Origin of the sequence: Roseibium hamelinense, assembly GCF_007830545.1 — a bacterium.
Lineage (GTDB): Bacteria > Pseudomonadota > Alphaproteobacteria > Rhizobiales > Stappiaceae > Roseibium > Roseibium hamelinense.
In genome coordinates, this window is the sequence record NZ_VLLF01000010.1 from 1 (window position 1) to 56651 (window position 56651).

Sequence of the window (56651 nt, forward strand, 5' to 3'; positions counted from 1 at the left end):
AAGGACGGTCCCCCACGGAGCCCTTTGAGCAGGCGGGGCAAGTATAGGGGCAGGGCGAAGGGGCGTGGACAAGTTTTCTGTTTGTCAGGAGGGGGCGGAACTGCGGTCTCAGCCCACCCCCTTGAGGTCATCCCCGCCTCCGAGCGGGGATCCACCCCGTGATGGTGCCCCAGGGAGGGCCGTGACGATTGGAGCCGAAAAGGATTGGATCCATGGCTCAACCCCAAAGACGAGGGGGAGAGTGTGTGGCGGCGAACGGTGTTGGCGAAACCAAAAAACCCGGATCTTTCGACCCGGGCTTTTCAGTCTCACATACAAAAAACACCAGATAACTCAGGCACTTTCTTTTTTCATGGCGCGTTCCGCGCGTTTGCGCTCGTGCGGATCGAGTTCGGCCTTGCGCAGGCGGATGCTCTCCGGCGTGACCTCCACCAGCTCATCATCGGCAATGTAGGAGAGCGCGGCTTCCAGCGTCAGGCGGATTGGCGTTGTGAGCTTCACCGCATCGTCCTTGCCGGCAGAGCGGATGTTGGTCAGCTGCTTGCCCTTCAGGACGTTGACTTCCAGATCGTTGCCGCGGGTGTGTTCGCCGATGATCATGCCCGGATACACCTTTGTGCCCGGATCGATCATCATCGGGCCTCGGTCTTCCAGGTTGAACAACGCGTAGGCCACCGCCTCACCCGTGCCGTTGGACAGAAGCACGCCCGTATGGCGTCCCTGGATCGGGCCTTTGTAAGGCTCGTAGCCATGGAACAGACGGTTGAAGATTGCAGAGCCGCGGGTGTCGGACATCAGTTCGGCCTGATAGCCGATCAGGCCGCGGGTCGGCGCGTTGAACACCAACCGCGTGCGTCCGCCGCCGGACGGCTTCATTTCCAGAAGGTCGGCCTTGCGCTCCTGCAGCTTTTGAACCACCGCGCCGGAGTATTCCTCATCAACGTCGATGATGACTTCCTCGATCGGCTCGAGCCGGTTCCCGGCCTCGTCTTTCTGGAACACCACTTGCGGACGGCCGACGCCAAGCTCAAAGCCTTCGCGGCGCATGTTTTCGATCAGGATCGCCAGCAGCAATTCACCGCGGCCGGACACGGTGAAGGCATCCGGCTCGTCCGTGTCTTCCACTTTCAGGGCCACGTTGCCTTCCGCTTCCTTCATCAGGCGTTCGCGAATGACACGCGACTGGACTTTTGAGCCCTCCGTGCCCGCGAGCGGACTGTCATTGACCCGGAAGGTCATGGACAGCGTTGGCGGATCGATCGGCTGGGCTTGAAGCGGCTCGCTCACGTCCGGGGCGCAAATGGTGTCCGCAACGGTGGCTTTGGTCAGACCTGCAATCGAGACAATGTCACCGGCCTCACCCTTTTCAATGGGCTGGCGCTCCAGCCCGCGGAAGGCGAGGACCTTTGAAATCCGGCCGGTTTCGATCTGCTTTCCATCGCGCGACAGAGCCTTGACGGCCATATTTGGCACCGCTGTGCCAGAGACGATGCGGCCCGTCAGGATGCGGCCCAGGAACGGATCGGACTGAATGGTGGTTGCCAGCAGCTTGAACGAGCCGTCTTCGGACTGCGGAGGCGCGACCTTGTCCAGCACCAGATCAAACAACGGATCCATGCCGTCCTGCGGCCCGTCCGGCTCCAGAGCCATCCACTCCTGTTTGGCGGAACCGTAGAGCACAGGAAAATCGAGCTGATCTTCATTGGCGTCGAGGGACGCGAACAGATCGAACACCTCGTCCAGAACTTCGTTGGCGCGCTGCTCCGGCTTGTCGATCTTGTTGATCGCGACAATCGGCTTGAGGCCGAGTTTCAGGGCCTTGCCAAGCACGAACTTGGTTTGCGGCATCGGCCCCTCTGCGGCATCCACCAAGAGGATCACACCATCAACCATGTGCAGGATGCGCTCCACCTCACCGCCGAAGTCCGCGTGCCCCGGGGTATCAACAATGTTGATGCGGGTGTCCTTCCATTCCAGAGAAGTCACTTTCGCCAGGATGGTAATGCCGCGCTCACGTTCGATGTCATTGCTGTCCATCATGCGCTCTTCGGTGCGCTGGTTGTCGCGGAAAGCGCCGGACTGTTTCAACAGAACGTCGATGAGAGTGGTTTTGCCATGGTCGACGTGTGCGATGATGGCGATATTGCGCAAGTTCATAATTGGGCTCCAAAAGACACAACGGGCCCCCATGGACCCGCAGAACTGTCTCGGCACGTACGTGTTCGGAAACCGGCGCGGCCGCCGGTAATTTCGCGAACTGTATACTGACAAGACGACATTTGTGCAATGCAGTGACATTTGTGCGGAGCTTGACTCTTTCCGCTCCGCCTCTAAAAGTAAGGCAACCTTACTATATGAGCACCCAAATGAGCATTACCGCCCCGAACAGCGGCGCGACCTTGATGATCGTCGACATCGCGCGCTTGCTGCGAAAACGCTTTGAAACGGCACTTGCCCATGTTGACACCGGCCTGACGGTTGCCGAGGCGCGCGCGCTGGCATTTGTGTGGCGCAACCCGGGTCTGCGCCAGGCGGCGATTGCCGAACGCATGAGCGTGGAACCAATGACCCTGGTTGGCTATCTCGATGCCCTGGAGCGCGAAGGACTCGTCGAACGCAAAGTCGACCCGAGCGATCGGCGCGCCAAGCTGGTAACCCTGACCGAGGCGGCCGATCCGGTACTCGAGCGGATCGAAACGGCAATAATGGACGTGCGCAAGGATGCGCTTGAGGGCTTGACCGAAAACCAGCGTGACGCGCTGGAAGCGGCCTTGAAGCTGATGCGCTCCAATCTCTGCACAAAGGATCAGGCAACCCCGGAGGCGGCGCAGTGATTGCCGAAACGCCGTCCAAGATGTCCGAGCGCCGTACCGCCCTGCTCGGCGCCGGGCTGGTCGCCATTGGCCCGATATCCATGGCGCTTTATACCCCGGCCATGCCGGCGCTGGCGACCGCTTTCGAGACGTCCGATGCCCTCATCAAGCTCACACTGACTGCATATTTTCTGGGATTTGCCGTAACGCAGCTGATCTGCGGCCCGTTGAGTGATGCGTTTGGCCGCAAGCCTGTAACGCTCGCCTTTTTGAGCCTTTATCTTCTGTCCTCCGTCATGGCGACATTCGCGCCGGACGTGATGTGGATGATTGTTGCCCGAACTCTGCAGGGCGTGGGGGCCGCCGTCGGCATCGCAGTGTCGCGTGCGATCGTTAGAGACCAGTTCACCGGTCAAACCTCTGCCCACATCATGAATTCAATCGCCATGATGCTTGCCCTTGGTCCGGCCATCTCACCCACCATAGGCGGCTTTGTGCTCGAACTGTTCGGCTGGGAAGAAATTTTCTGGTGCATGGTGATCTACGGCCTTGGCCTCATGCTTGCGGTCCTTTTGTTTCAGCGCGAAACGAACGCCTTTCAAGGCAGGCATCACCTGGCGCCGCGCAGGCTTGCCGGAAACTACCTGACGCTCTTAAAGGATCCTGTGTTCCTGCAGCCAAGCCTTTTGATCGGTTTCAGCCTCGGCAACCTCTACGCCATGACAACCGTATTGCCGTTTGTGCTCATCTACGAAGTCGGCATGTCGCCTTCGACCTTCGGGTTGACGATGATGCTGCAATCGGGATCGTTTATCGCCGGAACTGTCGCGACCGGTCGCTTGCTGAAACACTTCGATGCAAAAAGCCTTTTGCCAGCCGGGATGGCCGGGCTTGCCATCAGCTCAATAACCATGTCCATCCTGATGCTGACGCAAACGCCAAGCGTTTTCACGACCATGATGCCGGTGATGATCTTTGCGTTTTCGCTTGCGCTCGTCCTGCCGGCCAGCTTCACCATGGCGATGGCAGGCTTTCCGCAGATTGCCGGTGCCGCATCATCGCTTATGGGGTTTCTGCAATTTGGCGGCGGTATTGTTGGCAGTCTTTTGGTGGCCGCTCTTGGCGATCCGGTGTTTGGCATGGCAACGATCATTCCCGCAATGCCGCTTGCCGGAATTGCATGTTTCTTTATTTTCGCTCACCGGGCCGCGCCCCGCAGGACGCCAGCGGAGTAGTGCCACCCCGGCGCCAGTTTCGTCCAGCCGACCGTTTTTCGTCGCCGGGGCGACATCTTGAGAAAAGGGTCACGCCAGCGCTTGACCTTTTTAAAGAACTCGGCAGATTCCGGCCTTCAAAATCGGACGGATAAAGATGACGGCCTACACCCTCCCGCACCTGAGGACCAACAAGACCGCGCATGTGATGGGCATCTTGAACGTGACACCGGACTCGTTTTCCGATGGCGGACGTCACGACGCTCATGATAAAGCGCTCGGCCATGCGCGGCAGATGATCCACGAGGGGGCCCAAATCCTCGATCTTGGCGCCGAAAGCACCCGCCCTGGCGCGCAACCGGTATCATTGGACGCGGAGTGGAACCGGATAGATCCGGTGATCGATGATCTGGTCGGGCTGGGAATGCCGGTGTCGATTGACACCTACAAGGCGGAAATTGCACGCAGGGCCTGCGAGCGCGGCGCCATCATCATCAATGATGTCTGGGGTCTGCAAAAAGACCCAGCGATGCCGGAGGTCGCAGCCGCAACCGGCGCCTACGTGGTGATGATGCACAACCGCCTTGAGGCCGACCCGGAAATCGACATCCTTTCCGATATTGATCGCTGGTTCGAAGCGTCGATGACCCTGGCCGACAAGGCCGGTATACCCAGCGAGCTTCAAATCCTCGACCCCGGATTCGGCTTTGGAAAAACCATCGACCAGAATTTCCAGATTTTGAACCGTTTGGAAACGCTGCATAAACACGGACGTCCGTTGCTGGTTGGGGCGTCCCGCAAACGAATGATCGGTGCGGTTCTAAACGTGGAAACCGATGACCGTCTGTTTGGCTCGCTCGCCGTGCACACTCTTGCCCTGCAAAAAGGCGCCTCAATCATCCGTGTCCACGACGTGCTGCCGCATGTCCATGCCGCTAAAATGGTTTCGGCCACCGGCCAAGAACACGTCTGAGCTTCTTAGTTCAGATACACCAAACCCGCATTGAGATATCCGGCAAACGCGACCCAAACCGCATAAGGCACGAACAGCCCTGACGAAATCCGGTCCCGTGCTGCCGCCATCCTGATGAAAATGATAATCGAAGCGAACATGGCAGTCAGAATGACCATGCCGAGCGTAAGATCATTGACTACAAACACAACCGGGCTCCAAGCGAAATTAAGCGCCAGTTGCAGCACCCAAACGCTGAACAAGGCCGAGAGGCCGGACGCAAGCCAAACGCGCCATCCGGCTATCGCGATGAAGACATAAAGCACTGTCCAAACCGGACCGAACAGCCAGTTTGGTGGATTGAGCGGCGGTTTTTGAAGCTCCGCATACCATGGACCTGGCAAAGTGCTCGCACCGATCAACAGGCCCATGCCGACCACCGCGAATAAAAACACGAACAACGAAAACAGTTTCTGCATTGGCAAGCCAACTCTCTCAAAGGTCTCAAAAGCCCATAAAGCTTTTCATGTGAAAGGCGCCGGGCCCTGTCCCGTGACCATATTCAGCGCCATAAGGGCATGCTTTGCGGGCCAGGCATCCCTGCCAGCAGTCGGCCGCGGGCTTGGAAGACAGATACGCCATGCAAGCTGGCACATCGTAGCCGGTTAGATCTGAAATTGCGCCAACGGGACAGGCGGACACGCAAGGTTTCGCCACACAATCAGGGCAGGGGCCCTGAGCACTTCTGGTATCCAGTGCAAGAGCATCGCCGGAGGCAAAGAAAGCGGCGCGCAAGCCAGCCCAAGGGCCAAATTCGTGGTGCGCCAAAACACCGATCGGGCTTGGGGAAAACCCGCCGCAGCGGAGAGCCCATTTCTGAAACGGGTGATAGGGCGGTCCATCGAATGGAAAGGCTGCGGTCATACTGAAGGCGCTTGCCAGCCCGCCCAGAACGCGCCGGGTGTAGCGGTCGAGCGGATCGGCAAGGCCATCCTTATACTCGGCGCTAGCCAAAAAAGGCTCCCAGAGCAGGGGTGCCAGACTGCCGATCATAATCACTTGTGTCACGGGAGGATCATGCGGTGACAGACTGGCCAAATCGTCTGAGTCGGGCGCGAAACCGCCAAGCAAAGTGAAACCGGTCGCGGCGAGATCGTCTGTCAAGGAGCCCGCCGCATCGGTCATCGCCTCAATCCAACCTGTTGCGCTTTGCCAATGTGCGCAGCCGCAAGGCGTTCAGCTTGATGAAGCCCGCTGCATCCTTTTGGTCATAGGCCCCCTGATCATCTTCAAACGTCACCAATTCTTCGGAATAGAGCGAATATGGCGATGCACGGCCGACCACGATAACGTTGCCCTTGTACAGCTTGAGCGTCACGGTACCGGTCACATGTTCCTGGCTTTTGTCGATCAACGCCTGCAGCATCTCACGCTCTGGCGAGAACCAGAAACCATTGTAGATCAGCTCGGCGTAGCGCGGCATCAACTCGTCCTTGAGGTGCCCGGCACCGCGGTCAAGGGTAATTGATTCCATGGCGCGGTGCGCGGTCAAGAGGATCGTCCCGCCGGGTGTCTCGTAGATGCCGCGGCTTTTCATGCCGACAAAGCGATTTTCAACCATGTCCAGTCGGCCAATGCCGTTGTCCCGGCCAAGGTCGTTGAGCTTCTGGAAAAGGGTTGCCGGCGACAAACGCTCACCGTTTAAGGACACCATATCGCCCTTTTCGAAACCAATTTCGATTTCGGTCGCAACATCAGGCGCTTCGGTTGGATCGACCGTGCGTTGGAAGACATAGCCAGGTGCTTCTTCGTTCGGGTCCTCAAGAACTTTACCTTCCGAGGAGGAGTGCAGCATGTTCGCATCGACAGAGAATGGCGCCTCGCCCATCTTGTCTTTCGGCACCGGGATCTGATGCTTTTCCGCAAAATCAAGCAGATCGGTCCGTGACTTGAATGTCCAGTCGCGCCAAGGTGCAATCACCTTAATATCCGGATTGAGCGCATAGGCAGACAACTCAAACCGGACCTGGTCATTGCCCTTCCCGGTTGCCCCGTGAGCAACGGCATCCGCACCGGTCTCTTCGGCAATCTCGATCAGGCGCTTGGAAATCAGGGGCCGTGCGATAGACGTACCGAGGAGGTAGACGCCTTCATAAACGGCATTTGCACGGAACATCGGGAAAACAAAGTCTTTGATGAACTCTTCGCGCAGGTCATCAATGTAGATTTCCTTGATGCCAAGCATCTCGGCTTTCTTGCGGGCCGGCTCCAATTCCTCGCCTTGGCCAAGATCCGCCGTGAATGTGACAACCTCACAGCCGAGTTCCGTTTGCAGCCATTTGAGGATGATGGATGTGTCGAGACCGCCCGAATAGGCGAGCACAACTTTTTTGATATCACCGTGCGCCATAAAAAATTCCGTGATCGATTGGGCCGCTGCCAAAGGCTTCGGCAAGGAAAGTCGCGGCAATTTAGCTGTTAAAACCGTCAAGGCAAGCGCATTTCTGGGTGTTTTTGCGCCCAAAGCCGATGACCGAAACAACATCCTGTTTGCCGGGAGAATGAAGACAGGTAGTCTGCTTTGGCCTGCAGCTAATTGACCTGCATCAGTCTGGCGTCCTATGGATTATCAATAGGGGGCAGGACACCTGCAACGTTGCGAGGGTCTTGGATTTGGGACTGATCGATTTTGAACTCGATGGTTACGACTATCTGACCTTTGCGGTCCTTGTCGTCGTGATCATCGCACTCTTCTATGCGCTCATCCAAATCGCCAGCTTGCCGGGTAAGCTGGCAGAACGGCGCAAGCATCCTCATGCCGAATCCGTGAAGATGATGGGCTGGATTGGCCTTTTCACGGTGTTTCCCTGGGTTCACGCCCTTATTTGGGCTTACCACGATTCCGTGACCATCGATGTCCGGAAATTCCTTGGCAAACGCGAAGAAGACGGAAGCGGCGGGCCAGCCAACCCGATCGCCGAACGCGCGGCCCAGGCGGCAGCGGGGACCCGCAAAGAGCCAGTCTTCAGCGAACCACGTGCGGCTGAAGATGAGGCTGGTGAAGGTAAGGCACCTGCCTCATGACCATCGCGCTGATCATCACCTTCGTCTACGGACTGTCGATTTACCTTATTTTTTTCCGGTTTCAGCTTCTGAAATTCACCATCGTCTGGGGTGTGGTGTCCTTCTGGATCGGATTTCATCTGCTGCTGATCTTCTTGATTGGCCTGCGCTTCTTCACGCCCTATTCGATAGACGGGCACATGATCCGCCAGACCGTTCAACTATCGACAGGCCTGCCTGAACCGACCGAACTCAGGGAAGTTCTGGTGACACAGAACACCCCGGTCAAGAAGGGCGACATTCTTTACCGTTTCGACGACACGCTGTTCCGCGCAAAGCTTAAAGAGCAACAGGCCCAATTGGCGGAAGCGCGGCAGAACGCACTGATTCTTGATCAGGACGTTGACATTGCCAGGGACGCGGTCAGCGAAGCAGAGGCCAACGAAGCCTTTGCACAGCAGGAAGTCACCCGCTACAGCAACCTTGTTCTGCAAGGCGGCGCTCGCCAGGAGACGCTGGATAAGTGGCAGGCGCAGCTCATCGCAGCAAAGGCACAGGTTTCGGAAGCTCAAGCCAACCTGGCAAAGGCTGAACTCGCGCGCGAAGCGCAACTGGATGGCGTCAACGCCCAGGTTGCCGCGGCCGAGGCAGCGGTGGATGAAGCGCAGTATTATCTGGACCGGACGGTTCTGCGCGCCCCTGAAGACGGCACAATTGTGAGCCAGCAAGCACGTCCGGGACTTTACGTCGGAGGACGGCGGATTGCCGCCATAGCGGCGCTGATTGCAGACGCGGATGCGTATTTTCTGGCAACCTACTACCAAGAACACCTTAAATTCGTGAAACCCGGCTTGCCGGTCGAAGTCGCGCTGGATACCCACCCTGGGCGCATTTTTACCGGCACAGTGGTGTCAATTTGGGAGGGCACCGGTCAGGGTCAGATCAAGCCCAGCGGCGATGTTCCCAATTTCCGTTTGCCAAGCCTGCAGGGCCGGTTCGCCGTCGAGATTAAACTTGATGACCCTGAGCTCGCCAGTGCTTTGCCGGGCGGCACTCATGGAGCTGCCGCGATTTACACCGGCGCAGGGTCCAAAGGTTTTGATGTGCTGCGCAAGGTCAATATCCGCCTCTACAGTTGGGCGAACTTCTTGTTCCCACTGGATTTATAGGGACGCATGATGACACTCCGTGTGCCACCGCATTTGTTAGCGCCCCTGTTTGCAACATTCTTGTGCGGTTGCATGGTGGGTCCGGATTTTGAGCGCCCCGACGCCCCGCAACTGGACAGCTGGTCGAAAGGCGCAAATCTTCAGATCGACAGCAGAACCGGTTTCACCACACGCACGGCCGAAACCGCAGCATGGTGGCGTGTTTTCAAGGATCCGGCGCTCAATGCGCTCGTGGCCGATGCTTACAGTCAAAATGTAGAGCTGCAAGCCGCCGGCGTGCGGGTCTACCAGGCCCGGGCTCAGCTTGGGCTCGCGCGCGGCGAGTTGTTCCCCCAGGATCAGCAGGTCAAGGGCGGCGTTCGCTCGATCCGCTGGAGCACTGAAGACCCCTTCATCCGGGATTTGGAGCGCGTCGGGCTGATCGACAATCACATGACCCGCGTGTCAGCAGGCTTTGACGCCGGTTGGGAGATCGACATCTGGGGCAAGATCAGGCGCGACGTCCAGTCTGCGAAGGCCAATTACGAAGCTAATCTTGCAAGCTACGACGACGCGCTGGTGACACTGACCGGCGACATCGCCGCAACCTACGTTACCATTCGCGAATTGCAGCAGCTTGTCGCGATCGCTAAGCGGAACGCCGCCCTGCAGCGCAAGTCGGCGAACCTGACCAAGCTGCGGCTCGAAAACGGCGCAGCGTCCCGGCTGGACGTTAACGAGGCGACGGTGCTCTTGAACAACACGTTGGCACTGATTCCCAGTTATCAGGCGGAGCTGGCACAGGCCTATAATGCAATGAGCGTGCTTTTGAGCGAACCGCCAGGTGCCATCGAAAAGCGGCTCGGCCCATCGGCCAAGTTACCGCGCGTGCCAGCCGCAGTGGCGATCGGCGTGCCGGCCGGGCTTTTGCGGCGCCGGCCGGACATCCGTTACGCTGAATATTTGGCGGCGGCGCAGTCGGCACAGATTGGCGTCGCCAAGGCGGATTTGTTCCCGGCATTCACCATCACCGGTGCAATTGGCGTGCGGGCGGCCGATTTCAGCGATCTGTTCACAAACAACGCCACAACCGGCTTCATAAATCCGGGTTTTTCATGGAACTTTCTCAACTATGGGCGGATTCAGAACAACGTCCGCATCCAGGATGCCAAGTTTCAGGAAGCCTTGTTGAACTATGAAAATGTGGTTTTGACCGCTTATTCGGAGGTTGAAACCGCGATTGCCGCGTTTCTTCGGTCAAAGCAGGAAGCGGTTTATCTCCGCAGGAGCGTCACCGCAGCGCGCAGCGCGGTCACGGAAGTACAAGCCCAGTATCAGGACGGGACCGCCGCATACAACCGGGTCGTTGATGCGCAGCGAAGTCTGTTAACCTCGGAAGAGCGGTATCTTGCAGCCCATGCGAATGTGCTGACCAATCTGGTCGCGATCTACAAGGGGCTTGGCGGGGGCTGGCTGCCTGAGAACGTGGACGGTCTGATCTCGGAAAAAACGCGGCAGCAAATGGCTGAGCGCACAAACTGGGGCAATCTGCTTGATCCGGTCTGAACACCGGAAATCAGGCGTCGGCAGTCGCCTTCAATAGGGCATACCGCGCCAGCATCATGTCGACACTCTCGGTGATGATCCTGTCCATCTCGTTCCTGTCAGGCACCCGGTTGGCGTAAATATTCGGGTAAAAGGCTCGCGACTTGATCAGCCCTAAAAACTGCTCGGCGGCCAGCGCCGGGTCCGGAATATCAAGCTTGCCCTCGTCATTGGCCCGTTTCATGAACTCGGCAAACACCTCAAGCTTGGTCATGCGTGCATTCATGTCCGCAGCCAGATCGGGGTCTCGAATTGTCTCGCTCATGATCATTCGGGCCAGGTTCATGAAACACGGGCTGATCATAAGATCACCCTCGGCCCAACCAAGCCGGATCAACGCGTCGCGGATTGGCAGTGCAGGGTCCCAGTCAATCTCAAGCGCAGCATTGAGCTGGTCAGCGAGGCACTGATTGATCGCCCGGAAAAGAACTTCTTTGTTGTCAAAATGATTGTAGACAGTCCTCTTAGAGACGTTCGCCCGCTCTGAAATGCGGTCCATGCTCGCGCCCGCAAAGCCCTTCTCCTGGAATTCCGCGATCGCAGCTTCTACAATTTGCTTTCTTTTTTGATCCGTTACGGACATTCCGAGCCCCTGGCCATGTTCCCCCTTACATCCCAAAAGATTCGCCCTAAGTAAACTGCGGCGTTTACACGCTAGAGAATTGCAGATAAACTACACAGTGTAGTTTACACTCCTCAGCCAGTTCAGACAAGCCAAGGGAGGCTCCATCTCCATGTCTGTTACCCTCACAATCAATGGTGAAAAACGCACGCTTGACGCGGCATCAGATACCCCGCTGCTTTGGGCTCTGCGAGACGAACTCGGTATGACCGGCACCAAATTCGGGTGCGGTATCGCCTCATGCGGCGCTTGCACCGTTCATTGGGACGGCATCCCGTCCCGCTCCTGCCAGCTTCAGATCGGGGATCTCGAAGGCGCAAACATCACCACTATCGAAGGCGCGAACGGCAAAGCTGCCGAAGCCGTCCAGGCCGCATGGCAAGAACTGGATGTACCGCAATGCGGATATTGCCAGTCCGGACAAATTCTCGCAGCAACCGCGCTTTTGAGCGAAACGCCAAAGCCGACCGACGACGACATTGATGCCGCCATGGATGGGAATGTGTGCCGCTGCGCCACTTACGCCCGCATTCGCAAAGCGATCCATGTGGCCGCAGACAAGATGGAGGGGTAACCCATGTTGCATCAGCTCCAAAAACCTCTGGAACAGGCAAAACCAAGCCGCCGGACATTCCTCAAGATGTCGGCCGGCGCTGTCGGTGGCCTGATCCTCGCCGCCAAATTGCCGAACACCGCCAAAGCGGCTGCGGGCTCTGGGGAGTTCGCTCAGCCATTTGTACACATCCGGCCGGACAACACGGTCGCAGTTTTGTCCAAGCACCTCGACAAAGGCCAGGGCACCGCAAACGGTCTGGCTACGTTGGTCGCCGATGAATTGGACGCTTCCCACGAACAGATTGTTCTCGAACTTGCGCCGTCCAACCCTCAGCTTTATGCAAACAGCCTGTTTGGCGTTCAGGGCACCGGCGGATCGACCGCAATGCCGAACGCCTTCATGCAATACCGTCAGGCCGGTGCCGCAGCGAAAGCGATGATTGTCTCCGCGGCCGCCAAGGAATGGGGCGTCCCGGCTGGTGAAATCACCGTGTCCAGCGGCGTGGTGTCCCACCCCTCAGGCAAAACCGCAACGCTGGGCGAGCTTGCAGGATTGGCGGCACAGGAAGAAGTCCCGGCGGATCCGGCTCTGAAGACACCGGATCAGTGGGTCTATATCGGCAAGTCGTTCCCACGCAAGGACGTTAAGAACAAGACGGTTGGTGCGCCGGATACCTACACAATCGACTTCAAGCGGGATGGCATGCTGACGGCAACCGTCGCCCGGTCGCCAAGATTTGGCGGGACGGTAAAGTCCTTCGACGCCTCGGAAGCCGAAAAGGTTCCTGGTGTCGTCGAGATTTTCCAGATCCCAAGCGGTGTTGCTGTGGTGGCGGAGAGCACCTGGCCCGCAATCAAGGCACGCGATCTCCTTGAGATCGAGTGGGACGACAGCGCAGCTGAAACCCGTTCCAGCGATGCCATGATGAGCGAATTGAAGGACATGACCACCAAGCCGGGTCTGACGGTCCGTGAAGACGGCGATGTTGACGCGGCACTGGAAGCCTCTGCAAACGTTATGAAGATCGATTACGACTTCCCGTTTCTGGCGCACGGCGCCATGGAACCGCTGGACATCGTTGCCGAGTTCGATGGCGAGAAGGCAGAATTCTGGTTTGCCTCCCAGATCCAGACGCTTGACCACAATGTAGCGGCCACGATCCTGGGCATCCCGTTTGAAAATGTTCAGATCAATACACTCTGGTCCGGCGGATCTTTCGGCCGGCGTGCCCAGCAGGACAGCCATCCGGTGTCCGAAGTCTCTTTCTTGATGAAAGCGATGCGGGATGCCGGCATGGAAAAGCGTCCAATTAAGATCGTGTGGACCCGCGAAGACGACATGACCGGTGGATATTACCGTCCGATGTCCGCGCACAAGATCAAGGTTGGTCTGGACGATGACGGCAACGTTACCGCGGTCAAATACAACATTGCGGCCAAGTCGATCATAAAAGGCTCCGCCTTTGAACCGATGCTCATGGCCGACGGCGTTGATCACAACATGACAGAGGGCGCGTCCGACACGACCTATTCGTTCCCGGTTATGAACATGGAACAGGCCTTCCAGGAAACCCCGGTTCCAGTTCTGTGGTGGCGGTCCGTGGGACACACTCACACGGCTTATGTCATGGAAACCATGATGGACCGAATTGCCAAAGAGACCGGCAAAGATCCAGTTGCGCTGCGCCTGGAGCTGCTCAAAGACGATCCGCGCAAGACCAACGTACTCAAGCTTGCCGCAGAAAAGGCCGGTTGGGACACGCCGTTGCCGGAAGGCCGGCATCGCGGTGTTGCCGTACACAAGTCCTTCGGGTCCTATGTGGCTGAAGTGGCCGAAATCTCGTTCCGGGAAGACGGCACCGTCAAGGTCGAGAAGGTCACGGCTGCAGTCGACTGCGGCATTCCGGTCAACCCGGACAATATCCGGGCGCAGGTCGAAGGCGGTATTGGGTACGGCCTTGGTGCGATTTTGCGCAACCAGGTGACACTCACGGACGGATATGTCGAAGAAACCAACTTCGACACATATGAGTCCTTGCGGATGTCTGACATGCCGGAAATTGAGGTCCATATCGTGCCCTCGACTGAATCGCCGACCGGTATCGGCGAGCCGGGCACACCGCCGATCGGCCCTGCCGTTGCCAACGCGATTGCCGCCGCCCGGGATGAGTGGATCACCAGCCTGCCATTCACCAAAGCCGGCCTGGTCTGACCAGGCCTGCAAGAAACGCAAAAGGCCGCCCCGATGGCGGCCTTTTTTATGCAAAAACGAGTTGTAGTCCTTCAGAGCTTAAACCGCCTCAGCGTCGCTGTCTTCGGCGGCTGCGGTTTCAACGACTGCTTCACGGTTCATTTGGGGTGGCCTGTAGGCCCGGTAAGGGGACGGCTGATGGCCTGGATTGTGCAAAGGCACGACAGGTCCCAACTGGCCCGTGCCACCGCCTTCGGCGGGCATTGAAACGTGTTGTTGCTCCCGCAGCGAAGGCGCAGCAGCAGACCTGCCAACGGGCCCGGCCACCAGATGCACACCATCGGCACCGGCAATAGACGAAAAAACATCCATGGCCGGTTTGAGCGAAGCGCCCTTTTCGCTCAAGGAATAAGTCACCTCTGGCGGAATTGTTGGCTTGTAGTGGCGTTCGACCAAGCCGTTCGCCTCAAGTTTGCGCAAACGGTCCGTCAACATGCGTGCCGAAATGCCCGGGATCAAGCGTTTCAGGGCACTGAACCTGGGAGCGTCACTCCGGGACAGCGCCCATAAGACGGAAAGCGTCCACGGACCGGAAATCTGCGAAAGAAAACCGTGCATTGCCGAAGCTTCTTGTTGTTTTTCCATCCCTGCTTCCAAAGCAATACCTGGTAAATTATTACAACCAAGTACATGTTTCCGAACTTGATTGCCTCACTACCGGGATTGGTAGTTTTCACAGGTGAGCAACGGGTTAAGAAAACGCGTCAAATCTCAAATTGTGGAAAAGATCTGGAAACATGGCGGACCGCAATATTCGGCCCGCCGGAAGTTGCTGATGTTAGCTGTCGGCATCTCGGAGCCGGAAGATTGCAGCGACGGCAACGCCATAAAGCACGTGACCGTAAAGCGAAGCCAATGCAAGGTTTCCGAACCCAAGGAACGGCGGAAATCCGGCAACAAGATGTGCCATCACATACATGGCGAACACCCACAGGCCGACACCGAACCCAGCGCCAACAATCGGCCAGGGCAGGCTAATCGGGAAGTATTTGGCGAGTGGCCGGGCAACGAGCAGATAGCCCAGCGGATAGGCAATCACGCCGGTGACGATGTGAATGGTTTCGGCCAGGAAACTGGAGTTGATACCAAAGCTCGATTTCACCAATGCGGAAGCCTCAAGCGGCCCACCGATGAACAAGGGTGTGATCGCACGGGCCCAGATTTCCCAAAGGCCGGAAGCGACCGCACCAGCGATCAGAACGGTCAGGATGGCAGCAGCGGAGGGCAAGGGAGAGACCGGCGGAGTGTCGGTCTTACGCCGTCGTGGCATGCTGGTACCAATTGAAGTCATAGTCGTCTCCTTGGGTTTCTGTTCAGCAGAAAAGCCAGGAGGTGCTTCCCGGCTCCCAGGAAATGGAGAGACCCGTTGTCACGTTCAAATCACAGCTAAGTTAGGAACTGATCGGTTTCTTTTCTTTCTCCTGGTGTTTATGCGCAAAAACCAATCCAAACCGCTGCCGGTAGCTGTTCGGGGTGAGGCCGGTCAACCGATGAAAGACTTTCCTGAAAGCTGCCGGATCGGAATATCCAACTTCCCATGTAATCTGATCAACCGTCTTTACACTGAGTTCCAAGTACTCGCGTGCCCTGCTGATCCTGACATTTTGGACATATTCCGTTGGCTTCAGGCCGGTTGCCTTCGCAAAACGCCGCAGGAATGTGCGGCCACCGAGGTTGGCAATACTTGATAGCTCTTCGAGACTGTGCGGGGCGGCAACGTGCGCGTGAATGTGGTGCTGGGTGGATAGGATTGAATCGTCGCCGTGGTCAAATCTTGGAATGAACTGGCTGAAAGGCCGCTGTAGTTGGCGCGGGGGATCAATCAGCAGAAAGCGGGCAGTCGCAAGCATCGTGCTGGGTCCCATGAGACGGTCCACCAGTGTCAATCCAAGATCGGTCCATGCGAGAATTCCACCGGCAGTAATGATGTCGCCGTCGTCTAAAACCATATGCTGATCTGCAACGCTAACCTTAGGGTACTTTGAGGAGAGTTCTTGAGCGAAGGCCCAATGGGTCGTCACCTGCCGGCCATCGATCAGCCCACTCTCTGCCAAAACGAATGCACCTGCACATACCGAACAGATCCGGCTGCCCCGCCCGTGCTGGTGAGTGAGCCATTTGGCGGCCTCTGGAACAGATTGCATCTTTTCCGGCATGGCGATGCTCGGCGGAACGATCACGTAGTCTGGCTGATGATCGGCACCGGGATGTGTATCGAAGGTGCAGGTAAGCTCAGGGCTTCTGGTGCCTGCATGGGAAGCCCAGTGTGTGACCCTGATCCATCGGTCTGAGCCAGCATCGGACCATTCGCTGGCGATGCGAAAAAGGTCCGTAAGCCCGTGCACGGCAGCAAGTTGGCAGTCCGGATAGTTCAGCAGGGCAATTTCTGCGATACAGCCCCCTAGACGATTTGTCACTTATGCCTCGATGAAAGTCATTTACGCCAATTCTGAGCGTACGCCCAAACATCTATCTGTGTCCATGTCGAAACAACGGCAGAGACCTAAGACCAATGACTGATCTTAAAACCCTCATCCCTAACCGGCGGCAGGTGTTGCAAGGCAGCGGAGCGCTGCTCGCGGTTGCCGCTGTGCCCGGCTTTGCCGCGGCAACATCCAAAAACGATGGAGACTTGAGAATGGCGACTTTCACAACCACGGACGGAACTGAAATCTTCTACAAAGACTGGGGTCCGACCGATGCTCAGCCGATCGTCTTTCACCACGGCTGGCCACTGAGCGGAGATGACTGGGACAACCAGATGCTCTTTTTCCTGTCCAAGGGCTATCGGGTGATTGCGCATGACCGGCGCGGGCACGGCCGGTCGGAACAGACGGACCGGGGCCATAACATGGACACCTACGCCGCGGATGTTGCAGAGCTTGTCCGGGAGCTGAACCTGAAGAATGCTGTTCATATCGGGCATTCCACCGGTGGCGGTGAAGCCGCACGTTATGTTGCGCGGGCTGAACCTGGCCGGGTTGCCAAGGCTGCTCTGCTGGGTGCCATTACGCCATTGATGTTGAAAACTGAAAACAATCCGGATGGCATTCCGTTGGAGGTGTTCGACGGATTGCGTGCGGCTCTGGCGCACAATCGTGCGCAGTTCTTTCTGGATGTGCCTTCCGGCCCATTCTATGGCTTCAACCGGGAAGGTGCAGACGTCAGCCAGGGCCTCATCCAGAACTGGTGGCGCCAGGGCATGATGGGCAGCGCGTCTGCGCATTATCAGTGCATTGCCGTGTTCTCGGAAACCGATCAAACCGAGGATCTGAAGGCGATCGATGTTCCGGTGCTGGTGCTGCACGGCGGCGATGATCAGGTTGTCCCGATTGCGAATTCCGCGGACAAAGCCATCAAGCTTTTGCAAAACGGCACGCAAAAAACCTATGCCGGTCTGTCCCACGGGTTCTTTGCAACCCATCCGGATGAGGTGAATGCCGATCTGCTGGCTTTCATCGAAAGCTAAAAAAAGCGGGGCCAGGTTGGCCCCGCTTGCCGCTTGTCACGCGTTCCAGCTGATGTGTCACCGGGCAGGGTTTGGCCTTGGCCAGCTTTTGGATATGCTTGAGTGCTTCCAACACTTCGGGAATTGCAAATAGGTCCGGAATTGAAATTTCATCTCACTCAGTTAATCGAATTACGGCATTGGCTGCACGCGCATCCGGAAGTCTCCCGCCAGGAGGTCGAGACCGCAAAGTACATGCGCCAGTTTCTGGCAGACTATGCGGCACCTGATGCCTTTGTTCCACTAGCCGGGGCCGGGTTTGCCGCTGTCTATAGCGGCGAAAAACCAGGCAAAACGGTGATGCTCCGGACCGAGCTGGATGCCTTGCCAATTCATGAGGTGAATCAAGATCTAACCTACAGGTCGGTCTATGACGGTGTCGGCCACAAATGCGGTCATGACGGCCACATGACGATCATGGCCGGTGTAGCCCAAACGCTGGCAAAACGCCCGGACGAAGGCCGTGTTGTTCTGTTGTTTCAGCCGGACGAAGAAACCGGAACCGGCGCCCGGACCTGTTGTCTGCACCCGAACTTTGAAACTATCCGGCCGGACTTGGCCTTCGCTCTGCACAATCTGCCCGGATTTCCAAAAGGAGCCGCGGTTTGCAAAACAGGGACCTTTGCTTCGGCAGTGAAGTACGCCGCTGTCAAATTTTCCGGAAAGGAAGCGCACAGCGCCCAGCCGGAAACCGGCGCAAGCCCATCCTTCGCTATGGCCGAACTTACCCTTAAAGCGCGGGAAATCCAGGCGCGTTATGACAAGCCTGATGCCTACGCGCTGATTGTGCCGATCTATACCGGTATGGGCGTGCAATCTTCGGGCGTTTGTCCGGGAAGTGGCGAGGTTCACTACACGCTTCGGGCCGCCGACGGTGGTGTGGTCGAGCGGATGTGGCAAGAACTGGCGAAAGAGGCGCGGGCTTTGGCCCAGGCCTATGGTCTTCACGTCGCATTTGAAACAAGGGAAGAATTTGCGGCCAATGCCAACAGCCAGTTGGCCTTTGGTATGATCAAGAGGGCGGCAGCGGACGCGAATGCGGAGTTTGTTTCAATCGACCGGCCCTTCCGTTGGGGCGAAGACTTTGGCGAAATCACCCAGCGCTATGAGGGCGGCATGTTCGGGCTCGGTGCAGGCGAAAACCAGCCGGACCTGCACAACCCGGACTATGATTTCCCGGATGACTTGATCGTGCCGGGAATTACGATGTTTTCAAACCTGATTCGGTTGTCGTTGTCTGAAGATGCCGGGCATTGAAATCCGAATCCCGGGATCAGTAAACAGCGGCTTTTTTTGCGTTCAATGCATCCCGGTCCTTTTTGCGCATACGCTCAGAGGTTGACTTCAGCTGGCCGCAGGCGGCAAAAATGTCGCGGCCCCGAGGTGTACGGATCGGCGAGGCGTAACCGGCCCTGTTGACGATGTCAGCGAATTCCTCGATCCGCTCCCAGTCGGAACAGGCATATTGCGAACCCGGCCAGGGGTTGAACGGGATCAGATTGATCTTCGCCGGAATGCCCTTGAGCAGCCGGACCAGCTCCAGCGCGTCTTCGTTGCTGTCGTTGATGTCTTTCAGCATCACGTATTCAAAGGTGATGCGCTTGGCATTCGACAGGCCTGGATAGTTGCGGCAGGCGTCGAGCAGTTCCTTGATGTTCCACTTCTTGTTGATCGGCACCAGGATGTCGCGATCCTCGTCCCGAACAGCATGGAGGGAAATTGCCAGCATGCAGCCAATCTCGTCGCCTGTCCGGAAAATCTCCGGGACAACGCCGGATGTGGACAGGGTGATCCGCCGCTTGGAAAGCGACAGTCCGTCGCCATCCGAAGCGATCAAAAGCGCCTTCTTGACGTTCTCGAAATTGTAGAGCGGCTCGCCCATCCCCATCATGACGATGTTTGTGACCAGACGGCCTTCGGACGGTACGATCGCGCCTTGCGGCGTGTGTGCATCCGGAAAATCGCCAAGCCGGTCGCGGGCAATCAGGATCTGGGAGAGGATCTCTTCAGATGTCAGATTGCGGACCAGCTTTTGCGTGCCGGTATGACAGAACGTGCAGGTCAGAGTGCAGCCGACTTGGGACGACACACAAAGCGTTCCACGGCCTTCTTCCGGGATGTAGACGGTTTCAACTTCGACGGGGTTTCCGGCGCCGCGCGGCGGAAACTGGAACAGCCACTTGCGGGTTCCATCGACGGAGATCTGTTCCGACACGATCTTTGGACGGGCGATGGTGAACGCCTCATCAAGCTTGGCACGCAGATCCTTGGCGATGTTCGTCATGTCCGCAAAGTTGGAAACACCGCGCACGTAGAGCCAGTGCCACAGCTGCGACGACCGCATGCGCCATTGCTTTTGCGGCACACCGATCGTTCCCAGAGCTTCGCCAAGTTCCTCGCGCGACAGGCCGATCAGCGTCGGCTTCTCCTCGCCAACCAGATGTGAGGCACCGGTCGATGCAATAGTCTTGGCGTTCGGATTGTCCCGAGCGATGTCGATCGTTGTCACCATTTTCTGATCCAAATTCGGCCGGCGCAGCCGGTCTGAATGGCAATTGGCCGACGTGGCGGGGCGCCCATATTGAAGCTTCAACGTCCACCGGCTTTGGGGCGCGCTTAACAATCGGCGCGCATTTGCGGGACGTCGTAGCGGCAAAACCGGAAAATTGCAAGATTTTGGCCGCAAGAACGCTGCAGATCAGCCATGCGGCAGCTCACGAAAAAGGGCCGGTTTCCCGGCCCCTTAAAACACTCAGATCGTGGGCCGAATTACCGGCAGGCCTGCGCAGCCGTATCAATTGCGGCAGTCACGCCCGACAGGGAAAAACGATAGGTCGTTTTAGTGCCCCGGCTCGATTCGCCGCGCACTGTCATTTCGCGGCCCGCTTTCATCGCTGCGACAAGCTGGGCTTCAGTCGCTGCATTTTCCACCCAGGCCCCATCATTGTTGGTGAACAGGGTAAACCCGTTTCCATCGACATCGGCGGTGACGGTCGACTGCGCCTTTAGCGGATATCCGACCAGCAGGCTCGGCTCCGAATTCACACCTTCCGCTGGGCGGGAAGTCACGAAGAAGAAAACGTCTCCATGGTTCCGGTCGCCGGGCAGCATTTGTGTGGGTTTGGTTAGGGCGTAACAGACTTTCCCGCTTCCGCTCGACAGGGAATAGGCGGCCCAATCCTTGTGCTGTTTCAGCAGGGTCGGGGTTTGTGCGAAAGCCGCTGCACTTGAAAGGACAAGACCTAAAAAGGCCAGAACCAGCGTTTTTGCTTGCATCATCTCCACACCGTTTGGATCGTTCAGTCGATTGGTTACATTCTATTCAAATGCCACCTGACATATAAACCTTGCTTTAATGATAACTTAAAGCGGGTTACGAAAGGGTTGAAGTTTTTCAGGCGGCGTTTTCGCCGGATCGGATCGAACGTCTTCCCTGTCTTGAGCAACCACGGTTTCGCGATAAATTCGGCAAGAGTGTGGCGTCACCTCTTCCGTATTTGTGTGAACCTGCTAAACACAACGAGAAGAAAAACGGAGTTAGCGGTTGGTGGGTCAGCTGCAGTATTATTCAGACTTGGTCGTCAAAGTTGCATCAGACCGCGACAGATCCGCTTTCGCGGAGCTTTTCGACCATTTCGCACCGCGTCTGAAGGGCTATTTGATGCAGCAAGGCGCCGACGCCAACCTTGCTGAAGAGATCGCTCAAGACGTCATGGTGACCTTGTGGCGGAAAGCGGAATTGTTTGATCCGTCTAAGTCGTCTGCGAGCACGTGGCTGTTCCGAATCGCGCGGAACCGGCGTATCGACCGTTTGCGGCGCCAGAAAACCGCGGAGCTGGACCCCGAAGATCCCTCTCTGCAGCCCAGCGCGCCGGCAGATGTTGCTTCCGAAATGGACGCCCGTCTGCGCGAAGAGCGGGTGCGCGAAGCCTTGAAATCCCTCCCAAATGAACAGCAGGACGTGGTTCGGCAGGCTTTTTTCACCGGATTATCGCACAGCGAAATCGCCGACCGGACGGGACTGCCGCTTGGCACAGTTAAATCCCGTATTCGGCTTGCCTTCGGCCGTCTGCGCCAGGTGATCGAAGCCGACCAAGCGGTAGACGTCGACTAGCCTCAGGTTCCCGGCACCTTCCGGCCCGTTCTCATGACCGGGCCGCCACTGACATGTCTTGGCCGCTCGCTCTTTGGCCCGCCGGCCGTGGTAGACCTGTCCGCATATCGGCCAAGCGCCCGGTGTCGGTCATACATGACGATCGCCCCGGCCATAGCCACGTTGATGCAGAACTTTGTCGGGATTTTCACCACATGATCGCAGCGGGACAGCATCTCGTCAGACAAAGACCCGCGCTCCGGACCCAAGACATACGCGGCCTGCAGCGGGTGGCCGAAGCTCGGCAGATCAATGGAATCTTCGGTAAGCTCGATCCCGACAAGCTGACAGCCGCGCGGCAAGTCCATGGTGTCAACGCTGTCCCAATTGAACAACGGCAAGTGCCCCGGGCTTTTTGACGTATCAGAAGCAGGTGCTTTGCGCAGGTTCTGCGCCGCATCGACTGTGAAAAAGAAGTTGGCACCGAATGCATGTGCAGAACGCATCAAGGTTCCAAGGTTCATGCGTTTGGAAAGACCCTCGGCCCCGACTGCGAAATATCCGCGCATGGTGTTATTTACATCTCAAGGTTTCGACTGTGCGGTCCGTTTAGGCCGAAACCGGCGATCAACACAAGAGCTGCGCGGTTCTACGGCTTTCGGAGGGGATGATGAGCGCATATCGGCATGCTAGCAAAATCGGACATTGGGTGTGAAAGACAAGGAAGTAGGTTTTGCGCGCTAGCCTTTGCCAGAAACTCGGCCCGCCGGAAACCCTGACGGTTCAAGAGTTGCCGGACCCGGCCCCTTCAGCATCTGAAATCCTCGTTCGGGTAAAAGCCTGCGCGCTGAATTTCTTCGACACCCTGATTATCCAAGGAAACTATCAGTTCAAACCCGATCTGCCGTTTTCTCCTGCCGCCGAATTTGCCGGAATCATCGAAGCGACTGGAAGCGATGTGGCGCAATTCAAACCCGGTGACCGGGTGATGGGCTACATGAAATGGGGCGCTGCCCGCGAGCTGGTCCTTGCAAGCGCGAACGACCTGATTCCGCTACCCGACGGAGTTCCGTTCGAGATCGCGGCCGGTCTTACAGTGACCTACGGCACGACCCTGCATGCATTTCGTGACCGCGCGCGTCTTCAACCCGGAGAAACGGTTGCCGTTCTTGGCGCGTCAGGCGGTGTCGGCCAGGCAGCGGTCGAGATTGCCAAACTGATGGGAGCGCGTGTCATCGCATGCGCCTCGTCTTTGGCCAAGTTGAGCTTTGCCAAAAAGCTCGGTGCCGATGAGTTGCTCGACTATTCCGCCGTACCCTTAAAGGAAACGCTCAAGGAACTGACTGACGGAAACGGTGTGGACGTTGTCTATGACCCGGTGGGGGGAGACTTGTCCGAACAGGCCCTACGCGCAACGGGATGGGAAGGCCGCTATCTCGTGATCGGTTTCGCGTCCGGCGACATTCCGAAAATCCCACTCAACATCGTCATGCTCAAGGGCTGTGATGTTCAGGGCGTTTTTTGGGGCAATGCCGTTTCTCGGGACCCGGGCGGACACAAAGCCAATATGGAACTGCTGCTTGGTTGGGTCGCGGAAGGCCGGATCAAACCGCACATCCACGGGACCTATGGACTTGACGACATTCCAAAAGCCTTGCATGAACTGAAAGACCGCAAGGTGAAGGGCAAGGTGATCGTTACCCCATAAACATGGTCCAACAAAACAGCGGCGCGACGGAGACCCCCATAGACGCACAACAGACAGACGGCACCCCGAATCATCTCGCGCCGGACCTATCGACGGGCGCGGCGTGGATGAATGGCCGCATTATGCCGATTGCAGATGCATCAGTTCCGCTCAACGATTGGGGCCTCATCCACTCGGATATCACGTATGACGTCGTCCCGGTTCTGGACGGAGCGTTTTTCAGGCTCCCGCTTTACCTCGACCGTTTCCTCAAATCGATGCAGGCCCTCCGCCTCGACCCGGATATGGACCGGCCCGCGATCGAGGCCGCCTTGCATGGGCTGGTCGCGGCAAGTGGACTGCGCAAGGCCTATGTCGCGATGGTCACGACGCGCGGGGTGAACATGGTGGCAGGCTCCCGCGACCCGCGCGACTGCAAGAACCGGTTCTTCGCCTGGTGCGTGCCATACATCCACGTCATCAGACCCGAGATTGCGCAGACCGGAGCACATGCTCACATCGCCCGCACTGTTGCGCGAATCCCGTCAGAGAGCGTGGATCCCCGTGTGAAAAACTATCACTGGGGAGACTTTACCCGCGGCCTGTTCGAGGCCAAGGACGCAGGCGCCGAAACCGCAATCCTGCTCGACGCCGCGGGCAATGTTACGGAAGGCCCCGGCTTCAATGTGTTCTCGGTCAAAAACGGCCGGCTCATTACGCCGGACTCAGGCGTGCTGGAAGGGATCAGCCGGCGGACGGTGCTCGACATCGCCCGTGAGCATGGGATTGCGGCCGAGATTCGCCCACTTCCACTGAGCGAGTTCATGCAAAGCGATGAGATCTTCGTTACCACCTCCGGTGGCGGCGTTGCACCGATCTCCCGGGTCGATAACCGGGTTTTCTCGAACGGAGTACCTGGCGAAATAACCAATGCGATCCATCGGGCGTATTTCGAATGGGCCACCCGGCCGGAAAACCGGACGGAGATTGCCTATCCCGCGTAACGCCGGATCAGGCCTCGAAAACGGCAATCACAGGCGCGTGGTCCGACGGCTTCTCCCAACCGCGCGCATCTTTCAGCACAGAAGTGCTCTTGATATGTCCTTCGAGCGCTTGAGATACCCAAACATGATCAAGACGGCGGCCCTTGTCCGCTTTCGCCCAATCTTTTGCCCGGTAGCTCCACCACGTGTAGAGCTTTTCCTCCATCGGTGTGAAACGCCGCATGGCATCAATCCACCCCCCGGCCACCCGGACCTCTTCCATGAGCTCAGTCTCAATCGGAGTATGGCTCACCACTTTCAAGAGCTGTTTGTGCGACCAAACATCGTGTTCGTACGGCGCAACGTTCAGATCTCCGACCAAAACGGCAGGCTTTGAAGTCTCTTCACCCGTCAGCCAATCCCGCATTTCCGCCATGAAATCGAGTTTGTGCGCAAACTTGTCGTTGACCGCACGATCTGGCTCGTCGCCACCCGCAGGGACATAGAAATTGTGAAGCCGCAGGGCGCTGCCATTGAACGGCACGTCGACCGCGATGTGCCGTGAATCGCCCATGCCGCAAAAATCCCGGCGTTCAACATTTCCCAGCGCCCGCCGCGACAGTGTTGCCACCCCGTGATAGCCCTTTTGACCATGTACATGGATGTGTTCGTAGCCGAGTTTCTTGAGCGGGTTTTCAGGAAAATTGGCGTCCGGGCATTTCGTTTCCTGCAGACAGAGAACGTCCGGGTTCACCTCATCCAGCAACTTTTCGACAATCGGCATGCGCAGCCGGACGGAATTGATGTTCCACGTAACAATGGTGAGGCGGTCGGTCATGAGATCCCGGTATGTTTTCCAAAATAACAGGGTCAGTCATAAGGATTCGCCGGGAGACCGCAAATGGAATTCACTTATGCCGCCAGTCCACGGCCATCGTGCTGCGCTGTCATGACCAGGCGCCAGCGGGATCATCCGGGAGCAAAATACCGTCGAAATTTTGTTCACAAATGCAACGCGTCCATATTCCGTTAGTAAAAACCCGGCATTTTGAGCGGCACAAGCAACTATTGCTTAACCAAATGAGGTCGCCTTGCTCGCCATTTTGAAGACACTCTGCACGGTCGTTGGCTTTGCCTTTCTGGCGGCCTGCTCAGCCTATGATTTCCCCGATCCAACACCAGAGGACTATGCGATTCACGGGATCGATGTTTCCCGCTGGCAGGGTGACATTGACTGGAACAGGGTCAAACGGGCCGGAACCGAGTTTGCCTGGATCAAGGCAACCGAGGGCGGCGATCACTCTGACCCCCGGTTTTATGACAATTGGTTCGGTGCGAAGGAAGCCGGCGTGCGGCGCGGCGCCTATCATTTTTACTATTTCTGCCGCCCGGTTGAAGAGCAGGTCTCTTGGGTTAAACAGATCGTGCCGGTCGATCCGGAAGCGCTTCCGCTTGTGCTGGATATGGAATGGAACGCACATTCAAAAACCTGCACTGAGCGCCCGCCACGCGAGAAGATCCTGCGGGAAATGAACCATTTCCTTGATGAAATCGAAAAACACTACGGCAAACGTCCGGTCATCTATTCCTCCGTTGACTTCCACCGCGATCGGCTGGTTGGTGCCTTGAAAGGCGAGCATTTCTGGCTGCGGTCGGTCGCCGCCTTCCCGAATAATATCTACGAGCAGCGCAATGACTGGGTGTTTTGGCAATACACCGCCGAAGGCCGGGTCGACGGGGTGAACGGTGATGTTGACCGCAATGCCTTTTTTGGGACGCGTTCCCAGTTTAGAAAATGGCTCCAGGGAGACTTGGATATATAGGTTAGGATCACGATACGGTGAACGGGCTGACGCAGACACGGAAGGAATTCGCATATGACGAGGTGCAAATCACTTTTGGCAGCAGCTCTCTTCCTGCTGGTATCCCCTGCGGCGTTCGCCCAGTCCGGCGGCCCTTTTGAAGCCATCTCCATAGGCAACGTGAATTTCCGTGCTGGCCCCGGAACCAACTATCCGGTGATCACGACAGTTCCACGCGGGCAACCGGTTTTCGTATTCCGCTGCACGAGCGACTACCGCTGGTGCGATTCTGCTTATGCTGGGGCGCGTGGCTGGGTATCCGCCCAGTATATTGGCTCAGCTCTTCCCGGCCCTTATTACGGACAACCCTATTCGCGCATTGCCGGAAATCTCGGCGTGCCGCGGCTTGCGCCGAATTACCCGGTTTTCCGGGCTCCGCCGCCGGTGGTGTATCAACAGCCCCCACCCGTCTACCGCCGCTATCCACCGCGCGCCTACCGGCCTGCATTCCCGTATTAAGCCCGGCTATCGAATCGTGATTTGATGGGCAAAGTTGTCACCGTTGCTGACCGTGACCTGCTCAAACCCCATAAGCTTGCAAAAATCCAGGAAGTTTAGCTCGTAAGGCTGTGCTGACTGGGCAAATAACGGGGTAGCACGCGCCATGCTGGTCAACGATGCGAGAAGCGCCCGCATGCGAAACAGATTGTCGTAACGTTCCGGCCCCGTGGCTACGATGATGATCTTCTCCAGCTCCGCTCCCTTGGCAAACAGATGATAGCCAGGCGCGTGGCTTTGTTTCAGCTGCTGCGCTGCAAGGCCAACTACAAAAGCCGCTCGGGAGCTTTCGGTTGCATCATTGGCCATCGGCACCTCGGAAATATAGACCTCGCGCGTTTCCGGCTGAGGATAATAATACCCCGCATGCAAATCATTCGCCTGTGCCGGCATCGCCGCCAGCAGCATCCATGCGCCAAGAATAACAATGCCTCTCACGTGTCGCTCCCCCGTTTACGTAGGGAACAGAGTGTTCAATTGTGCCCCAGCAGGCAACCCATGCCACGCATTTCGCGAACACCAAGTCACACCCAAATGGCGATCCGGAGACCTTTGCTATCCCGCTTGAATTCGGCGGGGAAAGGCTCGGCCAGGCCGTCCCGCAGCCTTTGTGCGATCAGGCTGTTGGCCGCCGCATCCAGAAAGTCATCACGTCCCACGCCCGTCGGCCGTTTTTGATCGAGAAACACTCGCGAAAAGCCATGCGCCAGAAGAAGATCCCGCCGTTGATCGAGCCCCTCCAGATTTGCCCTGCTCTTGACCTTTTTCGGCAAGCTCATCTCGCAGCCGCCGTTCAGCCGCCAAAAGGCAAGTTCTGGGTGCACCTCATAAACGCGCTGTTCCAAAGCAGGCGACATCAGTTCATCGATCTCGCGGATCTTGGGAAACAGGTAAAATGCTTGCTTTGAGACTTTTCTCGGCGGATCCGAGGTTTCCTGAGCAACTTTGCAAGCCTGCGGATAATCCGTGCAATAGACCGCCATACGCGAGGGAACGGAGAATACGGAGGATTGACGCATGCCCAAGTGTTTGCGCACTGACTGCTCGGGCCCGCGCCCACCGGCACCAACCATGTCCGGAAGCCCTATCGGCATGTCGACGGCAATGGTGCTCAAGCGCGGCACTGCGTTCACAAGGTCGTCGAATTTATCGAACACTTGCAACTTCGCACTTTGCGGGTCGCCAGACTTCATCAGGACCGCCGCCCAACCGGACTTGCAGCCATCGACACCTGCGAGCCAGATCCCGCTTTCCCCAGCGACGCCACTCAAGCCCGGGCTGCTTCCAAAACCCGGCGGTTGGACACAAGCGCCATTGGACGGACAAGCGATTGCTGTTCTTGTGCCAAAAGCAGTTCGTCCGCTTCCCGTTTTACGCTTCGCGCAACGATCTCGAAGGTTGCAGCCGCCGCGCGTGTCAACGCCACGTCTTCCGCTGCGCCGTCCAAATAGGCAGACAAGAACAGGCCCGCAATCAAATCCCCGGTCCCGTGGGGAGGATCCTGGATCGCGGCATGTTCAGTGCAATAGGCGGCACCTGGCGCAACCAGAAGATTGGAGATCGCATTTCGGCGTAAAGCGGGCGCAGAGGTTACAAGCACCCGTTCGTTGCCGAGATAACGTGCTGCCTGAAGCGCTTCGGTCTCGGTCCCTATTTCAGCACTTGTGAGCCAGCCAAGCTCAAAACTGTTTGGGGTTACGATGTCTGCGGCTGGAACAAGCGTGTCTCTGATTGCTTCTGCCCGTGCCTCTGGAACATAAAGCCCGCCGCCGGATGCGCTTTGATGATCACCCATGACCGGATCACACAAGTAAAGCGCCTTCGGATTGACGGATTTTACCGCAGCAACCAGCCGGGAAATGACATCCGCTTGCCCGCTGTCTCCAAGATAACCTGATATGACAGCATCGACATCGCCAAGTCTATCCGATGCAATCAAATCATCGACCAGAGCCCCAAAATCGTCATTCGGCGGCACAATGCGGTGTCCCGGACCATGCCCCGGATGCCAAGGCAGAAGAATGGTTGGCAAGAACCAGACGGTGTGGCCCAGCCGCTCAAGCGCAAACACGAGCCCGCGGCCGCTGATCGCGCCGCGCACAACTTGGGAGGTGACGACCAGGATCGTTTTTTTCCCCGAACCTGGATCTTGAAGGCCATGCGACATGAGAGAGGCTGCCTGTTATGCGGCGTCTGTGGTGGAAGAAGAACTGCCCTGGCCATAGCGTCGCTCAATATAGTCGAGCACCATTTGTTTGAACTCGTCTGCAATGCTCTCGCCGCGCAAGGTGGCCACCTTTTCGCCGTCGACAAAAACGGGTGCTGAGGGTGTTTCACCGGTGCCGGGCAGCGAGATGCCTATATCTGCATGCTTCGATTCACCCGGTCCGTTCACAATGCAGCCCATCACTGCAACGTTGAGGTTTTCGACACCCGGATACTGCTCCCGCCACTTCGGCATGGAGTCCCGAATGTGACCCTGAATGTCGCCGGCCAACTCCTGAAACACGGTGGATGTTGTGCGCCCACATCCCGGACAGGCGGCAACGATCGGCACAAAGGCGCGAAAACCCATCACCTGCAGAAGTTCCTGTGCTACCTGCACTTCGCGCGTCCGGTCGCCGCCAGGCTCTGGGGTCAGCGAAACCCGGATAGTGTCTCCAATGCCCTGCTGCAACAAGATACCCATCGACGCGGCGGAGGAGACAATACCCTTGGTGCCCATTCCGGCCTCTGTCAGCCCAAGGTGCAGGGCATAGTCGCATCGGCTCGCCAGATCGGCATAGACTGCAATCAGATCCTGAACCTGGCTTACCTTCGCCGACAGGATGATCTTGTCGCGCCCCATGCCCAGCGCTTCAGCCCTTTCAGCCGATAGCAAGCCAGATTGAATGATCGCCTCGCGCATGACCGCAGACGCCGATACAGGGTTTTCGCTGGCGGCGTTGTCATCCATCAATTTGGTCAGCAGCTCCTGATCCAAAGACCCCCAATTTACGCCGATCCGAACGGGTTTGTCGTGTTTGAGCGCAATATCGATGATCTGTGAGAACTGCGTATCCCGCTTCGCCTTGAACCCGACATTGCCCGGATTGATCCGGTATTTTTCAAGAGCGGACGCACAATCGGGATAGTCGGCAAGCAGTTTATGGCCGATGTAATGAAAGTCACCGACAAGCGGCACATCGATACCAATCCGATCGAGTCGTTCGCGGATCCGCGGCACCTGCGCGGCTGCCTCAGGCCGGTCGACCGTGATCCTCACGATTTCCGACCCCGCGCGGGCCAGCGCGGCGACCTGAGCCACTGTGGCATCTGCATCCGCCGTATCGGTGTTCGTCATAGATTGAACCACAATCGGCGCATCGCCGCCCACGGTCACATTGCCAACCCGGACTGGCACCGATTGGCGGCGCTGTTTCGGCTTTGCAAAATCGTCGATCATCTGCTCACTAATCCGAAGTTATTGCCGGTGAGATCGTTCCCCCGCTTGATTAGTGTGCCACAGTCAAAAGGGCAATGGCGAGCGCAGCTTTCATCAAGGTGAAATACGCATTTGGTTGCAATTCCAACGAGCGGAGTTATGAGTGCGCGCAACCAAGATACATATTTATTTTACGGATTTGGACAGCATAATGCTCAAAAGACTGATGTCGGACGCCTTTCATCTCGTGTTCTGGAACCTCGAAACCGTGTTTAAGGTGACCGGTGCCTGGTTCGTCATCCAATTCGTGCTGACCCTGGGCATTCAAGTACTTGCCGGGCAAACCGAGCCGGGCGCCGCACCCAGCGCAGCAACGACACTGGGCGCGTTCCTCGTCATGGTGGTCAGCCTTGTCGCCTCCTCGTCAATTGCCGTTGCCTGGCACCGTTTCGCTCTTTTGGGCGACCGGCCAGGGATGATCCACCTTCATTTCGGCAAGACCGAGGGCATGTTCCTTTTGAAGTCATTGATGCTTGGCGCATGTGCTGGCCTTGCCTTTTTCTTGGTTTTTTTGGTCGGCGGACTGACCGGTGGCGCCGTTGCGGCAGGCGTGATTGGCCTGATCGTGGCGTATTTTGCAATTCCCACCTTCATTCGTTTCTCGCTGATCCTACCGGCAACGGCGGTTGAGCGCCCGATTGGCCTCAGGCAGGCCTATGGGATCAGTGAGGGCCTGGGTTGGCGGCTGTTTTTCGCAAGTTTCGCCCTGTCCCTGCCATTTGGAGTGTTGATGCTGCTGTTGCAATTCCTCGTCCAGCAATTGTCATCAAGCCTTCCGGTCATTTTCATTCAACTCAAGATCGTTGTTCTGAGCGTTCTGGTCCAAATTCTTCTAACCGTTCTCAGCATTTCCGTGCTGACCGCCGGTTACAGAATCGCGATGGAACGCCAGCAACCGGCGAGCGGTTAACTTGTCCCGGTGAAAGGCTTATATGTGCAGCGAATGAGTATGCGCTGACGCGGGAACATCCGGGAGACGAACAGATGTTTTTTACGGTGCTTGAAAGGTCTGTTTCCTTGGCCCAGCACAACATCGGCACGCTGTTCCGGACCGGATGGGCCTACATTCTTTTGTTGGTAGCCCTGAATTTCGCCATCGGGTCGGCCCTCGCGCCAAATGCAGGCTTTTCAACCGTCTCATACATGACCGAACCCGTGACCGCCCCTGACCAGGGAGCACTGCGTCTGCTGGCTTTGCTGGCAAACGTCCTGATCGGTTTTTCGATCGCAATCGCTTATGTGCGTAAACTCTTGATTGGTGCTCAGGATTTTCCTGTCACAATCAGCAGCAGAACGTTCAAGGTCATCATCAACCAAATTGTTTTGTCGCTGATCGGCATTGCCGCCCTCATTCCCTTGGTCATTGTCTCGCTTTTGATTGCTGCGGTTACCGGCGGGTTGGGCGTGATCATTCTGTTTGCCGCCCCATTCGTATCCTTGATGGTTGTACAGCGGTTTTCCGTCGTTCTGCCTGCGGCTGCCGTCGATGATCCGCTCACCTTAAAAGAGAGCTGGCGCGCAACCTCGGGCCTCGGGTGGGCCATGGCCTTTTCCGCACTGATCATGAGCTTGCTTGCTCTTTGCCTTGTCGGCATTTGGGCGCTTGTACTCACCGCGTTTGGCGGACTCCTGCCGGCAGATCCGATCCTGCAGCAAATCAGGTCAGCGGCATTTCCCATGGGCACGATGTTGATAAGTGTCTGGGTCTTCGCGAGCCTTCACGCGACCTTTTATGGGCTAATCCGGGAGCGGTTTGCAGAAAAAGTTGGCCTTCGCCAGCGGGACATGGAAGCTGCCGCGCAATCTCGTGATCTGGCCCGCGAGAAAGCAGCGCGCGTACTCTCGAGAGTCAACAAAATGGGAAAGGACCGCTAGAGGCCGCCGCGCGACCAAAAATCAGTCACGGGCAAGACACATGATCCCGATAAGCGAACAGTATATTGCACCGCGGCACAACTTCATGAAATGGTGCCGGTCTGACTAAAGGGAGTTTCGGGAATGCTGTCGAACAAAACCGCCGTTGTTACAGGATCCACATCCGGCATAGGTCTTGCGATTGCTCGCGGGCTGGCCAAAGAAGGCGCGAATATCGTGATCAACGGCCTGGGGGATGCCGGCGAGATCGAGGCGGAGCGCGCGGGCATCGAAAAAGACTTCGGCGTCAAATGTGTTTACTCGCCGGCAAACATGATGAAACCGGATGAAATCGCCGGCATGATCGACTTGGCACAAACTGAATTCGGCGCCGTTGATATCCTCGTAAACAATGCTGGTATTCAACACGTCGCACCTGTCGATGAGTTCCCGCTCGACAAATGGGACGCCATCATCGCCATCAACATGTCATCCGCCTTTCACGCAACGCGTGCCGCGCTTCCGGGCATGAAAAAAAAGGGCTGGGGCCGCGTAATCAATACAGCGTCGGCACACGCGCTCGTCGCCTCTCCCTATAAGTCTGCATATGTAACCGCAAAACACGGTATCGCCGGCTTCACAAAGACCGCAGCCCTCGAGGTTGCCCAGCAAGGCATCACCGTCAATGCCGTTTGCCCGGGCTACGTCTGGACGCCATTGGTTGAAAAGCAGATCCCGGACACGGCCAAGGCACGTGGAATTACCGAGGAACAGGTCAAAACGGACGTGATGCTGGCGGGTCAACCGACAAAGGAATTCGTTACTGTCGACCAAGTCGCAGGTTTCGTCGTGTTCCTGTGCTCGGATGCCGCGGCTTCCATCACGGGCTCGATCCTGCCAATCGACGGTGGCTGGACCGCACAATAAACTTTCATGTCAATCGGAGATGCGTTTGTGGCCACTCAGCCGAAACGGATAAACCTTGCCCTCCAGGGTGGCGGCGCTCACGGCGCTTTCACCTGGGGCGTTTTGGACTGGCTGCTCGAGGACGAACGGTTCGAGATTGACGGTGTTACCGGCACCAGCGCGGGCGCAATGAATGCCATCGTGTTGGCGAGCGGCCACGAGAAAGGGGGCAACGCAGGCGCGCGCGAGGCACTTGATACGTTCTGGCGGGAGATCAGCCGGCAGGCGTTTTTCAGCCCGATCAAGCGCTCTCCCGTCGACATTGCATTGGGCGAGTGGAGCCTCGATTATTCGCCGAGCTATTTGGCCTTCGATCTCATATCCCGCTTCTCTTCGCCTTATGAATTCAATCCGCTTAACATAAATCCATTGCGGGATGTGGTGGACAGCGTCGTTGATTTCGACGCTGTGCACGAATGTAGCGGTTTGAAGATCTTCGTAGCCGCGACCAATGTCTACACCGGAAAAATCCGAGTTTTTAGCGAAAAAGACGTCACTTTGGATGCGGTTATGGCCTCGGCTTGCCTGCCCCACCTTTTCCAGGCCGTTGAGATCGACGGTGAGCCCTATTGGGATGGCGGATATATGGGAAACCCGCCGCTTTACCCCTTGTTCTACGAGACGAACACACCCGATGTCATTCTCGTTCAGATCAATCCGATGGAACGGCGAGAAACCCCGCGAACGGCCCGGGAAATCCTGAACCGCCTCAATGAGATTACGTTCAACTCCACCCTAACCCGTGAGCTGCGCGCTGTGGATTTTGTTGGCCGATTGATCGAAGAGGGCAAGCTCTCACGCCAGGACTATATGAAAGTACACTTTCACCGCATCGATGGCGAAGAGCTCAAACCGCTTCAGGCGTCTTCGAAGGTAAATGCGGAATGGGAGTTCCTGTCGGAACTGAAAGCCATTGGACGGCGGGCTGCTGAGCGCTGGGTCGCCGAAAATTTTGAGGCTATTGGAGAGAAATCAACGGTCGATTTACGCACCGAATTTGCGTGACAGCATGCAATGAGCGACGCGCATCAAAACGGCAAGAGGTAAATACATTTTCACACGATTTGCCAGAGCGCCTTGCAAAATGCAATGCATCCATGGTGAATAAAATTTAAACAAAATCAACATTTTGACGATTGCCACGCTCTGACCGCTAGGGGTTGAAAATTTTCGCTGCCAACCATTTGGCAAGGCTTTTGCGATGTAATTGGCACGCTGATCGTCAGGTTGTGCGTCGTCAGCGACTTCAGAAGAAAGGGGCAGGCACCTGCGACCCCGCCTGCCCCTTTCCTCGTGATTAGCACGTGGCCCTGCAGCACCTACACCGTGTCGGCCTGACAGCGATATGTGCTTTCTGCACTCATCATCCGGCGCAGTTTCGATCATTTCTGCCTTTAAGCCGACACCAACAATGCTTAAGTCAGACTAGAACTCGAAAACTAACAACGGTTACCCGAGATGCTCATGCGCCCCCTTCCCCTCGCTCCTGTCATGCTGGTTATGATCCTGGCGGGCACTGTTCAAAGCGCAGACGCCCAGGACATAAGCGCCATCGAAAAAGCGAGCGGCTGCCCGAAGTGCGATTTGCGGCTTGGGGAATTGCGGGCCCTCGATATCCGTGAGGCGGATTTCGAAGGGGCGATCCTCCGGGAAGCTGACATGAAGGAAGTCGTTCTCACCGAGAGCAATTTCAAAAATGCAGACCTGAGACGCACCGAGATGGAACGCGCTAAACTCCATTACAGCGACTTCTCCGGCGCCTCCATGCGCGGTGTCGACATGGAGCGTGCAACTATGATCGAGGCGACATTCAATCGCGCCGACCTGCGGGACGCAGACCTCAACGGGACGGAATTGTCGGGGGCGAATTTTGAAAGGGCCGACATGCGGCATGCCTCGCTAATTCGCGCCAGCGCCCCGAACTCGAGCTTCAAGAATGCAAAAATGGATGGGGTCGACTTGGAGCGGGTAGACCTGACCCAAGCCGATTTTTCCAACGCCCGATTGCGCAATTCCGACTTGGACCGGGTGTTTGCCCGCGGAGCAAACTTTGAAGGTGCTGATCTCAGCGGCGTACGGTTGTCCAGTGCGGATTTAAGCGACGCCAACCTAAAAAATGTGGATTTGACCGGAGCTCTCTTGCGCCACACGCGTTTTGCCGGAGCGGACCTGACTGGCGCCAAAGGCATGGATCCAGCCCGCATCGTCGGGGCCTGTGCGGACGAAAATACCAAATTGCCTTATGGTATCGAGCTCAAGCCCTGCTCATAAAAAACGCGGCTTTTCCGCCGCGCCTTTTTTCATATCCATAAAACTAGTCAGTTAAACACGTCAAACGCGAAGCGATAGGTCACACCGACCCCGATGCTGAATTGGTTTTCATCACCAACCTTAGCAATCGGGCTGTCTGCAGCCTCTCCGACAAGCCGGTCATACCGTCCCTGAAGGTGCAACCGGACACTGTCCGTCCAGTCATAGCTGACGCGTCCGGCAAGACCGACGCTTTTGAAACCGCCTCCCGGGTCATATTCGGACAGTGTTCCGCCGCTCGCTGCCGCCTCAGCTGCAGTCACACCGAAATAAGTGTCCATGTAGTCACCAGCGGCAAAAGTGGCACGAGGACCGATGCTGAGCTCAACTTTTGGCACGGGATAAAAAATCCCGTCCGCCCCGATTTGGCCGGTCTGGCTGGTGTGTCCGTTAATCCCCTGACGCAACTCTGCGAAAACCCGGAAATTCTGGAACCGGTACCCTGCACCTGCGCCAAGCTCGAGAGCCCAATCGACCGTGTCGGTTCCGCGAAGATCGCTGTCGTCAGATGCTTTGCGCTCGCCAAGGAAATTGAACGACGGATAGAAAAACACGCCCTGACGTTTTTTGCCGTCGGCGACCTGCCCCAGCCCTGGAACGTAAAACCGCCCGACCGAGATCAGGGGGAATGGCACGAACAGATAAGAATCTGCAGCCTCGTACCGCGGCTGAACCATTCCGCCCACACCGACATCCAAAACATACTGCCGCTGCGGCAAAGGGACGGTGCCGTTTTGGGAAAATGCGGCGCCAGCGCTGCCAGAAAGAATGGCAAAGCTGCTGACAGCCACGGCGAACTTCGAAAACAATGCGGTCATTCAGGCAACCTTGTGCGCGTTCTTCACTTTAGCCGGACACTAGCACAAACCAATTAAAGGAATGGCTCGGTCCAATGTGATTTCTGCCGACCTGTTGCATTTCCGCACCGCTGCAAACCGGTGAGCGCCAGACAAACAAAACAGCCGGGTTGCAGAGACCTGCCGCGACCGCTACATGATCACGAAAGCCCGATGCATTATGCGATGGAAGGTATCCGATGCGAGCAATTCTTGATGTGGTTCTGATTGCCCTGAACCTCTACACGTACATTATCATCGCAAGTGCGATTTTCTCGTGGCTTTACGCTTTCAACATTGTGAACTCAAGCAACCAGATCATCTCCGCGATTGGCCAAATGCTCTACAATCTGACGGAACCGGTTTTAAGGCCTGTTCGCCGGATCATGCCAAATCTCGGCGGGATCGATATTTCACCGATCATTGTTCTTCTCGGCATCATTCTGATCCAGAACATCATCGTGATGTACGTTTATCCGAACGTTTTCTGAGTATGCCGTAAGGAAAGTCCGCGTCTACTCTTCGAGTGGGCGCGCCTCTTCGGCAAGCATGATCGGGATTCCATTCCTGATCGGATACGCAAGCTTCGCCGCTCTGGAAACGAGCTCTTGTTTTTCCCGGTCGTATTCAAGCGTCGTTTTTGTCACCGGACACACCAACAACTCAAGCAGCTTGCGATCAATCTGCCGTTCTTCAGATTTTTCTTCGCCCATTTTTTCATGCCCTGGTTTGGGATGTTTGCCGAACCGGCACCCGTCGCATGCAGATCACTGCAACGTGGTTCCGCCGTCGCCATTCTGTGAGCGAGCAATATCCATTTCGGTAATGGCGATCAATGTTTCAGCGCGTGTTTTCAAATCTCGAGCTTCCAGAAGCGCTTGTTTTTCTTGCGGTCCGTAGGGGCACATCATACAGAGCGCATTCACAAGAACCTCGGTTTCGGCTTCCGACACGCTCTGCCAATCAGCCTCTAGGTTGTTCGCATCTAGGTAGGCGCGCAGTGTCTCGAGCAGACTGTTGCGATCGACGTCATCCTCGCCCATGCCGCTTTGCAAGTCTGGCGCAAAAGGAGCAAAGTCACATTCGACCTGCCGGTAGGCCGTGATGGCTTCCAGTTCCGGTCCAACAGCAAACCGTGTAACCCCTTGCAAGGTTATCAGGTATCTCCCGTCGCCCGTTTCTTGAAAACTTGTAAGCCGCCCGGCACAGCCGACATGTGCCAAGCGCGGCACATCAGGGTCTTCGGGCATTTGCAACGGCATCGGCTGGACCATGCCAATCAACCGGTTCCCCGAGAGCGCTGCATCGATCATCGCGATGTAACGCGGCTCGAAAATGTTCAGGGGCAGCTGCGTGCGGGGCAGAAGCAACGCGCCAGATAGCGGGAAGACGGGCAAGACCGGCGGAAGATCAGCTATTGTTTCGTAAATGGCATTGCCGGCCTGCATGCGCCCAATCCTTTTGACTTTATTGTGTCGAGCAGTGCCCGCAGCACAGACTGCGGGCGGTGTCACGGGTATGTGTAGCGCGTGGGATGCAAGGTCAAGCGAACAGCACGGCAGAAAGCTTGCGCCTTCCGTAGTTTGTCGCTTCTTCTTTAGGCCCCCAGGCTTCGAAAAACTGCAGCAGTTGCTTGCGGGCCCCATCTTCGTTCCATTCACGGTCCCGCCGCACGATCTCGATCAGATGATCAACCGCACCGGTCTTGTTTCCGCGGCCGTTCAAACCGAGTGCGAGATCAAACCTGGCCTGATGGTCGAGCGGATCTTTGGCGATCCGGTCTTCCAAATCGGCGAGATCACCAAGTGCTTCGGCTTGTTCGGCAAGCTCAAGAGCGGCAGTGGCTGCGGCGAAAGCACTATGATCACGGGCCTCATCGGGCACCATGTCGAGCGCCTGCTTGCCGCGCTCCAAATCGCCCGTGGCGATGTAGCACTGCGCCAGCCCGCAAATGCCACGGACATTGTCCGGCTCCATCTGCATTACGCCGCCGTAAAGCTGGGCAGCTTGTCCATAGTCTTTTTCAGCAAGCAGTGCGTCGGCCTGCTCCAGGAATGTCTCGGCTTGGCTGACAGCGGGCGCACCGCCAAGCTTTTCAATGAAAGCTTTTACCTGGCTTTCGGGTTGGGCACCCATAAAGCCATCCACTGGCTGGCCGTCTTTGAACGCAATCACAGCCGGAATGGACTGAATGCCAAGCTGTCCGGCCACCTCCGGGTGTTCATCGATGTTCATTTTGGCAAGCTTCACGGCACCACCCGCAGCGGTAACCGCACTCTCGATCACCGGAGTCAACTGTTTGCATGGGCCGCACCAGGGAGCCCAGAAATCAACCAGAACCGGCTGGATCTTGGACGCCTCCATGACGTCCTGCATGAAGGTTTCGGTGGTCACATCCTTGATCAGGTCGCCGCCAGCAGATGCACTTGTGCTGTTGCTACCGCCAAATCCATTGCCATCGCCATAGCTTGCGCCAAAACCGCCACCGACAGATCCGCCAATAGTGAAGTTCCCGTTGCTCATTGCCCTGCCTCTTTTTACTGCGGCTGCTTTAACGTGCAAAAGGCAGCCATTGCTGCCCGTTTGACCTAACGCCTAACATGGCGCCCGCACGGCCGAATTACAATCGTCTGCTATACACCTGTTGCTCAACACGCGCGTGCTTCTTCACTCACCGGAAGAACCTGGGGCTCATGGCCGCAACTGCGGGTGAAAACCAGCAGATCATCCGCCGAAATAGAGGTCGTCGCATCATTCGACAGCGGGTGGTAATTGAGGACCTCATGCGTCATCATCGCACTGTCGAAAATGGGGGTGACCCTTTGCGCATCCCTGTCATTGATCAAGGAAAAAGGTGTGACCGATCCGGGTGCAACACCCAGCGTTTCCATTAAAAGGTCGGCATTGCCGAAGGAAACCCGGCCCTGAGCGCCGATCACCTGGTGCAGCTTTTTCAAATCGATCGTTGCGTCGTGAAGCGCCACCACAAGAAACAGCCGGCCCTTCTTATCTTTCACAAACAGGTTCTTGGTATGCCCTCCTGATATCTTCTCATGCAGGTCCTCCGATTCCGCAACGGTGAAGACGGGTGCGTGATCAGTCGTGGTAACCTCGATATTTAGCGCTTCCAGATAACTCATCAAATCTGCACGGCTGGCTGGCATGGCTGTATCCTGAAATTGTCATGGCTTGTTTGCTGTCTAACGCGGATCACAGCGGGAACTCAAGTTTTCAAGGCCTGCAAACCGCTGAAAAACATCGGCTTTTATCGTAAAATACGTTGCTCCATCCACAACTTGACACCTACCAAATTTTTTCGAAATACGCTGTTGCAATCCGCGTCCGCATGGTTCATATACTGCGCACCTCGCCGACGACGGACCCATTCGGATCCGCATCGGGAACATATGCGGGTGTAGCTCAGGGGTAGAGCACAACCTTGCCAAGGTTGGGGTCGAGGGTTCGAATCCCTTCGCCCGCTCCAGATTTTCAAAAAAGCTCAGGCCAGTCCTGAGCTTTTTTGTTTCCTGTGACTTTGCCGCTTAAGCGCACCAAGCGCAGGCTTTCGTCTGGAACGCCGCGGTACGAGACAACAGAGCACCGCGGCAACCATGCACCCACTTTACCCGGGTTCAGTATCCTTCGGTCAGCGCACCTGAACGCCTCGGGTCCGAGGCACCCGCAAGCTGCCCCGACACTTTCATGATCGACTGCGTAGACCCCATCACGTTCTTGACTTCGACTTGATGCCCAAGCTGTTCCAAGAGAAAAACCGTGTCGGGCGAAACGCCCTCTTCAATTCGAATTTCATCGGGCAGCCATTGATGGTGAAAACGGGGCGCTGCACTTGCTTCTGCTATGTTCATACCGTGATCGACGACATTTAAAATAATCTGCAAGGTCGTCGTGATGATCCGGCTGCCACCGGGCGAACCTGTGGCCAGAAAGAACGCGCCGTCCTTGAATACCAGGGTTGGGCTCATGGATGACAGTGGCCGTTTATCGCCGGCCACCGCGTTCGCCGCGCCGCCGATCAACCCATAAGCATTGGGCACACCCGGTTTTGCCGAAAAGTCATCCAATTCGTTGTTCAAGAGCACGCCAGTTCCATCGGCCATCAGGCCTACGCCATAGGAAAAATTCAACGTGTAGGTGTTGGAGACAGCGTTGCCATCCCTATCGACCACGGAATAATGCGTTGTTTCGTTGCTTTCATATGGCACGGGATTGCCGGGCTTGATGCTGCTGGACGCTGTTGCCTCGTCAAAGGACACCGTTTCCATCAGCTCCTTTGCGTAAGCCCGATCCGTCAGACCGGTGACCGGCACCTCTACAAAATCAGGATCTCCAAGGTACTCCGACCGGTCCGCATAGGCGCGTTTCATTGCCTCGGAAATGAGGTGCATCGTTTTCGCAGAGTTGTGCCCGTAGTCCGAAACAGGATGATCTTCCAGCATATTGAGGATCTGCACGATGTGTACACCGCCTGAGGATGGCGGCGGCATCGATGCGACCGTGTACCCGCGGTAAGACCCCATGACCGGCGACCGCCAGACAGCTTCATATCCGGCCAAATCCTCCAAGGTCATTCCGCCGCCCTCGGCCTGAACCTTGGAGACGATCTTTTGTGCAACTTCGCCGGTGTAAAAACCGGCGGCACCTTGGCGCGCGATTTTGCGCAGGGTTTCCGCAAGATCAGACTGTTTCAGGGTTTCTCCGGGCAAATAAGGGATGAAACCGTTTTTGTAGAAAACCTTTGCAGTTGCCGGATCCTGGGTTAGCCGGTCAACCCGGGACAAAAGAGAGCCAGACAGATCCTGCGTTACCACAATACCGTTTTCCGCAAGCTCGATTGCAGGCTCGACAAGATCGGCCCAGGTCAGGCGTCCACTGCCATGTTTTTCGAATGCGGCTGCAAATCCAGCAACTGTGCCTGGTACACCAATCGCCAATCCGGAAAACCGCGACTTCGTCTTGTCAGGTTCACCATCTTCGTTGAGGAACATGTCCCGCGTTGCAGCTGCGGGTGCCTTTTCGCGGTAATCCAGCGCCTCGGTTTCGCCGGTATTCGCCATGTGGATCATCATGAAACCACCACCGCCAAGATTCCCGGCACGCGGCAAGGTAACGGCAAGCGCAAAACCGGTGGCTATTGCTGCATCGACGGCGTTACCGCCTTTTTTTAGTATTGCGACACCCACCCGGGTTGCGACCGCCTCTTGGCTTGCCACCATTCCATTTTGCGCCAGCACCGGGTGAAACCGGTCTCGCCCGGAAATGATCGCCGCTTGTTGTCCAACCGCTTCGTGGGCTGTCACCGCTGCCAGGAAACCGCTGACCAAAATCGTCAAAAAGTTGCGCCTACGCGTCGAGAAAACCATGCTCATCCCTTCATTCCAGGTAGCCATCATCGATTGGCTACACTTTGAAATCTATCGTTAAAGTTGACAATAGTGGATTTTGCACGAGCACCAGCGAAGCTACGTAGACATCCGGTCGATACAAAGCTCTGAATAATTTAGGCTTCCAGAATCGATTGCCGGCGAGAGGGAGAGATGCCTGTGCGGATAATGACGAATTTCATGGTGGCCGCTGTTGCGGCTGTGGTGGCAGGCGGCTTTGCCCAAGGGCCGGCACATGCCGATCCGAATGCAGGCAAAACGATCGCTCTACAATGGTGTGCCTCCTGTCATCTAGTCTCCGACGATCAGCCCGTTGCCGACAGCGCCTCTGTGCCGAGCTTTCTCGACATTTCCAAGGACGCTGATTGGAATGAGGCGTCTCTGGCAACTTTTCTGGCAAATCCCCACCCCAAAATGCCGGACATGAACCTGACGACACGCGAAATTGCCAATATCGCTGAGTACATTGATAGCCTGGCCCCTTAAGTGCTGGCTTTTTGCCGGGTCGCTCCATCAAGATCAAAGATTAAACTCTGCACATACGGCAGCATGAAAGGACGCGTTTTTCGCGTCCGTTTCAGCCTCCAGGACTTCGTCTGCGAGGCCTGAATTGAATACGGAAACACTGCTGAAGGTTTCATAAAGCGACGGACTGACAAGGATATGGTCAAGCGTTTGCCCGCGGCCTTTGTGGATGATGGTGTTTCGCGCGTCTGGCGGCAACAGCGCATCAACTTGTATGAGCTGCCGGTGATGTAAACTGGGATTGCCTGTGTCCTCGGGATCCGCGCAGGCCAACCGCAGCGCGCTCGCATCTCCACTGGCGTTAAAATCTCCAGCCACCAAAATCATCCCGGCAGGGTCGATTTCAAACACCTTGTCGACCGCAAGCCTTAAATCGAGAGCCTGTGCGGTCCGTTTTAAGGCGGACAAGAAATAACCTTCTGCCCAGGCAGGCACGCTGCGCCATGAGGACACTGAAAGCTTGCCGCCGGGAATAGGGGCTGCGATGGGCGCGCGCAAGTGGACAACAAACACATGCAGTGTGTTGCGTGCGCCAATGTCGATTTCAACCTGCAGAATCGGCCGGTCGAACGTTATCGGCTGCGGCGCCTCGGTGTATGGATCGGCGTGGGCCGGTCGCCAAACCGGCACTTGCAGATGGGTTTGGAACAACACCTTCTGATCCACAATCGGATAGCGCGACAGAACCATCAGATTGTGGCGGTCAGCTGGAAGCGCTGCGTTGGGGCGTGTGCTGTGCCCAATTTCATATTCTCGGTATTCGGTTCCGGACAGCAAAGCTTCAAGGGCCAAGAATTCTCGGGCTTGCGCGCCTTGACGCTTCTGCGCATTGACCTCCTGAAGGCACAGTATATCCGCCTTGAGTTCGCTCAAGCGCGGGCGCAGAGCTTTTAATCGAGGCGCCAGCCGATCAGGATCAAACCGATCGTCGCCGAAAGACTCCATATTATACGTCGCAACCCGCAGCATCCTGTTTGCCCTTGTGGTTCACAAGGTATGCAGGCTATCCCGGCCAAGCGTATGACGGTAGGCGTGCCAGACAACCCTTGGAAACATTGTTCAATGCAAACATCAAAATGCCCCTGCGGTTCAGGCAAAGACCTTGCGCAATGCTGCGGGCTCTATTTGCAGGGCCGCGCACTGCCCGAGACTGCAATGGCTCTCATGCGTTCGCGATACTCAGCCTACGTGCTGCAAGAAATTGACTATCTAAAGGAAACACTCTGGCCAAAGTTCCAACCGGCGTTCGACTTCGAAGGAACAGCAAGATGGGCCTCGGAAAACCATTGGGTAGGTTTGACGGTAATTCAGTTTCAAAACGGCGGTAGGGACGATCGCGCGGGAACGGTTTTGTTTGAGGCGAATTACCTGTCCGGTGGACAAATGCACAAGCATCGGGAACTGAGTAAATTCCGAAAGAAAGCTGGCCGGTGGTATTATGTGGAAGCTATTGCTGAAACATGATCTGCGCGGCAAACCGCGCAGATCCGGCGACATCAAAATGCTAATTCCGGCCCGCCATTACGCCGACATCGACATCCCACACAGCACCAGTTACCCATGCGGCGTCCTCTGACAACAAAAAGTCGATAGATGCGGCCACATCGTCCGGAGTTCCGATCCGGCCAACCGGGTGGAAGGCGTCGAAGCCGTTTTTGAGGGTCTTAGAAATTTCGGCTTCCGGGATAAAGGCGCCGTATATTGGTGTGTCCACAACGGCCGGAGCGACTGCGTTGACCCGGATACCATGATCTGCGAGCTCCATTGCAAGGTGCTGCGTCAAGGCGTGCAGACCAGCCTTCGCCATCGAATAAGCTGACGATGGTGTTGCCTTGATTGCCTGATGGGCCCACATCGAGCCGATATTCACAATAGAGCCTGTTTTTTCGTCAACCATTTTACGGGCAACCGCCTGCGTAATTTGAAACGTGCCCCGGTTGAACGCGTGGTAGTGGTCAAAGTCTTCGGCGTCATGGTCAAGAAATGGTTTCGGGCTGAAGGCACCCGCAGCATTCACCAAATATCCGACCGGTGCATCCAGACCAGCGATGCGATCGACAATCCGTGCCACTTCTTTGGGCTTGGTCACGTCTGCCCGCCATAGATCGACGGGAACATTCGAAATAGCCTGGATTTCGGAGCGCGCGGCTTCGAGTTTTGCACCGGACCGGCTGACCAAGATTAGCGGAATTCCACGGCGCGCGAGCCGTTTCGCGGCCGCGAGGCCCATTCCGGATGATCCGCCCTGAACAATTGCTACTGAATTCTGCGTCATCACTGTCGTCTCCATTTTACTGTCGCTGCCAAAATTTATCTACTGATAGATAGATCAGATGATTCAGAGCTAGTGATTGCAATCCGGCATGTCAAGCTTTATCTATCGACTGATAGATTTTGGAGACCAGAATGCCCCGCAACCCAGACACCGAGGCCAATATCCTGTCCCTTGCAGAAACACTGATCCGCAAAAACGGCTACAACGGGTTCAGCTTCCGGGACCTTGCCAGCGGCATAGGCGTCAAAAGCTCCAGTGTTCACTACTATTACCCCACCAAGGCAGACCTTGGCGCCAAGGTTGCGCGGCACTATACGGACCGGTTCTTAAATGCGCTCGGCGCACCGGAAGATGCCCCGGCAGCAGCCGAGGGCGTTATCGCCAAGCTTCATTCCCAGTTCGAACAGGCCCTGCGCAAAGATGGACAAATGTGCTTGTGCGGTATTCTGGCAGCTGAATCTGGAGGCTTGCCGGACAGCGTAATCAACGAAACCCGGGCCTTTTTTAACCGCACTTCTGCCTGGCTCATATCCGCGCTCAAACAAACCAGCTGGGGCGAAGGCAAAACCGACACACAAGTCGAAAGCGCTGCAATATCGATGCTCGCCTTGTTTGAGGGTGCACTGTTGATGGCACGCGCGAACAAGAACCCGGATTTATTTGACAATATCGACGCGCTTGGTCTGATCGCACGGTAGCGCTGGTTACGCTCTGCCCCGCGCATTTATGTGTCGCCATTATCAAGGGATGATTTGACCGTTTGCCGATCTAGGTGCAACGTGGTCCCCGGCCATTTAGCCCGGAGTGCGATAACATGAATTTCTTCTCGGCAATCAGGACAGTTGCCGTCACCACGATGCTTGCTTTGCCGCTATCTGCTCCGGCCACAAGCCAAGAACAGCCCCCCGCAGTGCTCGTCGAGCAGGCTTCGAACATGAAACCGGGTATGGCCGATGTCTATGTCGGGCGGGTCGAGGCCGTCAATTCGGTCGACATTCAGGCCCGCGTCGAGGGGTTTCTCGAAACGCAAAATTTCATCGAAGGCGGCTTGGTCAAAAAAGGGGACATCCTGTTCCAGATCGAACAGGGCCTCTATCAGGCGACAGTTGATCAAGCCAAGGCGGGTCTCGAAGGCGCCACCGCCACGGCTCGCAACGCACAACTGGCTCTTGCCCGCCAAAAGGATCTGCTGGCCCGAGGCGATATTTCACAAGCAACCTATGACGCTGCAGAGGCCACCTATAAATCTGATGAAGCCGCGGTTGGTGAAGCTCAGGCCAGTCTTGAAACCGCCAAAATCAATCTCGGATACACCACAATCACAAGCCCAATCAACGGGCGCATTTCCAAGTCGGCCGTTGATGTCGGCAACCTGGTGAGCACGACCTCCGGCGTGTTGGCCACCATCACAAGCATTGATCCGGTGTATGTAAGTTTTTTCATAAGTGAGCGGGATCTGATCCTGAAGCGCCAGGAGGGTTTGATCGGAGAAAACTCATCGACGCTGAATGTGAAACTGCGGCTGTCCGATGGCGCATCCTACGATGCGAACGGCACCATCGATTACATCAGCAATCAGGTGCAAACCGCCACTGATACTGTAGAAATGCGTGCCAGTTTTGCAAACAACGACGGTCTTCTTGTGCCTGGTCAGGTCGTCACGGTGACATTTGAAGATCCGAATGCAAATGAGGTCGTGGTCATTCCGCAAACAGCCATACAGCTCGATGCAAAAGGCCATTTTGTATTTGTTGTTGGCACGGACGACACCGTTGAACGGCGCGACGTAACACTGGGCAATCAAATCGGCCGGGACTGGGTGGTCAGCTCCGGTTTGAAAGCGGGGGATCCTGTTGTCATTCAAGGACTTCAGAAAATTCATGAGGGCGTGAAAGTCACTCCGACCGAAACCCAATCCTAAGCCGGGGTTCTTCACATGCTCTCGAAATACTTTATCGACCGGCCGAATTTTGCCTTTGTGATTGCCATTTTAACGGTGCTGGTCGGCGCCCTTTCTATCCGGTTTCTGCCGGTTGCCCAGTTTCCGAACATTGCTCCACAGCAAATCCAGGTCACCGCGACCTATCCCGGCGCTGACGCATCGCTCATCCAAAATTCCGTCGCAACCCCCATCGAAGAAGAGGTGAACGGCGTCGAGGGCATGATCTACATGTCGTCGTCCTCTTCCAGCGAAGGCACCTACCAGCTCACGGTGACGTTTGCGATCGGCACTGATCCGGATATTGCGGCAGTTAATGTCCAAAACCGGGTGGCATTAGCAACGCCGCTGCTGCCCGAAGCGGTCACCCAGCAAGGTATTTCGACCTCAAAGCAAAACAGCAACATGCTGCAGGTCATCAACCTTCTGTCGCCGAAAAAGTCCCACAGCCAGCTTTACCTGAGCAATTACGCGGCAGACTTCCTCCAGGATCCGCTCAGCCGGATCAATGGCGTGGGATCTGTGAGCCAATTCGGACCGCTCAACTACAGCATGCGGGTCTGGTTGGATCCGGAAAAGATGGCAGCGCTCAATCTGTCTGCGTCCGACGTGTCGGCTGCAATCAAGGCACAAAATGTAGAGGCGGCAGCCGGCCAGATCGGGGCGCCGCCTTTCGCGGACGAGAAGACCGCTTTCCAGTTTTCGCTTCAGGCTGACGGGCTTCTGGAAACACCGGACCAGTTTGAACAGATCATTCTGTCTGCCCAGTCCGACGGTTCGTTTGTCCGCCTGAAAGACATTGCCCGTGTTGAGCTCGGCGCGGAAAGCTACGCTGCCACCGCCTACTACAATGGTCAGCCCTCAGCGATCGTGGCGGTTTTTCAAGAAAGCGGCGCAAATGCGCTGGATGTGGCAGACGCGGTGCGCGTTCAAATGGAGGAGCTGTCCAAGCATTTTCCAGCGGACATGGAATATGTCCTCGCCTACGACGTGACGACTGCTGTCCGAAAATCGATCGAAGAAATCGCCATCACACTTGGCATCACGGCCCTTCTGGTGATCTCTGTTACGTTTTTCTTTCTCTTGAGTGCTCGGGCAACCCTCATCCCGGCTATCGCAATACCGGTGTCTTTGCTTGGAACAATGGCGCTGATTTACGTGATCGGTTTCAGCGCAAACATGATCACGTTGTTTGCGATCGTTCTGGCAATCACGCTCGTGGTCGACGATGCGATCGTTATCATCGAGAACACCGAGAGGATCATGGAGGAAGAAGGCCTTGAACCTCGGGAGGCAACACTGAAAGCGATGTCCCAGGTCACACGGCCAATCATCGCAACGACATTCGTGTTAGCCGCCGTTTTTGTGCCGGTGTGCTTTTTCCCTGGCATCACTGGCGAAATTTACCTTCAATTTGCGCTAACCATCACGTTTGCTTTTGCCTTGTCTGCTGTCAACGCACTGACTTTGGGACCGGTATTGTGCTCCATGTTCTTGTCACGGCGAACGGGACATCCCAAAGGCCTGTTGAAGGTCATCCCGAAACTCATAGACAAAGTGCGCGACGCCTATATGGCAGTCGTCCGTTTGATGCTGCGATTCATAACCGTTTCACTTCTGCTGTTTGTCGGGGTTGTTGCGGCGACGGTCTATCTGTTTGAGACAACACCGACCGGCTTTATTCCGCCTGAGGACAACGGCGTTCTGTTTGTAAGCGTCGAATTGCCTGACGGAGCATCTTTGCAACGCACTCAAACCGTTATTCAGGACATCGGCGCCAAGGTCCAGGAACACGAAGGCATTCAGGCGGTCACATCCGTGGCCGGATTCAGCATTATCGCTGGAAACAAATCCAATGTCGGACTCCTTGTCTTGCTGCTTGAGCCGTGGGACCAGCGCAAAACACGAGACACCCAGTGGTGGGCGATCATGATGTCGTTGAACCGGTCGCTTGCCGCGGTGCCCGAAGCAACCTCATTCGTGTTCCCGCTTCCGGCCATTCAGGGTGTTGGGTCCAGCGGCGGTCTGTCGGCACAGTTGCTTGACTACCAGACCGGCAATATCGAGGACTTTGATGCGGTCAAGACTGCGTTCTTGACTGCACTTTTGAAAGAACCCGAATTTCAGTCTGCCTTCAGCAGCTTTTCTGCGACATCGCCGCAATACCATCTGACGATCGACCGGGACCGCGCAGAAGCGCTTCAGGTAAAGGTCAGCGACATCTTTACCGCTCTTCAGGCCAGCTTTGGCTCACTCTATGTCAATAATTTCGTCAAGGATGGCCGCGTCTACTGGGTCGTTATGTCGGCAGATGCCCCGTTCCGCCAGACAACCAGCCGGGTTGAGGGCATTTATGTTAAAAATGCAGCTGGCGACGCATTGCCATTGCGCACCTTCATTACCGCCGACCCGACACTCGGCGCGCAAACGATCTACCGCTACAACCTGTTCACATCCGCCGCCATCAATGCCCAGCTCGTGAACGGCGTCAGTTCAGGTGATGCAATTCAGAAATTCTCGAAAATCGCGAATGAAAACTTGCCCGACGGATACGGCTATGAGTGGACGGATGTCACCTTGCAGGAAGTCGAGGCCGGCGGCCTGGTGACCTATATTTTGATCCTTGCGGTCGTTTTCGCCTACCTGTGCATGGTAGCCCAATATGAAAGCTGGGTTCTGCCCTTATCGGTCATGGCGTCGGCTGTTTTTGCCGTGTTCGGCGCGCTGCTCCCGCTTCAGCTGATCCCCAACCTGAACAACAATATTTACGCCCAGATCGGGATGGTTCTTTTGATTGGCCTGGCTGCGAAGAAGGCGATCATGGTGGTTGAGTTTGCGAAAAACCTGCGCGAAGAAGGTCACAGCATCCAGGATGCGGCACTCATGGCTGCCCATATGCGGTTCCGGCCTGTTACTATGACAGGCTTATGTTTCATTCTCGGGGTGTTGCCATTGGTGATGGCGAGCGGTGCCGGAGCAGCGGGGCGCTTGTCGATCGGGTTTCCGGTGTTTGTCGGAATGATTGTCGACAGCACGCTGGGCCTTTTGATGATCCCTGTGCTCTATGTCTTCTTTCAAACGGTCAGCGAAAAAATCAGGGGCGGCAGAGACAAGCGGCCCGACACGGAAGAATCGGCCGAAGCCTCGTGATCATTAGTGAAAATTCCGTCCACCCGGCAGGGCCTTCAAGGTTTCCGGTGCCAGCGTTTCCTGTCGCAACGCATGCGGCTTGTGCTTGAAGATATCCTGACGGAGCTCAGGAACCTCTTGTACCAGCTGCTTGAGCCGGCTGGCCGGCTTGATCTTTTCCGACAGCTCGATCACCGGCCGCTTAACTTCATCCGCGCGCGCCAGGCCGGCATCTTTCAGATCCATTCCGGAGATCCCCGCCATCAGCGGCGTAACATCCTCGACACTTTCGGCAACCACATGGATGACCCCGGCTTCCGATTGCAAACGTCCATGAACCTTCAAAAACCGCGCACCCAGAACAAGCGGCCGGTATTTTTCAAAAACCTTCGGCCAGACAATCACATTGGCAATGCCCACCTCATCTTCCAAGGTCATAAAAATAACGCCCTTTGCCGATCCAGGCCGCTGGCGAACCAGAACGAGACCGGCCACGCTGAGTTTGCGACCAGATCGGACTTGGTCAAGCTCCTGACACGGCGTAACTTTTTGGGACGACAACACACTACGGACGAAAGCCACCGGGTGCGCCTTGAGGGACAGGCTGAGGCTGCGGTAGTCGGCCACAACGTGGGCGCCGGGCGGCATTGCCGGCAGATCAGCATCCGGCTCTGGCCGCAAATCCCCGTGAGATGCGAGGTCAAAGAGCGGCAACCGGTCTTTTTGGCTGCCTCGTTCCAGACCTTGCGCAGCCCAGATGGCCGCCCGGCGGTCGAGCCCCAACGACCGGAACGCATCCGCCTCGGCCAATTTCATAATGACGGACCGTCCAAGACCTGTGCGCAACCAAAGGTCACGCACAGAGTCATACCCTTCGCCGCGCAAGGCGATCAGCCGCTCCAAGTCCGCCTGTTTCAACCCCTTGACCATGCGAAAACCCAACCGCACCGCCCGTTCAGCTTTTATGACCGGTCTCATGCTCCGGTAGCGGCGGTGTACTCGCTGTGCCGCCGGCACGCCCGGCTCAAGCACGGCATCCCAGGAAGACAAATTGACATCCACCTCCCGCACTTCAACCCCATGCTCGCGCGCATCGCGGACAAGCTGGGCCGGGGCGTAAAACCCCATGGGCTGTGAATTCAGCAAGGCTGCGCAGAAAACGTCCGGATAGCGGGCCTTGATCCAGGAAGACGCATAGACAAGCAGCGCGAAACTGGCGGCATGGCTTTCAGGAAAACCATACTCGCCGAACCCTTCGATCTGACGGAAACACCTCTCCGCAAACTCCCGGTCATAACCGTTGCGGGCCATCCCTTCGATCATCTTGGCCTGAAAAGTGCCAATGGTGCCGACCCTGCGAAAAGTCGCCATCGCCCGACGCAACCGGTCGGCTTCCGATGGGGTGAAACCCGCAGCGACAATTGCGATTTTCATGGCCTGCTCTTGAAACAGCGGAACCCCCATGGTCTTGCCCAGCACCTGTTCAAGCTCCTTGCTGGGATAGGACACCTGCTCAAGCCCTTGGCGGCGGCGCAAATACGGGTGGACCATATCGCCTTGGATTGGCCCGGGACGCACGATCGCAACCTCAATCACCAGATCATAGAAGGCGCGGGGTCTCAGCCGCGGCAACATGGTCATCTGCGCCCTGCTTTCTACCTGAAACACGCCAACGGAATCAGCCTCGCACAACATGTCGTAGACATCGGGATCTTCGGGCGGGATCGAGGATACTGAATAATCAAGGCCATATTCTCGGGAGAGCATTTCGAGGGCCTTGCGGATTGCTGAAAGCATGCCAAGAGCCAGGATATCAATCTTCAAGATGCCGAGCGCATCCAGATCATCCTTGTCCCACTCGATCACGGTGCGATCTTCCATCGCCGCATTCTGGATCGGCACCACCTCGTCGAGGCGCCCGCGAGTGATCACAAAACCGCCGACATGCTGGGACAAGTGCCGCGGAAATCCGATTAACTGCCTGGCGAGCTCCAAGACCTGTGCAATCAGCGGATCGGAAGGGTCCATACCTGCCTCCCGCACCTGCTGATCATCCGTGCCGGCTCCGCCGCGGCCCCAGACCATGCCGGCCAGCGCGCCGATGGCATCTTCTGACAGGCCAAAAACCTTGCCCACTTCGCGCAATGCTGATCGCGTGCGGTAAGTGATGACGGTTGCCGCCAGTCCCGCGCGCTCGCGGCCATATTTGCTGTAAATGTATTGAATGACTTCTTCGCGCCGCTCGTGTTCGAAGTCGACGTCGATGTCCGGCGGCTCGCGGCGTTCGGGCGAAATGAACCGCTCGAACAAAAGATCCGCGCGTTGCGGGTCAACCTCTGTAATTCCAAGACAAAAGCACACGACGGAATTTGCGGCAGAGCCCCGCCCCTGACACAGGATACCCCGCTCCCTGGCAAACCGGACAATGTCATGAACGGTCAGAAAGTATGGCGCATAGTCGAGCTGGCGAACGAGATCGAGCTCATAGTCGATGGCTTTTTGCACCTTATCGGGAACACCTTGCGGATACCGGGTGCGTGCGCCCTCACCTGCCAGCCGCTCCAGCTCCTCTTGCGGGGTAGCACTTTGACCGCTCGGCTCCTCGGGATATTCGTACGCCAGATCATCCAGCGAAAAACTAAGCTCGCTTAGAAGGTTCAGGCTTTCGGCCAAAGCCTCCGGTGCAGCCGCAAATAAGGCGGCCATATCAGCGGCCGGTTTCAGATGCCGCTCCGCATTGGCCTCAAGGCGCCGCCCGGCTGTCTCCAGCTTTTCGTGTAAACGGATACAGCTCAAGACATCCTGCAAGGGACGTCGTTCAGCGGCATGATAAAGAACATCGTTTGTCGCCAGCAAAGGCACGCGGGCCAGCTCCGCAATCTGGCGCGCCAGAGCAAGACGGCGTTGGTCAACTGCGCCATAGGTCAAACGGCAAGCAAGGCGCAGGTGGGCACCAAACTGGCTCTTAAGCCGGGTAAGGACCATTAAAACCGGCTCTGAATCCGGCAAACCATCCGGCAGCAACAAGGCCATCGGCGCCCCGTCTTCAAGACACTCCAGATCGGACAGCAGCAGTTGACAGTCGCCTTTTTCCGCGCGGCGGTTGCCGAGAGTCAGCAAACGCGTCAAACGCCCGTAGGCGGCTCGATCCTGCGGCCAGACAAGAAGATCCGGCATGCCGTCAAGAAACACCAGTCGGCATCCGGGCTGAAACTTCACGCCTGTTTCCTTGGCAGCCATGTGCGCCCGCACGACCCCCGCCATGGAGTTGCGGTCGCAAACGGAAAACCCGGACAGCCCAAGCGCGGCCGCCGTCATCGCCAGCTCTTCCGGATGTGAGGCCCCGCGCAGAAAAGAAAAATTGGTCGCCGCGCACAATTCGGCAAAATTCGGCGTGCCGGTCATGCAAATACACCCTGCAAATACCAGCGCGGAGCTCCGGTTTCGCGCTGGTAGAGCCCCTCGCGGTACAGCCAGAACCGGCGCCCATCCTCGTCTTCAATGCGGAAATAGTCCCGGGTTACCCCATCGCGATGCTCTGGCGGTGCATCACTGGCCCCAATCCACCAGGGCGGAGCAATCCGCTCCGGCCCCTCAGAGCGGACCACCTTGTAAAGCACCCGCCGCCAGCGGAACCGCAAAGGCGGCCCTTCAGGCACCATGGCAACCGCCTCAACCGGCTCTGCCGGTTCAATCAGACGCAAGGGGCGGTCCACAGGCAGCTCCTGCCAGGCGCCATCCGGCTCAGCCCTGTCACATTCCGCTGAAGCATGCTCAGAAAACCCAAGCCCAAGATCCGGGCCGGACAGGCCCACCCATGACAAGGCCTCCTCGCGCACCGTAGCTGCCGGAACGACGGCGAACTGGCTTTCCGGCAAATGCCGGTCAACAGGCAGCAAACGGCCGACCCGTTCAATGCCAAGGCGAGCACCCAACCGGTCGATCAGACCAGCCAGATCCGCCTCTGCCTCCGACCGCCCCCTGCCTACAAGGCTGAGCTGATCCGGGGCGTCGGCCTGCGCCTCCAGAACCGCGAGCCGCACGAGATCATACCCGAAACCGGCATCCAGAACGCTTTCGTCCGCTTTCAGCTTTTCAGCAAAAAGCGCAAGGATCCGCTTCGCATCGCGCAAAGGCTTGCTGGTGCCGACAACGATTTTCTGGACCGCACCATCCACTCGGAACAAGGCCAGTTCAAATGCTCTTCCCCCCTCGACACGGCGCCCAAGGGCCTCACAGATTTGCCGCCCTAAGGACAGGGTCACTGCCTTGATGTCTTCAACAAGACCGATCGGGTCGAAGAACCGGCGCTCGGCCATAACAACCGGCGTTGCAAAACGCGGCGAGATCGGGTCGCCTTGCTGGCCCAGCGCCTGGTCAAGAAGCTTAACCAGTTCCGGCCCATAACGGCTGGCCAATGGGGCACGGGGCCGCCCGGCAATATCGGCAATGGTTGTCAGGCCTACATGCTCGAGCGCCTGTACAGTTTCCCGCGCAATACGCAGCCCCGCCAGAGGAAGCGGGGCAAGAGCTGCAAATTCATTGCCCGGCTCGATCACCTCTCGCGTGCCGAAGCGGGCCACAGCCCAAGCCGCACCGGGCGTGCCGGCCACCGCGCCAGAAACACAAAAGCCCTGCTTTTCTAATCTTTCAAGCACATCTGCCAGCAACGCTTTTTCACCGCCAAACAAATGCGCGCATCCGGTGACGTCGAGCAGGAGGCCGTCACTTCCATCCAGCGCCACCAGGGGCGTATAGCGGTCGCACCAATCGGCGATAAACCCCAAAAGCGCCGCCTCCAGCTCGGGCGCGGCCTCCTCGACCAAAAGATGCGGCACACGGGCCCTTGCATCCGCCAAGGGTTCGCCGGCCTTGAGCCCAAAGGCTTTTCCCGTGCCATTCACGCAGACAAGGCGTTGCGCATTGCGTGCGCGCGCAGTGACGACAAAAGGCGGTTCAGCTTGTCTTGCCTGAGGCCGTGCGGCCTGACGCAAGTACCTCAGGACCCGGTCGCAAGCCAGTTCCGGAAACCATAGGGAGAGAATACGCTGGTGCGGCAAGTTTTCTCGCGGCATGGCTCCACTCCACAATCAAATGACCCTCGCGGCCATCCCGGTTCCGGGTCAGGTTGACAGTCCAAGCAGCCCGACCCAAACCGTCGTGTGGCCTTTGGCCGGACAAGAGCGGTGGGGCTGAGGCATGCGGCGCGGCTTTCCAGCGCGTCATCGCCGCCGTCGGTTCGAATTCCGTGCCGTGACGCAACAAAAACACGGGTGTGCCCCCGATCCGGGCCCGCAGCATCAGGCGGCGTGTTGCCGTCAAATCGAGCGCTTTCGAAGCCCCCCGGACTTCCCCGACCACCGCAGCAAGCGCAGAACATTGCGCACCTTCTTCCATGGCCCACAACAGATCTTCGGTGCGCCGTGCAGTGACACAAACCACCCTGGCAGGATCCATGCCGAAACGGAGCAACCCGGGAGGATACGGCATGCCAGCCTCACGAAGAACACCCTGATCCATAACCCAAAGCACCAGTCCGTCACGCGCTTTCAACAAACTGGCGATAACGGATATGGCAACCCCTGACAGGGCTCCTGCATCGCGGCTTTGCGGCGTGACAACTTCATGCAGCCCCCCCTCCAGAAAGGCCGAAGTTCTGAACAAGGGGTCCAGCTGCTCCAGACCGGGAACCGGCGTGAAACTGGATGTGCCCCCCTGAGAATTGCCCGGCCCCTGCCAAGAGGCAGCGGAAGCAGGGGCCGGACCAAGCTGCGTATCCAAGGGGAGGCGGCCCTCAAGACCCGCAATACGGCGGCGCAGCTCGGTAATTCTGTCGGGCTTGCATGTCTCCTCGTCCCGGCCATTGTCTGACCGGTCCATGTTTGTCCTGTTCTGGGCGACACGGTGCACGGGCGTTCCAATCGGCTTTGTTCTCTATTTGTTCCTATAGATTCCGGAGACGGCCCAAAGAGTCAAGCAGGTTTTCAAACATAATCTTTCCGCAAGGAAATATGCCAGCATGAGCTGATTATTCGGACCATGTGCAACTCAAAAAAGTGACTTCAAATCAAACATGAAACAACTCGAACAAATCGAAAGATAAAGTATGTCCGATATTTAATTTGAACCTTATGCCACAGCATCCACCTAACCCTTGTCACTGCACTCTAAAAACAAGGGACCACTCGTATGATCAAACGTTTTGCCAAACGCCGAAAATACCACATAAACAACCAGATTGCCGCAATTATCAACAGACAGGACGTTCTGACCCATGGAGAATACCTGGAACTTCAACAACTTGACAGAAGCCACCAGTTCTGGGGACGCTTTTCGTAACTTAAAACGCCTTGGACCTTTCTAAGGCGTTTTACTTTCAGCACATCATGCGGCATCGCTTCACACCTCTGTGAAAAATCACAGGCTCCACATGCACATCCAGCCATAGACTGTTAATTCCTACATGTCATACAGTGGCTATGTCGTGACAAGGAACGCAGGTCTTGCGGTTGACCGATCACCAAGGATTACAGCGCCTGCCAAACTCGGGAACGCGAAAGCTTGCCTCAAAAGCCTTTCACCCGCTGAAAACCTTGATTATGGGCGTAGTAAACAGCCCGGATTCCGCCGGACGCATGGCGGTGACCACTTTTGCTGTACGGGTTGGCGGCGCCGCCCTTGCCTACATTTCTCAAATTCTGCTGGCCCGCTGGATGGGGGCTCATGAATACGGAATTTTTTCCGTTGCCTGGACCTGGATCATCATCCTTGGCCTGCTTGCCTGCATCGGCTTTTCCTCATCCCCGGCAAAATATATCCCGCAATATAAAAAAACTGGCGATTTCAGCCGGCTTCGGGGCTTTCTATATACCAGCCGTCTGGCAGCTTTCCTGATAGCCAGCATTATCGCTGTCTCAGGCATCTTTATCCTGTTCAGCCTGCGTGGCTATATTCCAACCCACTATGTGCTGCCGATGGCCATGGTGCTCTTTTGTCTGCCACTGTTTTCGGTCGGCGGCGTCCAGGACGGCATTGCTCGAAGCTATGACTGGCCGTCCCTGTCCGTACTGCCAACCT

The 56651-nt window shown here is 56.8% G+C and carries 55 protein-coding genes and 1 tRNA gene (1 of these 56 running past the window's edge); 28 read left to right on the forward strand and 28 right to left on the reverse strand.

The window, feature by feature from the left end; genetic code table 11:
• Positions 1-333 precede the first annotated feature (333 nt).
• The gene (typA, locus tag JM93_RS18070; RefSeq protein WP_145346310.1) at positions 334-2157 is read right to left on the reverse strand and encodes a translational GTPase TypA; all 1824 of its coding nucleotides are present in this window, start codon (positions 2155-2157) and stop codon (positions 334-336) included.
• A 209-nt stretch (positions 2158-2366) separates the two neighbouring features.
• On the opposite strand from typA, the gene JM93_RS18075 reads away from it, so the two are divergent.
• The 3 genes from JM93_RS18075 (at position 2367) to folP (ending at position 5000) form a co-directional block, all read left to right on the forward strand.
• Positions 2367-2834 carry a MarR family winged helix-turn-helix transcriptional regulator gene (locus JM93_RS18075; RefSeq protein ID WP_145346312.1) on the forward strand — a complete coding sequence of 156 codons (468 nt, stop codon included), beginning with the start codon at positions 2367-2369 and terminating at the stop codon, positions 2832-2834.
• Complete coding sequence (locus JM93_RS18080; protein WP_208995294.1) at positions 2831-4048, forward strand: multidrug effflux MFS transporter; 1218 nt, start codon at positions 2831-2833, stop codon at positions 4046-4048. The genes JM93_RS18075 and JM93_RS18080 overlap by 4 nt, the downstream gene beginning before the upstream one ends.
• Before the next feature lie 136 nt (positions 4049-4184).
• Positions 4185-5000 (forward strand): dihydropteroate synthase, encoded by an 816-nt coding sequence (gene folP / locus JM93_RS18085; RefSeq protein ID WP_208995295.1) that lies wholly within the window; start codon positions 4185-4187, stop codon positions 4998-5000.
• 5 nt (positions 5001-5005) lie between these two features.
• Here the strand turns inward: folP and JM93_RS18090 are convergent, their stop codons facing one another.
• The 3 genes from JM93_RS18090 to JM93_RS18100 are packed head-to-tail and all read right to left on the reverse strand — an operon-like array spanning position 5006 to position 7389.
• Positions 5006-5458, reverse strand: coding sequence for a TspO/MBR family protein (locus tag JM93_RS18090; RefSeq protein ID WP_145346315.1), 453 nt, complete (start codon positions 5456-5458; stop codon positions 5006-5008).
• 25 nt (positions 5459-5483) lie between these two features.
• Positions 5484-6164: a hypothetical protein gene (locus JM93_RS18095; protein ID WP_145346316.1), complete on the reverse strand. Its 681-nt coding sequence runs from the start codon at positions 6162-6164 to the stop codon at positions 5484-5486.
• Positions 6165-6168: 4 nt separating this feature from the next.
• The gene (locus tag JM93_RS18100) at positions 6169-7389 is read right to left on the reverse strand and encodes an argininosuccinate synthase (protein ID WP_145346318.1); all 1221 of its coding nucleotides are present in this window, start codon (positions 7387-7389) and stop codon (positions 6169-6171) included.
• A gap of 257 nt (positions 7390-7646) precedes the next feature.
• Here JM93_RS18100 and JM93_RS18105 point away from each other — a divergent pair, with 257 nt between their 5' ends.
• The 3 genes from JM93_RS18105 to JM93_RS18115 are packed head-to-tail and all read left to right on the forward strand — an operon-like array spanning position 7647 to position 10756.
• A complete protein-coding gene (locus JM93_RS18105; protein WP_170230733.1) occupies positions 7647-8063 on the forward strand; it encodes a DUF3302 domain-containing protein in 417 nt (138 codons plus the stop codon).
• On the forward strand, positions 8060-9211 hold the full coding sequence (locus JM93_RS18110) for an HlyD family secretion protein (protein WP_145346322.1): 1152 nt from the start codon (positions 8060-8062) through the stop codon (positions 9209-9211). The genes JM93_RS18105 and JM93_RS18110 overlap by 4 nt, the downstream gene beginning before the upstream one ends.
• A 6-nt stretch (positions 9212-9217) precedes the next feature.
• Entirely contained in the window at positions 9218-10756 is a 1539-nt protein-coding gene (locus tag JM93_RS18115; RefSeq protein WP_145346324.1) for an efflux transporter outer membrane subunit, read from the forward strand.
• Positions 10757-10766: 10 nt separating this feature from the next.
• On the opposite strand, the gene JM93_RS18120 is transcribed toward JM93_RS18115, so the two are convergent.
• Entirely contained in the window at positions 10767-11378 is a 612-nt protein-coding gene (locus JM93_RS18120; protein WP_145346326.1) for a TetR/AcrR family transcriptional regulator, read from the reverse strand.
• 151 nt (positions 11379-11529) lie between these two features.
• Here JM93_RS18120 and JM93_RS18125 point away from each other — a divergent pair, with 151 nt between their 5' ends.
• Entirely contained in the window at positions 11530-11991 is a 462-nt protein-coding gene (locus JM93_RS18125; RefSeq protein ID WP_145346328.1) for a (2Fe-2S)-binding protein, read from the forward strand.
• 3 nt (positions 11992-11994) lie between these two features.
• Complete coding sequence (locus JM93_RS18130; RefSeq protein ID WP_145346330.1) at positions 11995-14184, forward strand: xanthine dehydrogenase family protein molybdopterin-binding subunit; 2190 nt, start codon at positions 11995-11997, stop codon at positions 14182-14184.
• Positions 14185-14262: 78 nt separating this feature from the next.
• Here the strand turns inward: JM93_RS18130 and JM93_RS18135 are convergent, their stop codons facing one another.
• From JM93_RS18135 to JM93_RS18145, 3 genes are all read right to left on the reverse strand, one after another.
• Positions 14263-14808 carry a winged helix-turn-helix transcriptional regulator gene (locus tag JM93_RS18135; protein WP_208995296.1) on the reverse strand — a complete coding sequence of 182 codons (546 nt, stop codon included), beginning with the start codon at positions 14806-14808 and terminating at the stop codon, positions 14263-14265.
• 193 nt (positions 14809-15001) lie between these two features.
• Entirely contained in the window at positions 15002-15514 is a 513-nt protein-coding gene (locus tag JM93_RS18140; protein WP_208995297.1) for a hypothetical protein, read from the reverse strand.
• 100 nt (positions 15515-15614) lie between these two features.
• Positions 15615-16640 carry a GlxA family transcriptional regulator gene (locus JM93_RS18145; RefSeq protein ID WP_145346332.1) on the reverse strand — a complete coding sequence of 342 codons (1026 nt, stop codon included), beginning with the start codon at positions 16638-16640 and terminating at the stop codon, positions 15615-15617.
• A gap of 221 nt (positions 16641-16861) precedes the next feature.
• Here JM93_RS18145 and JM93_RS18150 point away from each other — a divergent pair, with 221 nt between their 5' ends.
• Together JM93_RS18150 and JM93_RS18155 are read left to right on the forward strand one after the other, a co-directional pair.
• Positions 16862-17692 (forward strand): alpha/beta fold hydrolase, encoded by an 831-nt coding sequence (locus JM93_RS18150; protein WP_145346750.1) that lies wholly within the window; start codon positions 16862-16864, stop codon positions 17690-17692.
• Between the two features lie 102 nt (positions 17693-17794).
• Positions 17795-18988, forward strand: a complete 1194-nt coding sequence (locus JM93_RS18155; protein ID WP_145346335.1) for an amidohydrolase — start codon at positions 17795-17797, stop codon at positions 18986-18988.
• 16 nt (positions 18989-19004) lie between these two features.
• On the opposite strand, the gene rlmN is transcribed toward JM93_RS18155, so the two are convergent.
• Together rlmN and JM93_RS18165 are read right to left on the reverse strand one after the other, a co-directional pair.
• Positions 19005-20243, reverse strand: coding sequence for a dual-specificity RNA methyltransferase RlmN (rlmN, locus tag JM93_RS18160; protein WP_170230736.1), 1239 nt, complete (start codon positions 20241-20243; stop codon positions 19005-19007).
• Between the two features lie 257 nt (positions 20244-20500).
• Complete coding sequence (locus tag JM93_RS18165) at positions 20501-21007, reverse strand: invasion associated locus B family protein (protein WP_145346754.1); 507 nt, start codon at positions 21005-21007, stop codon at positions 20501-20503.
• Positions 21008-21278: 271 nt separating this feature from the next.
• On the opposite strand from JM93_RS18165, the gene JM93_RS18170 reads away from it, so the two are divergent.
• The gene (locus tag JM93_RS18170; protein ID WP_145346337.1) at positions 21279-21845 is read left to right on the forward strand and encodes a sigma-70 family RNA polymerase sigma factor; all 567 of its coding nucleotides are present in this window, start codon (positions 21279-21281) and stop codon (positions 21843-21845) included.
• Positions 21846-21847: 2 nt separating this feature from the next.
• Here JM93_RS18170 and JM93_RS18175 read toward each other — a convergent pair whose 3' ends face one another.
• Positions 21848-22393 (reverse strand): RNA methyltransferase, encoded by a 546-nt coding sequence (locus JM93_RS18175; RefSeq protein WP_145346339.1) that lies wholly within the window; start codon positions 22391-22393, stop codon positions 21848-21850.
• A gap of 164 nt (positions 22394-22557) precedes the next feature.
• Between JM93_RS18175 and JM93_RS18180 the strand changes: the two genes are divergently transcribed.
• Both JM93_RS18180 and JM93_RS18185 read left to right on the forward strand, forming a co-directional pair.
• Positions 22558-23532, forward strand: coding sequence for an NADPH:quinone oxidoreductase family protein (locus JM93_RS18180; RefSeq protein WP_145346341.1), 975 nt, complete (start codon positions 22558-22560; stop codon positions 23530-23532).
• A gap of 107 nt (positions 23533-23639) precedes the next feature.
• Positions 23640-24515, forward strand: coding sequence for an aminotransferase class IV (locus JM93_RS18185; protein ID WP_208995299.1), 876 nt, complete (start codon positions 23640-23642; stop codon positions 24513-24515).
• A 7-nt stretch (positions 24516-24522) separates the two neighbouring features.
• On the opposite strand, the gene xth is transcribed toward JM93_RS18185, so the two are convergent.
• A complete protein-coding gene (xth, locus tag JM93_RS18190) occupies positions 24523-25332 on the reverse strand; it encodes an exodeoxyribonuclease III (RefSeq protein WP_145346345.1) in 810 nt (269 codons plus the stop codon).
• 253 nt (positions 25333-25585) lie between these two features.
• Between xth and JM93_RS18195 the strand changes: the two genes are divergently transcribed.
• A complete protein-coding gene (locus tag JM93_RS18195) occupies positions 25586-26317 on the forward strand; it encodes a glycoside hydrolase family 25 protein (protein ID WP_155197523.1) in 732 nt (243 codons plus the stop codon).
• A gap of 54 nt (positions 26318-26371) precedes the next feature.
• Positions 26372-26815: an SH3 domain-containing protein gene (locus JM93_RS18200; protein WP_145346347.1), complete on the forward strand. Its 444-nt coding sequence runs from the start codon at positions 26372-26374 to the stop codon at positions 26813-26815.
• A gap of 6 nt (positions 26816-26821) precedes the next feature.
• On the opposite strand, the gene JM93_RS18205 is transcribed toward JM93_RS18200, so the two are convergent.
• The 4 genes from JM93_RS18205 to ispG form a co-directional block, all read right to left on the reverse strand.
• Positions 26822-27262, reverse strand: coding sequence for a hypothetical protein (locus tag JM93_RS18205; RefSeq protein ID WP_145346349.1), 441 nt, complete (start codon positions 27260-27262; stop codon positions 26822-26824).
• Positions 27263-27378: 116 nt separating this feature from the next.
• Positions 27379-28125, reverse strand: coding sequence for a DUF429 domain-containing protein (locus JM93_RS18210; protein WP_244300918.1), 747 nt, complete (start codon positions 28123-28125; stop codon positions 27379-27381).
• Complete coding sequence (gene pdxY, locus JM93_RS18215) at positions 28122-29021, reverse strand: pyridoxal kinase (RefSeq protein WP_145346351.1); 900 nt, start codon at positions 29019-29021, stop codon at positions 28122-28124. Before pdxY ends, JM93_RS18210 begins: the two co-directional genes overlap by 4 nt.
• Before the next feature lie 15 nt (positions 29022-29036).
• Positions 29037-30299, reverse strand: coding sequence for a flavodoxin-dependent (E)-4-hydroxy-3-methylbut-2-enyl-diphosphate synthase (gene ispG, locus JM93_RS18220; RefSeq protein ID WP_145346353.1), 1263 nt, complete (start codon positions 30297-30299; stop codon positions 29037-29039).
• Positions 30300-30489: 190 nt separating this feature from the next.
• Between ispG and JM93_RS18225 the strand changes: the two genes are divergently transcribed.
• The 4 genes from JM93_RS18225 to JM93_RS18240 all read left to right on the forward strand — a co-directional run bounded on the left by JM93_RS18225 (position 30490) and on the right by JM93_RS18240 (position 34163).
• Positions 30490-31248: a hypothetical protein gene (locus JM93_RS18225; RefSeq protein ID WP_145346355.1), complete on the forward strand. Its 759-nt coding sequence runs from the start codon at positions 30490-30492 to the stop codon at positions 31246-31248.
• Between the two features lie 74 nt (positions 31249-31322).
• Positions 31323-32213, forward strand: coding sequence for a 4-hydroxy-3-methylbut-2-en-1-yl diphosphate synthase (locus JM93_RS18230; protein WP_145346357.1), 891 nt, complete (start codon positions 31323-31325; stop codon positions 32211-32213).
• 123 nt (positions 32214-32336) lie between these two features.
• Positions 32337-33119 carry a 3-hydroxybutyrate dehydrogenase gene (locus JM93_RS18235; protein ID WP_145346359.1) on the forward strand — a complete coding sequence of 261 codons (783 nt, stop codon included), beginning with the start codon at positions 32337-32339 and terminating at the stop codon, positions 33117-33119.
• Positions 33120-33146: 27 nt separating this feature from the next.
• Complete coding sequence (locus tag JM93_RS18240; protein WP_341874397.1) at positions 33147-34163, forward strand: patatin-like phospholipase family protein; 1017 nt, start codon at positions 33147-33149, stop codon at positions 34161-34163.
• On the opposite strand, the gene JM93_RS18245 is transcribed toward JM93_RS18240, so the two are convergent.
• Entirely contained in the window at positions 34143-34544 is a 402-nt protein-coding gene (locus JM93_RS18245; protein ID WP_145346363.1) for a hypothetical protein, read from the reverse strand. The genes JM93_RS18240 and JM93_RS18245 overlap by 21 nt on opposite strands.
• Before the next feature lie 78 nt (positions 34545-34622).
• On the opposite strand from JM93_RS18245, the gene JM93_RS18250 reads away from it, so the two are divergent.
• Positions 34623-35429, forward strand: a complete 807-nt coding sequence (locus JM93_RS18250) for a pentapeptide repeat-containing protein (protein WP_208995300.1) — start codon at positions 34623-34625, stop codon at positions 35427-35429.
• 47 nt (positions 35430-35476) lie between these two features.
• Here the strand turns inward: JM93_RS18250 and JM93_RS18255 are convergent, their stop codons facing one another.
• Positions 35477-36286 carry a MipA/OmpV family protein gene (locus JM93_RS18255; RefSeq protein ID WP_145346366.1) on the reverse strand — a complete coding sequence of 270 codons (810 nt, stop codon included), beginning with the start codon at positions 36284-36286 and terminating at the stop codon, positions 35477-35479.
• 218 nt (positions 36287-36504) lie between these two features.
• Between JM93_RS18255 and JM93_RS18260 the strand changes: the two genes are divergently transcribed.
• Positions 36505-36795, forward strand: coding sequence for a YggT family protein (locus tag JM93_RS18260; RefSeq protein ID WP_145346368.1), 291 nt, complete (start codon positions 36505-36507; stop codon positions 36793-36795).
• A 24-nt stretch (positions 36796-36819) separates the two neighbouring features.
• Here the strand turns inward: JM93_RS18260 and JM93_RS18265 are convergent, their stop codons facing one another.
• The 4 genes from JM93_RS18265 to JM93_RS18280 all read right to left on the reverse strand — a co-directional run bounded on the left by JM93_RS18265 (position 36820) and on the right by JM93_RS18280 (position 39468).
• Positions 36820-37017, reverse strand: coding sequence for a Trm112 family protein (locus JM93_RS18265; RefSeq protein ID WP_145346371.1), 198 nt, complete (start codon positions 37015-37017; stop codon positions 36820-36822).
• 54 nt (positions 37018-37071) lie between these two features.
• Positions 37072-37752, reverse strand: a complete 681-nt coding sequence (locus JM93_RS18270; RefSeq protein WP_145346372.1) for an LON peptidase substrate-binding domain-containing protein — start codon at positions 37750-37752, stop codon at positions 37072-37074.
• A 94-nt stretch (positions 37753-37846) separates the two neighbouring features.
• Positions 37847-38827 (reverse strand): thioredoxin, encoded by a 981-nt coding sequence (trxA, locus tag JM93_RS18275; RefSeq protein WP_145346374.1) that lies wholly within the window; start codon positions 38825-38827, stop codon positions 37847-37849.
• Between the two features lie 125 nt (positions 38828-38952).
• Positions 38953-39468, reverse strand: coding sequence for a prolyl-tRNA synthetase associated domain-containing protein (locus tag JM93_RS18280; protein WP_145346377.1), 516 nt, complete (start codon positions 39466-39468; stop codon positions 38953-38955).
• Between the two features lie 245 nt (positions 39469-39713).
• Between JM93_RS18280 and JM93_RS18285 the strand changes: the two genes are divergently transcribed.
• A tRNA-Gly gene (locus tag JM93_RS18285) sits at positions 39714-39788 on the forward strand.
• A 148-nt stretch (positions 39789-39936) separates the two neighbouring features.
• On the opposite strand, the gene ggt is transcribed toward JM93_RS18285, so the two are convergent.
• On the reverse strand, positions 39937-41691 hold the full coding sequence (gene ggt, locus JM93_RS18290) for a gamma-glutamyltransferase (protein ID WP_208995301.1): 1755 nt from the start codon (positions 41689-41691) through the stop codon (positions 39937-39939).
• Between the two features lie 168 nt (positions 41692-41859).
• Between ggt and JM93_RS18295 the strand changes: the two genes are divergently transcribed.
• Positions 41860-42192 carry a c-type cytochrome gene (locus tag JM93_RS18295; RefSeq protein WP_208995302.1) on the forward strand — a complete coding sequence of 111 codons (333 nt, stop codon included), beginning with the start codon at positions 41860-41862 and terminating at the stop codon, positions 42190-42192.
• 33 nt (positions 42193-42225) lie between these two features.
• Here the strand turns inward: JM93_RS18295 and JM93_RS18300 are convergent, their stop codons facing one another.
• A complete protein-coding gene (locus JM93_RS18300) occupies positions 42226-43200 on the reverse strand; it encodes an endonuclease/exonuclease/phosphatase family protein (protein ID WP_208995303.1) in 975 nt (324 codons plus the stop codon).
• A gap of 51 nt (positions 43201-43251) precedes the next feature.
• Between JM93_RS18300 and JM93_RS18305 the strand changes: the two genes are divergently transcribed.
• Positions 43252-43695: a YchJ family protein gene (locus JM93_RS18305; protein WP_208995304.1), complete on the forward strand. Its 444-nt coding sequence runs from the start codon at positions 43252-43254 to the stop codon at positions 43693-43695.
• A 40-nt stretch (positions 43696-43735) separates the two neighbouring features.
• On the opposite strand, the gene JM93_RS18310 is transcribed toward JM93_RS18305, so the two are convergent.
• Complete coding sequence (locus tag JM93_RS18310) at positions 43736-44506, reverse strand: SDR family NAD(P)-dependent oxidoreductase (RefSeq protein WP_145346381.1); 771 nt, start codon at positions 44504-44506, stop codon at positions 43736-43738.
• A gap of 131 nt (positions 44507-44637) precedes the next feature.
• Here JM93_RS18310 and JM93_RS18315 point away from each other — a divergent pair, with 131 nt between their 5' ends.
• From JM93_RS18315 to JM93_RS18325, 3 genes are all read left to right on the forward strand, one after another.
• Positions 44638-45204: a TetR/AcrR family transcriptional regulator gene (locus tag JM93_RS18315; RefSeq protein WP_145346383.1), complete on the forward strand. Its 567-nt coding sequence runs from the start codon at positions 44638-44640 to the stop codon at positions 45202-45204.
• A 116-nt stretch (positions 45205-45320) separates the two neighbouring features.
• A complete protein-coding gene (locus JM93_RS18320; RefSeq protein ID WP_145346385.1) occupies positions 45321-46427 on the forward strand; it encodes an efflux RND transporter periplasmic adaptor subunit in 1107 nt (368 codons plus the stop codon).
• 15 nt (positions 46428-46442) lie between these two features.
• On the forward strand, positions 46443-49595 hold the full coding sequence (locus JM93_RS18325) for an efflux RND transporter permease subunit (protein ID WP_145346387.1): 3153 nt from the start codon (positions 46443-46445) through the stop codon (positions 49593-49595).
• Between the two features lie 3 nt (positions 49596-49598).
• On the opposite strand, the gene JM93_RS18330 is transcribed toward JM93_RS18325, so the two are convergent.
• The 3 genes from JM93_RS18330 to JM93_RS18340 are packed head-to-tail and all read right to left on the reverse strand — an operon-like array spanning position 49599 to position 55454.
• On the reverse strand, positions 49599-52979 hold the full coding sequence (locus tag JM93_RS18330; protein WP_145346389.1) for an error-prone DNA polymerase: 3381 nt from the start codon (positions 52977-52979) through the stop codon (positions 49599-49601).
• Entirely contained in the window at positions 52976-54649 is a 1674-nt protein-coding gene (locus JM93_RS18335) for a Y-family DNA polymerase (RefSeq protein ID WP_145346391.1), read from the reverse strand. The genes JM93_RS18330 and JM93_RS18335 overlap by 4 nt, the downstream gene beginning before the upstream one ends.
• Positions 54531-55454, reverse strand: coding sequence for an ImuA family protein (locus JM93_RS18340; RefSeq protein ID WP_145346392.1), 924 nt, complete (start codon positions 55452-55454; stop codon positions 54531-54533). Before JM93_RS18340 ends, JM93_RS18335 begins: the two co-directional genes overlap by 119 nt.
• Before the next feature lie 719 nt (positions 55455-56173).
• Between JM93_RS18340 and JM93_RS18345 the strand changes: the two genes are divergently transcribed.
• Positions 56174-56651, forward strand: partial view of a lipopolysaccharide biosynthesis protein gene (locus tag JM93_RS18345; protein ID WP_208995305.1) — the start only. Its footprint extends 839 nt past the window's final position; only the first 478 of its 1317 coding nucleotides appear in the window; it begins with the start codon at positions 56174-56176; its stop codon lies beyond the right edge, outside the window.

Excerpts from the sequence above, each read along its gene's own strand:
- JM93_RS18230 (WP_145346357.1), top strand. The coding sequence starts at position 31,323 with ATGTTTTTTACGGTGCTTGAAAGGTCTGTTTCCTTGGCCCAGCACAAC.
- JM93_RS18120 (WP_145346326.1), bottom strand. The coding sequence starts at position 11,378 with ATGTCCGTAACGGATCAAAAAAGAAAGCAAATTGTAGAAGCTGCGATC.
- JM93_RS18175 (WP_145346339.1), bottom strand. The coding sequence starts at position 22,393 with ATGCGCGGATATTTCGCAGTCGGGGCCGAGGGTCTTTCCAAACGCATG.
- JM93_RS18110 (WP_145346322.1), top strand. The coding sequence starts at position 8,060 with ATGACCATCGCGCTGATCATCACCTTCGTCTACGGACTGTCGATTTAC.
- ggt (WP_208995301.1), bottom strand. The coding sequence starts at position 41,691 with ATGAGCATGGTTTTCTCGACGCGTAGGCGCAACTTTTTGACGATTTTG.
- JM93_RS18185 (WP_208995299.1), top strand. The coding sequence starts at position 23,640 with ATGAATGGCCGCATTATGCCGATTGCAGATGCATCAGTTCCGCTCAAC.
- JM93_RS18330 (WP_145346389.1), bottom strand. The coding sequence starts at position 52,979 with ATGACCGGCACGCCGAATTTTGCCGAATTGTGCGCGGCGACCAATTTT.
- JM93_RS18150 (WP_145346750.1), top strand. The coding sequence starts at position 16,862 with ATGGCGACTTTCACAACCACGGACGGAACTGAAATCTTCTACAAAGAC.
- JM93_RS18270 (WP_145346372.1), bottom strand. The coding sequence starts at position 37,752 with ATGCAGGCCGGCAATGCCATTTACGAAACAATAGCTGATCTTCCGCCG.
- JM93_RS18090 (WP_145346315.1), bottom strand. The coding sequence starts at position 5,458 with ATGCAGAAACTGTTTTCGTTGTTCGTGTTTTTATTCGCGGTGGTCGGC.
- JM93_RS18300 (WP_208995303.1), bottom strand. The coding sequence starts at position 43,200 with ATGCTGCGGGTTGCGACGTATAATATGGAGTCTTTCGGCGACGATCGG.
- JM93_RS18325 (WP_145346387.1), top strand. The coding sequence starts at position 46,443 with ATGCTCTCGAAATACTTTATCGACCGGCCGAATTTTGCCTTTGTGATT.
- JM93_RS18310 (WP_145346381.1), bottom strand. The coding sequence starts at position 44,506 with ATGACGCAGAATTCAGTAGCAATTGTTCAGGGCGGATCATCCGGAATG.
- ispG (WP_145346353.1), bottom strand. The coding sequence starts at position 30,299 with ATGATCGACGATTTTGCAAAGCCGAAACAGCGCCGCCAATCGGTGCCA.
- JM93_RS18200 (WP_145346347.1), top strand. The coding sequence starts at position 26,372 with ATGACGAGGTGCAAATCACTTTTGGCAGCAGCTCTCTTCCTGCTGGTA.
- pdxY (WP_145346351.1), bottom strand. The coding sequence starts at position 29,021 with ATGTCGCATGGCCTTCAAGATCCAGGTTCGGGGAAAAAAACGATCCTG.
- JM93_RS18320 (WP_145346385.1), top strand. The coding sequence starts at position 45,321 with ATGAATTTCTTCTCGGCAATCAGGACAGTTGCCGTCACCACGATGCTT.
- JM93_RS18125 (WP_145346328.1), top strand. The coding sequence starts at position 11,530 with ATGTCTGTTACCCTCACAATCAATGGTGAAAAACGCACGCTTGACGCG.
- JM93_RS18095 (WP_145346316.1), bottom strand. The coding sequence starts at position 6,164 with ATGACCGATGCGGCGGGCTCCTTGACAGACGATCTCGCCGCGACCGGT.
- JM93_RS18265 (WP_145346371.1), bottom strand. The coding sequence starts at position 37,017 with ATGGGCGAAGAAAAATCTGAAGAACGGCAGATTGATCGCAAGCTGCTT.
- folP (WP_208995295.1), top strand. The coding sequence starts at position 4,185 with ATGACGGCCTACACCCTCCCGCACCTGAGGACCAACAAGACCGCGCAT.
- JM93_RS18115 (WP_145346324.1), top strand. The coding sequence starts at position 9,218 with ATGATGACACTCCGTGTGCCACCGCATTTGTTAGCGCCCCTGTTTGCA.
- JM93_RS18140 (WP_208995297.1), bottom strand. The coding sequence starts at position 15,514 with ATGACTTCAATTGGTACCAGCATGCCACGACGGCGTAAGACCGACACT.
- JM93_RS18135 (WP_208995296.1), bottom strand. The coding sequence starts at position 14,808 with ATGGAAAAACAACAAGAAGCTTCGGCAATGCACGGTTTTCTTTCGCAG.
- xth (WP_145346345.1), bottom strand. The coding sequence starts at position 25,332 with ATGACCGACCGCCTCACCATTGTTACGTGGAACATCAATTCCGTCCGG.
- JM93_RS18225 (WP_145346355.1), top strand. The coding sequence starts at position 30,490 with ATGCTCAAAAGACTGATGTCGGACGCCTTTCATCTCGTGTTCTGGAAC.
- JM93_RS18305 (WP_208995304.1), top strand. The coding sequence starts at position 43,252 with ATGACGGTAGGCGTGCCAGACAACCCTTGGAAACATTGTTCAATGCAA.
- JM93_RS18075 (WP_145346312.1), top strand. The coding sequence starts at position 2,367 with ATGAGCATTACCGCCCCGAACAGCGGCGCGACCTTGATGATCGTCGAC.
- JM93_RS18250 (WP_208995300.1), top strand. The coding sequence starts at position 34,623 with ATGCGCCCCCTTCCCCTCGCTCCTGTCATGCTGGTTATGATCCTGGCG.
- trxA (WP_145346374.1), bottom strand. The coding sequence starts at position 38,827 with ATGAGCAACGGGAACTTCACTATTGGCGGATCTGTCGGTGGCGGTTTT.
- JM93_RS18295 (WP_208995302.1), top strand. The coding sequence starts at position 41,860 with ATGCCTGTGCGGATAATGACGAATTTCATGGTGGCCGCTGTTGCGGCT.
- JM93_RS18340 (WP_145346392.1), bottom strand. The coding sequence starts at position 55,454 with ATGGACCGGTCAGACAATGGCCGGGACGAGGAGACATGCAAGCCCGAC.
- JM93_RS18205 (WP_145346349.1), bottom strand. The coding sequence starts at position 27,262 with ATGCTGCTGGCGGCGATGCCGGCACAGGCGAATGATTTGCATGCGGGG.
- JM93_RS18100 (WP_145346318.1), bottom strand. The coding sequence starts at position 7,389 with ATGGCGCACGGTGATATCAAAAAAGTTGTGCTCGCCTATTCGGGCGGT.
- JM93_RS18260 (WP_145346368.1), top strand. The coding sequence starts at position 36,505 with ATGCGAGCAATTCTTGATGTGGTTCTGATTGCCCTGAACCTCTACACG.
- JM93_RS18335 (WP_145346391.1), bottom strand. The coding sequence starts at position 54,649 with ATGCCGCGAGAAAACTTGCCGCACCAGCGTATTCTCTCCCTATGGTTT.
- JM93_RS18255 (WP_145346366.1), bottom strand. The coding sequence starts at position 36,286 with ATGACCGCATTGTTTTCGAAGTTCGCCGTGGCTGTCAGCAGCTTTGCC.
- JM93_RS18165 (WP_145346754.1), bottom strand. The coding sequence starts at position 21,007 with ATGCAAGCAAAAACGCTGGTTCTGGCCTTTTTAGGTCTTGTCCTTTCA.
- JM93_RS18280 (WP_145346377.1), bottom strand. The coding sequence starts at position 39,468 with ATGCCAGCCAGCCGTGCAGATTTGATGAGTTATCTGGAAGCGCTAAAT.
- typA (WP_145346310.1), bottom strand. The coding sequence starts at position 2,157 with ATGAACTTGCGCAATATCGCCATCATCGCACACGTCGACCATGGCAAA.
- JM93_RS18235 (WP_145346359.1), top strand. The coding sequence starts at position 32,337 with ATGCTGTCGAACAAAACCGCCGTTGTTACAGGATCCACATCCGGCATA.
- JM93_RS18245 (WP_145346363.1), bottom strand. The coding sequence starts at position 34,544 with ATGATCGAAACTGCGCCGGATGATGAGTGCAGAAAGCACATATCGCTG.
- rlmN (WP_170230736.1), bottom strand. The coding sequence starts at position 20,243 with ATGGTGACAACGATCGACATCGCTCGGGACAATCCGAACGCCAAGACT.
- JM93_RS18130 (WP_145346330.1), top strand. The coding sequence starts at position 11,995 with ATGTTGCATCAGCTCCAAAAACCTCTGGAACAGGCAAAACCAAGCCGC.
- JM93_RS18315 (WP_145346383.1), top strand. The coding sequence starts at position 44,638 with ATGCCCCGCAACCCAGACACCGAGGCCAATATCCTGTCCCTTGCAGAA.